The sequence below is a fragment of the Collinsella sp. TF11-5AC genome, assembly GCF_003436775.1.
In the GTDB taxonomy this organism is placed as follows: domain Bacteria; phylum Actinomycetota; class Coriobacteriia; order Coriobacteriales; family Coriobacteriaceae; genus Collinsella.
Genome location: NZ_QSQO01000021.1, coordinates 1 through 44,713, shown reverse-complemented (window position 1 = coordinate 44,713; position 44,713 = coordinate 1). Strand labels below are relative to the sequence as shown.

At 57.8% G+C, this 44,713-nt stretch carries 35 protein-coding genes and 2 tRNA genes; 11 read left to right on the top strand and 26 right to left on the bottom strand.

All coding sequences use genetic code 11. The annotated features are described in order from the left end of the window. Window positions 1-635: 635 nt before the first annotated feature. From DXD16_RS08525 to DXD16_RS08465, 13 genes are all read right to left on the bottom strand, one after another. Window positions 636-1,433 (bottom strand): TraX family protein, encoded by a 798-nt coding sequence (locus tag DXD16_RS08525; RefSeq protein WP_117655807.1) that lies wholly within the window; start codon window positions 1,431-1,433, stop codon window positions 636-638. A 193-nt stretch (window positions 1,434-1,626) separates the two neighbouring features. After that, window positions 1,627-1,702: transfer RNA gene (locus tag DXD16_RS08520), tRNA-Lys, on the bottom strand. Window positions 1,703-1,730: 28 nt separating this feature from the next. Further along, window positions 1,731-3,011: an aminopeptidase gene (locus tag DXD16_RS08515; RefSeq protein ID WP_117655806.1), complete on the bottom strand. Its 1,281-nt coding sequence runs from the start codon at window positions 3,009-3,011 to the stop codon at window positions 1,731-1,733. A gap of 89 nt (window positions 3,012-3,100) precedes the next feature. Continuing rightward, window positions 3,101-3,676, bottom strand: coding sequence for a hypothetical protein (locus tag DXD16_RS08510; protein ID WP_117655805.1), 576 nt, complete (start codon window positions 3,674-3,676; stop codon window positions 3,101-3,103). Beyond that, entirely contained in the window at window positions 3,677-4,555 is an 879-nt protein-coding gene (locus tag DXD16_RS08505; protein ID WP_035136481.1) for a phosphoribosylaminoimidazolesuccinocarboxamide synthase, read from the bottom strand. Window positions 4,556-4,673: 118 nt separating this feature from the next. After that, window positions 4,674-6,239, bottom strand: coding sequence for a cell wall metabolism sensor histidine kinase WalK (locus DXD16_RS08500; RefSeq protein WP_117655804.1), 1,566 nt, complete (start codon window positions 6,237-6,239; stop codon window positions 4,674-4,676). Window positions 6,240-6,250: 11 nt separating this feature from the next. After that, a complete protein-coding gene (locus DXD16_RS08495) occupies window positions 6,251-6,973 on the bottom strand; it encodes a response regulator transcription factor (RefSeq protein ID WP_006236208.1) in 723 nt (240 codons plus the stop codon). A gap of 153 nt (window positions 6,974-7,126) precedes the next feature. Then, a complete protein-coding gene (locus tag DXD16_RS08490; RefSeq protein WP_117655803.1) occupies window positions 7,127-8,338 on the bottom strand; it encodes a twin-arginine translocation signal domain-containing protein in 1,212 nt (403 codons plus the stop codon). After that, window positions 8,338-8,601 (bottom strand): TIGR03905 family TSCPD domain-containing protein, encoded by a 264-nt coding sequence (locus DXD16_RS08485; RefSeq protein WP_089572560.1) that lies wholly within the window; start codon window positions 8,599-8,601, stop codon window positions 8,338-8,340. Before DXD16_RS08485 ends, DXD16_RS08490 begins: the two co-directional genes overlap by 1 nt. Before the next feature lie 113 nt (window positions 8,602-8,714). After that, window positions 8,715-10,514: a GGDEF domain-containing protein gene (locus DXD16_RS08480; protein ID WP_117655802.1), complete on the bottom strand. Its 1,800-nt coding sequence runs from the start codon at window positions 10,512-10,514 to the stop codon at window positions 8,715-8,717. Next, complete coding sequence (locus tag DXD16_RS08475) at window positions 10,511-11,347, bottom strand: ABC transporter substrate-binding protein (protein WP_117655801.1); 837 nt, start codon at window positions 11,345-11,347, stop codon at window positions 10,511-10,513. The genes DXD16_RS08480 and DXD16_RS08475 overlap by 4 nt, the downstream gene beginning before the upstream one ends. Window positions 11,348-11,486: 139 nt before the next feature. Next, a complete protein-coding gene (purB, locus tag DXD16_RS08470; RefSeq protein WP_117564004.1) occupies window positions 11,487-12,833 on the bottom strand; it encodes an adenylosuccinate lyase in 1,347 nt (448 codons plus the stop codon). 558 nt (window positions 12,834-13,391) lie between these two features. Further along, window positions 13,392-13,466 (bottom strand) — tRNA-Gly (locus DXD16_RS08465). Window positions 13,467-13,763: 297 nt separating this feature from the next. On the opposite strand from DXD16_RS08465, the gene DXD16_RS08460 reads away from it, so the two are divergent. Then, window positions 13,764-17,195 (top strand): SpaA isopeptide-forming pilin-related protein, encoded by a 3,432-nt coding sequence (locus DXD16_RS08460; RefSeq protein ID WP_117655800.1) that lies wholly within the window; start codon window positions 13,764-13,766, stop codon window positions 17,193-17,195. 66 nt (window positions 17,196-17,261) lie between these two features. Here the strand turns inward: DXD16_RS08460 and DXD16_RS08455 are convergent, their stop codons facing one another. Together DXD16_RS08455 and DXD16_RS08450 are read right to left on the bottom strand one after the other, a co-directional pair. Next, window positions 17,262-17,480: a hypothetical protein gene (locus DXD16_RS08455; protein WP_022094153.1), complete on the bottom strand. Its 219-nt coding sequence runs from the start codon at window positions 17,478-17,480 to the stop codon at window positions 17,262-17,264. Window positions 17,481-17,501: 21 nt separating this feature from the next. Then, on the bottom strand, window positions 17,502-20,699 hold the full coding sequence (locus DXD16_RS08450; protein ID WP_117655799.1) for a hypothetical protein: 3,198 nt from the start codon (window positions 20,697-20,699) through the stop codon (window positions 17,502-17,504). Window positions 20,700-20,897: 198 nt separating this feature from the next. Here DXD16_RS08450 and DXD16_RS08445 point away from each other — a divergent pair, with 198 nt between their 5' ends. Next, window positions 20,898-21,920: a YafY family protein gene (locus DXD16_RS08445; protein ID WP_117655798.1), complete on the top strand. Its 1,023-nt coding sequence runs from the start codon at window positions 20,898-20,900 to the stop codon at window positions 21,918-21,920. Continuing rightward, on the top strand, window positions 21,907-22,824 hold the full coding sequence (locus tag DXD16_RS08440; protein ID WP_117655797.1) for a YafY family protein: 918 nt from the start codon (window positions 21,907-21,909) through the stop codon (window positions 22,822-22,824). Before DXD16_RS08445 ends, DXD16_RS08440 begins: the two co-directional genes overlap by 14 nt. Here DXD16_RS08440 and DXD16_RS08435 read toward each other — a convergent pair. Then, window positions 22,821-25,715, bottom strand: a complete 2,895-nt coding sequence (locus DXD16_RS08435) for a helicase C-terminal domain-containing protein (protein WP_117655796.1) — start codon at window positions 25,713-25,715, stop codon at window positions 22,821-22,823. The genes DXD16_RS08440 and DXD16_RS08435 overlap by 4 nt on opposite strands. Beyond that, the gene (locus DXD16_RS08430) at window positions 25,709-26,674 is read right to left on the bottom strand and encodes a D-alanine--D-alanine ligase (protein WP_117655795.1); all 966 of its coding nucleotides are present in this window, start codon (window positions 26,672-26,674) and stop codon (window positions 25,709-25,711) included. Before DXD16_RS08430 ends, DXD16_RS08435 begins: the two co-directional genes overlap by 7 nt. 85 nt (window positions 26,675-26,759) lie before the next feature. On the opposite strand from DXD16_RS08430, the gene rlmN reads away from it, so the two are divergent. After that, the gene (gene rlmN, locus DXD16_RS08425) at window positions 26,760-27,812 is read left to right on the top strand and encodes a 23S rRNA (adenine(2503)-C(2))-methyltransferase RlmN (RefSeq protein WP_055251319.1); all 1,053 of its coding nucleotides are present in this window, start codon (window positions 26,760-26,762) and stop codon (window positions 27,810-27,812) included. Between the two features lie 199 nt (window positions 27,813-28,011). Here the strand turns inward: rlmN and DXD16_RS08420 are convergent, their stop codons facing one another. The 9 genes from DXD16_RS08420 to rpmH form a co-directional block, all read right to left on the bottom strand. After that, on the bottom strand, window positions 28,012-28,266 hold the full coding sequence (locus tag DXD16_RS08420) for a hypothetical protein (protein ID WP_099432405.1): 255 nt from the start codon (window positions 28,264-28,266) through the stop codon (window positions 28,012-28,014). Further along, on the bottom strand, window positions 28,256-29,161 hold the full coding sequence (locus tag DXD16_RS08415) for a ParB/RepB/Spo0J family partition protein (RefSeq protein ID WP_199408188.1): 906 nt from the start codon (window positions 29,159-29,161) through the stop codon (window positions 28,256-28,258). The genes DXD16_RS08420 and DXD16_RS08415 overlap by 11 nt, the downstream gene beginning before the upstream one ends. Continuing rightward, entirely contained in the window at window positions 29,154-29,954 is an 801-nt protein-coding gene (locus DXD16_RS08410; protein WP_117655794.1) for a ParA family protein, read from the bottom strand. Before DXD16_RS08410 ends, DXD16_RS08415 begins: the two co-directional genes overlap by 8 nt. A 133-nt stretch (window positions 29,955-30,087) precedes the next feature. After that, the gene (gene rsmG / locus DXD16_RS08405; RefSeq protein ID WP_233502686.1) at window positions 30,088-30,753 is read right to left on the bottom strand and encodes a 16S rRNA (guanine(527)-N(7))-methyltransferase RsmG; all 666 of its coding nucleotides are present in this window, start codon (window positions 30,751-30,753) and stop codon (window positions 30,088-30,090) included. A 168-nt stretch (window positions 30,754-30,921) separates the two neighbouring features. Next, a complete protein-coding gene (locus DXD16_RS08400) occupies window positions 30,922-31,491 on the bottom strand; it encodes a R3H domain-containing nucleic acid-binding protein (protein WP_117655792.1) in 570 nt (189 codons plus the stop codon). A gap of 44 nt (window positions 31,492-31,535) precedes the next feature. Next, window positions 31,536-32,306, bottom strand: coding sequence for a YidC/Oxa1 family membrane protein insertase (locus DXD16_RS08395; RefSeq protein ID WP_055251326.1), 771 nt, complete (start codon window positions 32,304-32,306; stop codon window positions 31,536-31,538). Window positions 32,307-32,335: 29 nt separating this feature from the next. After that, entirely contained in the window at window positions 32,336-32,560 is a 225-nt protein-coding gene (yidD, locus tag DXD16_RS08390) for a membrane protein insertion efficiency factor YidD (protein WP_022093804.1), read from the bottom strand. Continuing rightward, entirely contained in the window at window positions 32,557-32,895 is a 339-nt protein-coding gene (gene rnpA, locus DXD16_RS08385) for a ribonuclease P protein component (RefSeq protein WP_082435526.1), read from the bottom strand. The genes yidD and rnpA overlap by 4 nt, the downstream gene beginning before the upstream one ends. Window positions 32,896-32,915: 20 nt before the next feature. Next, window positions 32,916-33,050 carry a 50S ribosomal protein L34 gene (gene rpmH / locus DXD16_RS08380; protein WP_019127408.1) on the bottom strand — a complete coding sequence of 45 codons (135 nt, stop codon included), beginning with the start codon at window positions 33,048-33,050 and terminating at the stop codon, window positions 32,916-32,918. Window positions 33,051-33,395: 345 nt separating this feature from the next. Here rpmH and DXD16_RS08375 point away from each other — a divergent pair, with 345 nt between their 5' ends. The 7 genes from DXD16_RS08375 to gyrA all read left to right on the top strand — a co-directional run bounded on the left by DXD16_RS08375 (window position 33,396) and on the right by gyrA (window position 44,549). Next, window positions 33,396-34,748, top strand: a complete 1,353-nt coding sequence (locus DXD16_RS08375; protein ID WP_117655791.1) for an ATP-binding protein — start codon at window positions 33,396-33,398, stop codon at window positions 34,746-34,748. Between the two features lie 15 nt (window positions 34,749-34,763). Beyond that, window positions 34,764-36,488: a DnaA ATPase domain-containing protein gene (locus DXD16_RS08370; RefSeq protein WP_117655790.1), complete on the top strand. Its 1,725-nt coding sequence runs from the start codon at window positions 34,764-34,766 to the stop codon at window positions 36,486-36,488. Between the two features lie 238 nt (window positions 36,489-36,726). After that, window positions 36,727-37,830 carry a DNA polymerase III subunit beta gene (dnaN, locus tag DXD16_RS08365; RefSeq protein WP_099432409.1) on the top strand — a complete coding sequence of 368 codons (1,104 nt, stop codon included), beginning with the start codon at window positions 36,727-36,729 and terminating at the stop codon, window positions 37,828-37,830. A 9-nt stretch (window positions 37,831-37,839) separates the two neighbouring features. After that, window positions 37,840-38,946 (top strand): DNA replication/repair protein RecF, encoded by a 1,107-nt coding sequence (locus tag DXD16_RS08360; protein ID WP_117655789.1) that lies wholly within the window; start codon window positions 37,840-37,842, stop codon window positions 38,944-38,946. Then, the gene (locus DXD16_RS08355; protein ID WP_117655788.1) at window positions 38,933-39,496 is read left to right on the top strand and encodes a DciA family protein; all 564 of its coding nucleotides are present in this window, start codon (window positions 38,933-38,935) and stop codon (window positions 39,494-39,496) included. The genes DXD16_RS08360 and DXD16_RS08355 overlap by 14 nt, the downstream gene beginning before the upstream one ends. A gap of 105 nt (window positions 39,497-39,601) precedes the next feature. Further along, window positions 39,602-41,632 (top strand): DNA topoisomerase (ATP-hydrolyzing) subunit B, encoded by a 2,031-nt coding sequence (gene gyrB / locus DXD16_RS08350; protein ID WP_117655787.1) that lies wholly within the window; start codon window positions 39,602-39,604, stop codon window positions 41,630-41,632. A gap of 208 nt (window positions 41,633-41,840) precedes the next feature. After that, complete coding sequence (gene gyrA, locus DXD16_RS08345; protein ID WP_199408190.1) at window positions 41,841-44,549, top strand: DNA gyrase subunit A; 2,709 nt, start codon at window positions 41,841-41,843, stop codon at window positions 44,547-44,549. The last annotated feature ends 164 nt before the right edge of the window (window positions 44,550-44,713 follow it).

The window sequence follows — 44,713 nt, the reverse complement described above, 5'->3', positions numbered from 1 at the left end:
CGCGCGGCAAGGAGATATATTGCCAGACCGGAGGGGCGCCGTGGGCGGGAATCGCGCACTCCATATTTTGTTCACAAATGAATAGGTCCCTCAGTCGCATCACTGAGGCTAAAACTGAAGCATTGGCTTCTGATATTGGCGATGACCAGCTGGTTTATAGGTGTTAAGGCATCGGTCATCTCTGGAGCGCCACTTTACTCCAAAAGCATCAGCTATTTGTTTCCCGTCGGTAAAAGGCAGGTTTTGTTCGCCAAGCGTTCTTATATATAGAGAAGTTCGGGTTCGAACCCGTGCACCGGCAACAAAAAAGCGACCAGCCGGAGCCGATCGCTTTCTATTCTATGCTGGATCATCCAGAGGGCGCTTCCGAACTCATTTTCTCGCTGCCATTCATGCTTTCGAGGCATCGTTCGACCTCCACAGCCTCATGTTTTGAGGATCTGCCGTGTTTATCACTGTTATTAATGAGTGTGTGGAAGTGATCCTCATACAGATACGTGCGATCCGCCAGAGAACTGAGAAGCATCTCTCTGCAGCCCTCGTTGCCTATCCTCGCATCTCTCAGGTCTTCCGGAAATTCACAAGCAGTCTTAGAGTCAGTTTGTTTCCGTTTTCAGAGACTTGTTTGAGAGTTTTTAAAGACAGTTCAAAACAATAAGTGAGACACCATAAAGCAGAGCAAGATGTGCCGGATAGAAAATGTAGAAGAAATATTTGAGCTTCAGCCCTCGCTTACCATTATAAAGATTGATCAGCAGCAACGAAACGACCGCGGCAGCAACATCAGGATTAAATACATTAGCTGTAGCAAACTCAAATCCGCCGCCAACTATATGGCATGACGAAAGGAGCACTGCACATACTGCAGCAAAGAACATCTTGGCCTTGCTGTCGTGGAATAAATAGAATGCAGCCACAAGCATAATGCCATACACACCGCCATCTAGTTTAGTGTATTCAGCTGCCAGTGCTGTCAAAACAATCAGAGCAGTTTCTGCGATGTATCTTTTCCGTTTTGAAAGACTTTGTATCTTTTCCAGAACAATCAAAAAGACCAAGGAAAGCAGGAGCTCACACATAACATTTTGTTGCCGAAGGTCAAATAGTTGCCCGGTTTGGACGAAATCGTATATGGGCTCCGCAATGATTGCGAAGACAAGCATATTTCGCAGGTACTTCTTTAAGTCATGAGTATGCAAAAATCCCTCAACTATCAAAAAGCAAAATAAGGGAAATGCAATTCTGCCAAGAACATGAAGCACATCCGAAGCCTCGCTTAGAATCGCCCACTGTTCGTCTGATATCTGACTGTACGATGCGTGAGTCATGATTCCATTGGTCAGGACGATCCTGCTTACATGATCGAGAACCATCGAAATGGCTGCTATTATCTTTAATGTGCTGCCGCTAATTCCGTATCTATTTGTTTTCATTTCGTATTCCTTACTTTGGGTGGGCCGTCAGGGGTTCAGCCTGCGCCGCAGGCGGCCGCTGCGGCGCTTCGCGCCATGCGCGCTGCGCTGGCAAACGCTCACGCGTTTACTCAGCTCCGCGCCCTTTCGGGTTCGAACCCGCGTCGCGGCAACAAAAAAGCGGCCGGCATCCACCAGTCGCTTTTCCATTCTATGGTGGGCCGTCAGGGGTTCGAACCCTGGACCTTGGGATTAAAAGTCCCCTGCTCTGCCAGCTGAGCTAACGGCCCGCGGGTGGCATTGTACCACGGTCTGGGACTATTCCCAACTCCATTGGCCGTTCTGGAAAATCACAACTTCACGTCCATCAGGCGTAATGCCCGTAATATCGATGTCGTCCGTGCCAATCATAAAATCGACGTGCGTGCTCGAGACGTTAACGCCATGCTCCAGGAGCTCTTCCTTGGACATGTCATACCCACCCTCGATACATTCGGGGAAACCGACACCTAGCGCGAGATGGCAGCTGGCGTTCTCATCATAGAGCGTGTCATAGAACAAAACGCCACTTTCACGGATCGGCGTGTTCTTGGAGATAAGCGCGACCTCACCCAGATGAGCGGCACCTTCATCGGTGTCAATGATGCTCGCAAGCGTCGCCTTGCCCACGCGGGCATCGTAGTCCGCCACGCGGCCGGCCTCGAACTTAATCCAAAAATCGTCGACCTTGTTACCGTGGTGAATGAGCGGCATGGCCGAGTACACGATACCGTCGGCGCGCATACGATCAGGCGAGGTGAAGACTTCCTCGGTGGGAATGTTGGGGAAGAAGGGGTGTCCATCGGGCGTCTTGCCCTTGCCGCCGGCCCACTCGTGACCCTTCGTCATGCCAATCGTCAGATCGGTTCCATTTTCCGCGGTGTAATGCAGGCGGTCAAAACGATTGTCGTTCAGGAAACGCAGGTTCTTTTCGAACGCCGCGTCATGAAGCTCCCAGTCGCTCTCCGGGTCCTGGCCATCGGCACGAGCGGTGTGCAGAATCGCATTCCATAGCTTATAGATTGCAACCTCATCGGCGTCTCCCGGGAACACCTCGTGCGCCCAAGCCACGACCGGAGCGCCGGCGATGCACCACGGATTGATGTTGTAATCCAGTCCACGGCGGAAAACTTTGCACTGCGTATTCCTCGCCTTGGATGCCGCGGCCGGCTTGGCTGGATCGATGCCCTTGAGGGCTGCAGGATCGGCACCCTCGATAAAGATAAAGCAGGCGCCATCCTGGGCCAGGGAATCCAACTGCAGGCGCTTCCACTCGGGCGTCTGCTCAAAATAGCTTTTATCGACATGCTCGTACGTGAGCCTCGTCACGGCATCATCGGCCCAAATGACCGTCACGTGGCCAGCGCCGGCGGCATAAGCCTCCGCGACCACCACGCGGGCAAAAGGCGCGCACTCGACCGGAGACTGAACGACAACCTCCTGGCCGGGCTTGACGTTTACGCCTTTGCGGACAACCAGGCGCGCATAGTTTTTAATCTTGGGCTCCAGGGCCTTCATGCCCTCCAGAGCTTCTTCGACCGTCAGGGCAGCTCGAATCATGTGCCACTCCATCTATCTATAGGACAATAATAAGGCGCGCCGCAAAAACGACACGCCTTATATCTTAGCGATAAGTGTGAATGCAAACGCTACTTCTTCTTGGAGTCCTTTTTGTCCTCCTCGGCAGCTGCGCGCTCGATAAGAGCGTTGAGCTTGTTCTCGGACATGCCCTCGGCCTGCGCGCGATACATGTTACGCAAGGGACGAATACGAACGAAGTCGTAGATAAAGTCACCCAGGATGATGACATAGGACAAAACGATGCCGACCATCTGAACAGGACTGGACACCGTGCCGCCGGGAGCGAAGTAGAGCGAAGCCCCGATTGCCACGACGAGCACCATGCCGATAGCGAGCACAGCCCACCAAATACGGCGGCGCTTGGTGTAGTCCTCATCCTGCTTGAGAAGGATATTCGACACCGTGTAGATGCGGTCCTCCTTGGCGCGCTGCTTAGCCTTGCGGGCGCGCTTCTCCTCTTTAGAGAGGCCCTCGAGGTTCTCGCCCTTCTCGAGCTCTTTGCGGCGTGCCTTAGACGAAGCCGGCACGACGCGGACAGAGCTCGCTGCCTGACGGGCAGGCTTAGCAGATGCGGCGGACTTGCGCGCAACCCCGGTAACCTCGTGGGATTGCGTGCGCTTGTTCGTGGCGCTACGGGTACTCACTTATGCGTTCTCCTTCATGCTTGTGAACTGGGAGCCCGTGATGATCTGGAAGGCCTCGCGATAGCGCTCGGACGTGCCATCGATGACCTCGGCGGGCAGGTGCGGGGTCTCCCCCGTCATATCCCAGTTGGCCTTGAGCCAATTGCGGACGAATTGTTTGTCGTAGCTGGGCTGGATCTTGCCCTCCTCGTAGCTGGCAGCAGGCCAGAAACGGCTGGAATCGGGCGTGAGGCACTCGTCGATCAGCGTGACCTTGCCATCGATGACACCAAACTCGAACTTGGTGTCGGCAATGATGATGCCACGGGTCGCGGCGTACTCGGCAGCGGCCTTGTAGATCTTGAGGGAAAGGTCACGAATCTGCGTGGCGATATCCTCGCCCACGATCTCGCAGCAACGCTCGAACGAGATGTTCTCGTCGTGGTCACCAATCTCGGCCTTCGTGGACGGCGTGAACAGCGGCTCGGGAAGCTTGGAAGCCTCGGTCAGGCCCTCAGGCAGCTGGATGCCGCAGACGGTGCCGTTCTCGTCGTAGGTCTTCTTGCCCGAACCGGTCAGATAGCCGCGGACGATGCACTCGATAGGAATCGTCTGGGCCTTCTTGACCAGCATGGCGCGGCCTGCGAGGTAGTCACGATACTCAGCAAACTCCTCGGGGAAATCCGCCGGGTCGATGGAAACGAGATGGTTGGGGACGATGTCGGCAAACTTATCGAACCAGAATGCCGAGATGCGATTGAGCACCTCTCCCTTAAACGGAATCTCGTCGGGAAGAATGAAGTCGAACGCAGAAATGCGGTCGGTGGCGACCATCAGCAGGTTTTCACCGGCATCGTAAATATCACGAACCTTGCCACGGGAATCCGGACGACGCTCCATCGTTGTCACGTGAGTCACTCCTTACCTAAATACGACAGAAATGCGGGTTCTTTCCCGCATGTTTTCGCAAACTCGGAGCGGCAGGGACGCGGCCCCTCCTTCACCGAATAGCGAAAAGCTAGTGCTCCATTGTAGTAGATGCCGCGTCTGCCGTGTGCTCGCGGGGCAGATGAATTGTAAAAGTCGTACCCTTTCCAAGCTCCGACTCCACGGATATGTAGCCATGGTGACGCTCGACGATCTGCTTGGTCACGGCGAGGCCAACGCCCAGGCCGCCCGCCTCACGGGCACGGCTGGCATCGGCGCGCCAAAAACGGCCGAAGATGCGCGACAAGTCATCCTTGGCAATACCGATGCCGGTATCAGAAACGGCAATGCTGACGTGTTTGCGGTCACTGAGCACCGACACCACGACCCAACCGCCCTCGGGGGTGTAGCGCATGGCGTTGCTCATGAGATTGATGACGCATTGTGTGATCATGTCGGGATCGGCTTCGACGACATCGTCGTGACCTTGGGTCTCGTCAGCAAAGCGCAAGCGCAGATCGCGGTCGACAAACAGGCGCTCCTGGGCATTGACGATGGAACGCACGAAAGGAACCATGTCCACCGGCTCAAGGTTGAGCGGAGCCGTGCTGTTTTCCATGCGCGATAGATCGAGCATCTGCTGCACCAGACGAGCCAGGCGACGCGTCTCGGAAGCAACGGTCTCCAAATGCTCATCGTCGGTGGGATACACGCCATCCTGCATGGCCTCGACCGTTGCGAGCATGGCCATAAGCGGCGTACGAAGCTCGTGTGCAACGTCTGAGGTCAGGCGCTTCTCGTGTTTCATATCCTTCTCGAGCGAAGTGGCCATCTCATCGAAGGTCTCACCCAGCTGATCGATCTCGTCATCACCGCGCAGTCCCGTGCGAGCCGACAGGTCGCCGTCACGGATTTGCTTTGCGGTACTGGTAATACGATGAATCGGCTTGGTGAGCATGCGCGACACGAGCGATCCGATAACGACCGAAATGCAGATTGCAACAACTGCGGCGAGGGCCATGGCGTTAAAGGTCTTCTCCCTAAACGCAGAGTCCGCCTTGGTGAGCAGAGCGTCGGAGCCGATGGCCCACAGCTTTACCTGTCCGACATGTTCGCCGGAAGACGTTACAATCTCGACGTTAGCAACGCTATCGGAGTCGGTTGGAGCAGACGAGACCGGGCTATGCGATGCTTTTTTACCGCTCGAGCTGCTCGACGGCGATTCGTTCTCGCGCACATCGGCGGTCGCGCTTGCCGAAGGCCATGAGTCGTCATAAACGACAACGCCTTTCTTGTTGACGACCTGCATACTCAGGTCGTCGGATACCAAACTCGATGTCGCGACCGTGCGCAGCTCGCCCGCAGTCCAGTTGCCGTTTTCCTCATACGACGTCGCAAGCTTTTCGGCAGCAGAATTGGCGATCTCGACGATATTGGAGCGCGTGTAATCCGAAAAGACCGTGCCCCACACAACAGAGACCACGCCCACCAGCACCAATACCGTCATGAGCGATGTCAGAGCAAAAGCAAGTGCCATGCGCGAGGGATAGCTCATCGTTGGCCGTGAATCGGAACGAGGCGTGTTCCAACTAGCCTTGGAACCCGCCTCGCTCTCCTGCTTGTGCTTTTGTCCGATTTCAAAGCGCGCAGGTGTCATATGTGATTTCCCTATTTCTCGTCCGACTTATCGGTCTTGGCCGGAGCCTCGAAGCGATAGCCGACACCGTGGACGGTGTAGAGCCACTTGGGCTTCTTGGGATCATCGCCCAGCTTGGCGCGAAGGTTCTTCACGTGGCTATCGATGGTGCGCTCATAGCCCTCAAAGTCGTAGCCGAGCACCTTCTCGACCAGCTCCATGCGGTTGTAGACGCGACCGGGGTGACGGGCAAGCGTGGTGAGCAGCTTAAACTCGGAAGCCGTCAGGTCGACTTCCTTGCCCTCGACCAAAATCTTGTGGCCCGAGATATCGATGACCAGATCGCCGAAGTCGAGTACCTCGACGGCTGGCTCGTCGGCCTGATGGGCACGGCGGAACAAGGCGCGTACGCGCGCGACAAGCTCGCGCGGCGAGAACGGCTTAATCAGATAGTCGTCGGCGCCGAGCTCAAGACCGATAATACGGTCCTCGATCTCGCCCTTAGCCGTCAGCATGATGATGGGGACATCCGAGGTATCGCGAATGGTGCGGCAAACGCGCTCGCCGGGGATCTTGGGGAGCATAAGGTCGAGCACGACCAGGTCAAACTGATGCTTCTCGAACTCCTCGATCGCGGACTGGCCGTCGCCGACGCCCACAACCCAGTAGCCTTCGCGCTCGAGATAGGCAGCGACGGCGTCACGGATTGCCTTCTCATCCTCGACCAGCAGAATCTTTTTTGCATCTGAAGCCATAACACGGCCCCCCTGTCTCAATTAGCTAAGAACAAGACCATTTTAACGCACCTGAACCCGCCGGATGCCACTATGACGCGGCAGCTCGGCGGGCGGTACTCACAATTACAACGCGCTTATTCCCCTGTTGGCGCCTTTTTAACCCCTCTAAGCTTAAAGAGAGAATAGGCGTGCGGTGACCGTCTCTGGTATACCCTGGCTGTTGCGCACCGTGGCGTACGTAAGGAATGAGTCCGATTTTCCCGCCGTAGCTGGATAATCGCCATACTCCAGGGCTCGGTCGGGCGACAGAAGCGAGCCGTAGGTCTTAGCCGAAGTGTCAATCAAAAAATGCGACGCCTGGACTTTAACCAGGTATTTATTTTTCCTTCCCGCAACGCACGCGAGCGGCTCACGCGAAAGGAAGAGGTACGGCCCGCCCTCGTTACCGATATAGGTGCCCATATTGCCCAGGCTACCCACACCGTTATACGTCGCCTCAATGGAGAACACGAAGGTGTCGCCCATATACACGGCCTCGAAAGGCGAAACCGACGAAGGAAGCACCAGCTGAGCTCGCTTCGTATTGTTGCCGTCAGTCAGATCGATCGCCGTCATACCGTAATAGACGCCCTCATCATTGTGCACGCGGGGCGAGATGGTCAGGATGCCGTCGCTCACACGCGGGGCGGATGCGAAGCGGCCCGTCGACTTCCAAATAGTCTCAGGCTTGGACTCGCTGGGCGACTGACGGTAGCAGTACGAATCGTTACTCGTCTTGCTGCCGCCGGACGAGGGCATCTTATACCAGATGACCGACGACCCATACGCTGTGAAGAGCGGCGGATCGTAATTTTCGCCACCGCGGTCGAGCTCGACAGCGTTGCCGGTAAGGGAGGAGCCTGCAAGGTTTTGCGCATAGAGTTTCCAAGACGCATTGGCAAAGTTCATCTCGACCCACGCGAACACGCCATCACCCGCGCGAACGTCGTAAAACGCATAACCGGTTCCCTCAACGGGATCCTCGATAAGTGTGGTAAGCGAGCCATCGACCAGGTTGAGCACACCAAGCGTATTGGCATGCAGGGCAGAAGCAGGCGCCATCATCGCGGCAGCGTAGTCACCATCGCAGTAGTACAGCAGCGTGCCCAGCGGCAGCGTCCACGACGCCGCCGGCTCAAGATCGATATCAACAGCTTCGTACTCATCAGTGATCGAGACAATCTTCGAATCGTCCTTGATAACTTGCGGCTCGCCGGCGGCATCGTCGCTGGTGCCCGTTTTTTTCGAGCAACCGGCAAGCACCGTGGCAGCGCCCGCGGCAGCACCGCCGAGCACAAAGCCACGGCGCGATATTCCATTCTTGATGTGGTCGGCGATACCCATTAGGCGATCTCGGCGCGAGCGGCCTCGATAGCGCGCGTAAGCTGATCGGCGCAAGAGGTCTTTTTCATACCGCAGGTATTACCGGCGAGAACCTCGATTACGCGATCGGCAGGAGCACCCTCGACTAACTTGGAGATTGCCTTGAGATTGCCGTCACAGCCGCCGGTAAACTCAACGCCCAGCACCTTGCTGCCATCGTCAGAGAGATTGAGGTGAATATTGCGAGAGCATACACCCTGCGGCTTGTAGTCAAAACTAATCATTGAGATCCCCTCTCAGAAAGAAATTTCAGACGTCTATTATCCCCGCCTGGGCCGACTTATTATCGCAAGCACCGATTCAACATCCTACGATGCATGGACTCGCGGGGGCAAGATTAGCAGTCCGCACCCTGTGCGTGGACCGTGCGCTTCTCCCGATACATATTGTGGTCGGCGACACGATATACATCGGCCAGCGTATTTCCAGCCGTCTCGACGGTCGCCACGCCAATCGATGCGCTGACCGTCAGGGCCTCATCGCTTACCGCGGCAAGACCGAGACGAAGATCCTGTTCCAGCCCGAGCGCAGACTCGTTGTCAGTATGGGGGCAAACCAGCAAAAACTCGTCGCCGCCAAGGCGCATCGGCAGATAATCCGCACCAGCCACCCGCCGCAGCACGGACGCCGTCCGTCGCAGCAGTTCATCCCCCATCTCGTGACCATAGATGTCGTTGGTCCGCTTGAGATAATCGCAGTCCAACATAATCACGCTCACGGGCAAGTCCTCGTTTACCAGGCTATCTCCGCGCGATTCAAGATAGTTGCGGTTGCGAAGCCCCGTCAGTTTGTCTTGATATGACAGCTCCTCGGCATGCTTGACCATCGATATGTTGTGCGTCGCCACGACGACCGACTCCAGCCGGCCTTGCTCATCGCGATGCTGGGGGACAACCTGTAGCGAGTACCAAGCGCCTCGACAATCTCGCACCTCGGCAGCCAAGTACGGTACGCCCTCCATACGTTCACGAAGCGAACTTATATCTACGAGTCCCACAACCGCTTCGCGGCTTTCGGGGCTCACGATATCCCGGCAGACCGTGTCCATAAAGTCATATGCCTCGCTGTGCTCGGCAAATATCTTCGCTATCGCCGGCGACATATTGATCCCCTCGATCTCGAGGGTGTCGAGATGCAAAAGGAAGGTCGAATCGTAGATGGCGCTTATGGCATTGATAATGCCGAGCTGTTTATCCTTTTCGACCAAATTGCGGTGGTCAACGATATTTCGAGCCAACAGCACCACGACCCAAAACGCAAGACACACCAAGACGCCGACGGCGACAAATGAAATCCTGTCAGACATGACCTCAGATTTGGGATACAGCGCAAACAGGCGGTAGTCCTTATACGCCGCACGCACGGCATACCAGGTAGCCCCCCGATATTCGACACGTGTTAGACCTTCGTCTTTCCAGTCAATTCCACTATCGACGAGAAGTCGAGCAAGGGTTATATCGACGGTCGAATCGTTTGAGGAAACGATTTGCGCATCACACATCACCAGCACCGTTGGACTCTGGTGAAACGTGTTGTTCACGAGCACGTCGGCTATCGTGTACGAATAATCATCGGCGGAATCAGCCGCAAGCGATCGATACCCCAGTGCTACGCCATCGCCGTACGGAACGGCGGTCACGGCAAAGTCAACGCCGCGACGCTCTACGACGGTCGAGTAGGACACTTTGGAGCCTCGATACATCGATGCGACCGACGAACAGGCCAGCTCCTCTCGCCACAGCATCAGCGGATCGCGACCGTCGACATCGTAATGAGCGATCATATGGCCGTCGGCGTCCATGACCAGCATTCCCGAAAGGTGCTCGTTGTGGACATACTCCTCGACCAGTGCATCGTTAATTTCGACGCGGTCAGACGGCAAGAACGTCGCGAATGACTCGACCGCGGCATCCAAATTGTGCGTCGCCTCGGTTTTTCTTCCCTGCTCATATCGGTCATATTTTTCGCAGGCGGCCTGTAAAAACACCATGGCTTCCCGGCCAAACCCAAGCGTCTTATCGAGGCAGCGATGCGTGCCGACCGTATACAGCAGGCTCAACAAGACAATGCTGGTCACAACGGCGACAGCCGCGGTAACTAAATGCTTTCGATGCAAGCGGCGCCCATCATTTGTCATGATTCCGCTCCTTGCCTGCCTGTCGTCGCCCCTGCCTTGTAACTGTCCACAATGCGCTCAATCGTGCCATCTCGGTCCATGTCGAACAGCACGGTATTGAGGTTTTTGACGTACTCCCCCTCATAGCTGTTCTCAAACGCAACGCCCAGGTCAACTGTCATAACGTTGTCGGCAAACACGCGATAAACACCGGGATACTGCGCGACGAGCCGGTCGAGCGATTGAACGTCCGCCATCCAACAGTCAACATAACCTTTGACCAGGGCAGCTTTGCAGAGTTCGGCAGAACCATACGATTTGATGTGCACATCCGGCGAGATCCCTAGGTCCCCGGCAAGCAATCGGCGTTCACTCACCGAACCCGCAATCACCGCAATGGTCTTGCTTCCATCGAGAGACTCCAAACCCTTGATACCACTCGTTTTCTTGGCGGCAACCGAGACTGTCACGGTCAGATACGGCTCAGTCCAGTAATAATCATCTTCGCGATAACAGGGCGAATAGTCGCACCACAGACAATCGATATCGCCGTTTTTGAGCAGGCGATCGCGATCATTCCAAGATATGTCAACAAATTGCGGTTTGATTCCAGCACGCTTGCAGGCCTCACGCGCGATATCGATATCGATACCGGCGTAATCGCCCGTGGTATCGATATACACATAGGGATCGTTATCCGTAACGCCGATTTTGAGTACCGGGAGATCCTTGTCGGTTTCATTCGAGGAGGGAGAGCTGTTTCGAGCGGTATACGTCAGGGCGACCGCACAGGCGGCAACAAGGAGTATGAGCACAGACGAGACAATGGTGGCTCGCTTGATACGTCTGGGCACGCGCCTCCTTTCATCGAAACAGCAGTAGGATTCATTTTATTACCGGGAGCCGATTCAGCAGCGAAAAAAGCGCCTCGCCCAAGACGGGCAAGGCGCCAATGGTTGAAATGCATCTGCGGGCGGTCGAATTAGGTCAACCCTACTCGAAGCTCAGCTGCTCCAGGCGATCGAAGACCGTGTCGATACGGGTGAGGAAGTCCCACGGGTCAAAGATCTCGTCGAGCTTCTCCTGGCTGACGGTGCAGCGCGGGTCGGCCTCGAGACGCTCCTTAAAGGTGGGGCCGGAGACGCAATCCTGCACCTCGCGCCAGGTTGCCATGGCGTTCTCCTGCACAATGGCGTACGCGTCCTCGCGGGTGATGCCCGTGTCGACGAGGGCCAGCAGCACCTTGGAGGAGAAGATGAGGCCGCGGGTCTTATTGAGGTTGGCCATCATGCGGGCAGGGTACAGCTGCAGGCCGTCGATAACGCGGATGAGGCACTGGAACATATGGTCGAGGGCGATGAAGCTGTCGGCCTGGGCGACACGCTCGGCAGAGGAGTGCGAAATGTCACGCTCGTGCCACAGGGCGACGTTATCGAAGGCAACCTGGGCGTTGGACTTCACGACGCGCGACAGACCGCAGACCTTCTCCATGGTGATCGGGTTGCGCTTGTGCGGCATGGCGGAGCTGCCCTTTTGACCCTTGCGGAACGGCTCCTCGGCCTCGAGCGTATCGGTCTTCTGCAGATTGCGAACCTCGGTAGCGATGCGCTCGCAGGTGGCCGCGGTGGTGGCGAGAACGCCGGCGAGATAGGCGTGATGGTCGCGGCTGATAACCTGCGTGGACAGCGGGTCGTGAACCAGACCCAGGTGCTCGCAGACATACTCCTCGACAAACGGTTCGATGGAGCTGTACGTGCCAACAGCGCCCGAGATGGCACCGAAGGCAACATTCTTGCGGGCGTCCTCAAGACGATCCAGATCGCGCTTGAGTTCCCAGGCCCAAGAGCCGAACTTCATGCCGAAGGTCATCGGCTCGGCGTGGATGCCATGAGTGCGGCCGGCACAGAGCGTGTTGCGCTCCTCAAAGGCGCGACGCTTGCAAATCTCGCCGAGCTTCTTGACGTCCTCGATGATCAGGTCGCAGGCCTGGGTGAGCTGGTAGCACAGAGCCGTGTCGCCCAGATCGGAGCTGGTCATGCCATAGTGAACCCAGCGGCTGGGCTTGGGGTCGCCCTCGGGAACATCGGCGTCGATGTACTCCTTCATGTTGGTCAGGAAGGCGATGACGTCGTGGCGCGTGACCTCCTCGATCTCGTCGACCTTTGCCTTCTCAAAGTTGGCATGGTCGCGGATCCACTGGGCTTCGTCTTTAGAAATGCCGATCTTGCCGAGCTCCGCCTGGGCCTCACAGGCCAGGACCTCGATCTCCTGCCAAATGGCGTACTTGTTCTCGAGGGAGAAGATGTGTCCCATCTCCGGGCGGGTATAGCGATCGATCATAGCGGCTCCTTTTTGGTTATTGGCACGTTGGTCGTAACCCAACCATTGTACCGTGCGCAGGTGCAAGTATGGGCAGCAGGCATTAACCTAACATTTTGGAATTGGAGCGGGCATGGGGACATCCGCGTATTTGCTTCGCAAATCCGCACCGGCTGCGGTCGATCTCCTCGGATTCACGGAGACGATGGGGAAGACTTTGTTGAATTGGCCGCCCCAAAGTCTCCCGCGCTCGATGGAGCGGGCAACGGGACGTCCGCGTATTTGCTTCGCAAATCCGCACCGGCTTCAGGCGGAAAAACTTGGCCCTACGCACACGCGCGGGCAAAACGGGTTGAATCTGACGCTCCCGGCTGTCTCCCGCGCTCGATGGAGCGGGCAACGGGACGTCCGCGTATTTGCTTCGCAAATCCGCACCGGCTTCAGGCGCCTGCCGGCGCCTTCGCCTGCTCGCTACAAACGCTTCGCGTTTGTTTTACGCTCGCACCCTGGCGGGTTCGAGTCCCGGCGCTTTATTGAAAAAAGCACGGCACCGGAACGGTGTCGTGCTTTTACTTTTTCTGGAGCGGGCAACGGGACTCGAACCCGCGAGTGTCAGCTTGGGAAGCTGATGCCTTACCACTTGGCGATGCCCGCTTGTGTGTTGGCTAGTATAACGCGGTTGTCTTGTTCGATACAAGGGTGGCGATGCTTGTTTTAGCTGTGGAGATTCGTTTGAAAATCGCATCAATTGTGGAGACGAGGACCTTTGGCCTCCTGTTCTCCTTATCTTCTACCTGCGCTTTTGCCTGATTGTTGTATTTGAGCTCAATTTGTCAGGAATTGGGCAAGCTTTTGGTCAGGCTCCGGTACTTACCCGCATGAACCTCGGGGGTAGTCTCATCCTACGCGTCGCAACCTCCCCATGCGGCGCACGAGGGATAAGGAGCAGCCATGTCCAACGCACCCACGCACTCTGTCCACAGCGCAATCGCAACAGGTCCGCTGCTCCTGCTCCTCTTCCTGCTTTTCGGCTGTCTGGCACCGGGAGCCGCATTTGCCGTCGATGGCTACGACCAGCTCGGCTTCCGCACTATTAGCGATGATTGTGGGCCCTTCTTCATCGGCAAGTATGAAGCTCAAGACGCCTCGATTGCCTACTGCATGAACCAGGAGCGCCCCGGCCCCACCAAGCCGGGCGGCCCATGGCTCAACTTTGATCAAGGCTGGGTGTGGCTCGACGACGAGTTCGCGGCAATCGTTTGTCACGGATATCCTACCGCCACGTCGTTTGGCGGTTACCATCTTTCACCCGATCGCGCCCGCGCCGCCACCCAGCTTGCCGTATGGATGCTCAACGGCACTACCCATGTCGACGGCACCTACTCCTACACAACCGCTCAGGGCAAAACCAAGAGCGGGCACTTTACCGCCGACAATGAAGTCGTGGCGGCTGCGCGGTGGCTCCACGACAGCGCAAAATCAGGAAGCATCAAAGCCGCTCCGCACCGCGCGCGGCGCTATATAGGAACCGTATCGGGCGGCAGCAAACGTCAAGACATGCTCTATGTACTGCCGGCAGTCTCTGTTTCCTTCCAAAAGCAGTCTGCAAACGCTGCCATTACCAGCGGAAACAATACTTATCAGTTTGACGGGGCAACATTCGATGTTTTTGAGAGCGCCAGCGGCGCGCGTGTCGGCACCGTCCAGATGGACAGCAACGGTCGAGCGCAGGCAACACTCCTACCCAACACGGCATACTACCTAGTTGAGACAACAGCGCCAGCTGGTTATATCCCCCTGCACGATCGCATTGCCTTTACCACGACGAATAACGGCGGATACGTCACCATTGATGAACAACCCGGCACCATTACCTTGCGCATTGTAAAGCTCGACGCCGCAACGAATGCAGGCCCCCAAGTTGGAGCTTCGCTCGCAGGAGCAGAATTCGTGTGCGTATCGCAATCAACCCCTGGATGGACACAAACTCTCAGGACCGATGAAAGCGGTCGAGCTACCCTCACCGATGTCCCCCTGGGAACCTTTACCATCTATGAATCGAAGGCGCCCGAGGGCTATTTGCCCTCCGGTGACAGTTGGTCTTACACCGTTGGAGCCGACCAACTCGGCGATTCAGGCGTGGTCGAGATCGAATCTCGCGTTTCCAATATCCCCATTGCGTTTGACCTTGAGATTTCCAAATTCAAGGACTACGGCAATAGCGATCAATCCGGCCTGGAGCAGCCGGCAGGAGATGTTGTCTTTGAGGTTGTCAGTAACAGCTCTCAGCAGGTTGTTGGCACACTGACTACAAACATCTATGGCTTTGCCTCCACCAAAGACCAGCCCGAAGCATGGTTCGGCACAGGCAAGCGACCAGCCGGTGTCCACGGAGCCGTCCCATACGACCGCGCCGGCTACACGGTTCGTGAGGTTCCGGAAACCGTCCCCGAGGGTTTTAAACGTGCGGGGGAATGGACCGTCGAGGCCAATCAGATTTCCGACGGCGCCGAGCTTCAATATATCGTGGACAACCACGCTCTGTCGACGCATCTCCAAATTGTAAAACGCGATGCCCAAACAGGCGCTTCTGTTCCACTAGCCGGATTCACCTTCCAACTCCTCGACAGCAATCACAAACCTGTCTCACAAACATGCTGGTATCCAGCACATAACGTAATGGACACCTTTACGACTGACGCGACCGGCACCGTCACACTGCCCGAATCGCTCGTGCCGGGCACCTATTATGTACGCGAAACCTCGGCCAAAGAGCCCTATCTTGTCGGCGGAGAGATCGAGGTAAACATACCCGCCGATATAAACCTAACGCCCGTTGCAATCGTCTCGTATTATGACCACGCCGCGACCGGAAACATCAGGATCGTTAAAACCGATGCCGTAGACGGCAGCAGCCTCGCGGGCGCCATCTTTGAGATCCGTGCCTCAGGTGATATCGTGTGCCCCGACGGTAGCATTGCCGCGCTCGACGGCGAGGCTGTCGCTACCGTCACGACGGATGAAACTGGAGAAGCACGCGCGGACGACCTCCCGCTGGGATCTGGCACCGCACGCTACGAGGTTGTCGAGACTCAAGCGCCGACCGGCTTCTTGCTCGACCGGACGCATCATATCGTCGACCTTACCTATGCCGACCAGAAAACACCCGTTGTGGAAGCACGGCTTAACGTATCCGACGATTACACCAAGGTTGATATCTCCAAGGTCGATGCAAGCGGAGAGCAGGAAGTGAAAGGCGCACAGCTCACCTTATATGGTCCCGATAAAACCGAAATAGACTCCTGGACCTCATCCGACAAGCCGCACCGCATCGAACATCTTGCACCCGGCACCTACTCGTTGCGCGAAACGATGTCTCCGCGGACCCATGACCTTGCCGAGGAGATAACGTTTGAAATAAAGGATACGGGAGAAGTCCAATCCGTCGCGATGAAGGATGCGCCCATCGAGATCAAAGGACAGGTCGACAAGCGTCAGGAACTTGTCCAACCTATCGGGAAGGGTCTGTTGGCTAACGGCGATGGAAAAAACCGCGCCGCGATGCAAACCAATACGGATGGGCTTTTCTCCTATACCATCGATGCTCGAAACGATTCCGCTACTTGGGTTGATGAGTTTACGATTACCGATGATCTTGAGTGCGCCAAAGACGGCACGGCGAGATTCGTCTCAATCGAAACCCCCGTCGCCATCGGCGACCTCAACGGTCTGTGCAACGTGTGGTATCGCACGACGCCGTTGGACTCGACAGACGTCGATGAGCCGGCAAACGCGACTCTTGGCGATGGGCACGAAAATCCTTGGCTTGAGTCCGACGAAGTAAAAGAGAGTCTGGGTGAAGATTGCCGCCTCGTCGATTACGACGGCTGGCACCTCTGGAAGGCGGATGTCTCGACCACGGAATCCGCCACACTCGAGGCGAAAGAACTCGACCTTGCATCCAATACCGTCGTGACGGGCATTCGCATTGAATACGGTGCGGTAGCCGCCGACTTTACGACTCGAAGCGATACGGATTCTTGGACCCGTGATGATCTCAAAGATGAGCACGACGACCTTGACGATGCCAAAGCAATCCTTGGCACAGATGCTCGGGGCGCAGTCGTGCACATGCAGGCAACGTCGGCTTACACACCCCAAACTGCACTCACCAACAGCGCACGCGTCGATCTTTGCCGCAACGGCGGCGGCGATAAACTTGAGTCACATGACGAGGACAGTGTCATTCAACGCTGTACCCTACCGCAGGACCTACCGGCAACAGGATCAGCTCCCATCGCCGCTTGCATCACCGCGCTCCTGACCTCGGGTGCCGCAGCCCTATGGTTCGCTCGCCTTAGGTCAATCCCAAAGAAGCGCTAGAGCGATGAAAAAGCGGGCGAGCCAGTCCCCCGGCTCGCCCGCTTTCAATCATTTAAATCGCCGCATCTACTCTGCAGACGAAGATCCACCATCAACGATTGCTTGCTCGGACTCAGGAATCCCATCGGCACCCGTGCTCTGTTCTTGCTCCACCTCTTCGCTGATTGCGGAGGCGGGGGTCGAGCCCTTCGCGCCCACGATGTAGGCAGCTCCAAACCCTAACGCAATGGCAATCAAGGTCAAAATCACGTAGACAGGCCAATGGCGCTTAATATACGAAAACACGTTGACTCCTTAGAGCTCCGTCTACGAACGGCGGATAACCTCGGTCACGACCTCGGATACCGTGGCAATGTTCGTCGGGTTGACATTGTGGGGCAGGTCGTCCTCGGTACGAGCGCAAGCCAGACGCGTGCCGTCCACGCCGGCGATGGTGAGGGCTCGGCGGCTCGCCTCGAGGGCGGCGTAGGCATCGGTCTTGGCATAGGGCATCTCGAGCGCGCCACAATCGACATGGAACGACTTGCACACCTTGCTGACCAGGTTCATGATGCGGCGATCGCCCTTGAGCAGCTGCTGTTCGCCCTCAACCGTCACCACCGAAAGCCTACCGGCGCCGACGGATTCAAGATTGATGAAGAAGACGCCGCGGAGCTTATCGCGATGCGAAGCCAAGAAGGCCTTCATACCGGCGCCATCACAATCCGAGGCGCCCGTTGCCACAAACCAGATATCGTGACCGAGCAGCTCATCGTCGCCCATAGAGGCGACAGCCGAGAGCATATCTTCGGAAGAAGCGCCGTCGGAAGACGTAGCGCCGCCCTTCCAGCCATCGTTATCGTCCTCGAAATTATCCCACGAACCGATGCCGCGACCGGACTTCTTGGCATCGTAATCGTCTTCGACGCCCAGCCAATCACTCATGCTGTCCTGTTCGTTTTTCTTTTTACGACCGAACAGGCCGCCCAGGCCGCGCTTGCGAGACTTGGGCGTCGCCGGGGCGGGAGCCGAAATGGTCTCGATCGGCTGAGCGCCCGACGCAACGGGCCTAGGAGGCGCAACGGGTGCCGATGTTGGTTCGGGACCCTGAGCGGTAGCAAAGGGGTCGTTGACCTGTGCGGAGGGGTCGGGAAGGTCGAACAGCGACGTGCGAGACGCAACGTTTGCCTGCTTCATCGACGGCAGCGACGGATCGGGGACCGAAGCCAGCGGAGACGAGGAAGGTGCAGGCGACGGAGCCGACGCCGGATCGGGAACATTCACCTGCGGACGCGGTGATGCCTGGGAGGAAATCTGGGCCATAAGGGAATCGACCGTTTCGTCCTGGGTGGGAGCAACATCGGCAACCGTGGCACCGGAACCACTCGGGGTCGGCATGGTGAAAATCTGCGTGGAGTAAGGCCTCGACTCATCTGTCTCGGGAGCCTCGGAAACCGCAGGCACTTCCTCCTGCTCGACCTCGGTCGAATCACCTTGATCGGCTGCCGCGTATTGCTCTTCGTCACAGTTGACCTCGACGGGCTCGTGCCCGGCGGCATCTTGGATTTCGGCAGCATCAATAGGCTCGTCATCGTCTGCCGCGTCGCCCTGCTCATCGGAAACAGGAAGGGGCTCGGCAATCGCGGTGCCTTGCTTTTCAAACGTTATCGTGGAATCGAACTGCGCGGCATCAAACGACATGGTGCTATCGACATGCTGCTGAGCCCCGAAAGACGTCGTCGCCTCAGCAACATCCGCGGACGCCGGCTGCTGGGACTCAAAGGACGTCGTAGCTTCGGCAGCGTCGACAGGCACGGACTGCATAGCCTCGTTCTGCTCGAACTCTTGCGCCGCGCGCTCACGTGCCGCCTCGGCTGCCTGCTGCTGAGCGATAGCCTCCTGCTCGGCAGCCTCGCGTGCGGCAGCGCGCTTCCCCTCGAAATCGTCGACAAATTTCCTGCCCTTTGCAAGCGCACCCTTAAAGAAGTTGGAAGCGCTGGCGCCAATCGAAGAGAACGCGGATGCAATATCGGCATGGGGCGTTGCCGCGGGAATCTCGGCCGAGAAATCAGTATCGCTCTCGTAAGACACGCGCCTCGGCTGTTCAGCGTAATCGTCGTCAGGCTCGTCCGTAACGTCTTGCGCCGGCGCGGCGGGAGCCAAAATGTCCAGTCCTGCCGCGGGATCGATCGCGGACACCGCCTCGGGCTCGGCAACGGCAGCGGCAACCGCGGCAGACTCATCATCCACGGCGACAACGGGCGCAGATGCAGTCACGACGGGGGCAGGCTCGGGCTCAAACGTCGGCTCCTCGCCTTCCTCGTAATCGAGCGTGCAGGACTCGGGAAGCATTCCGAGCGCACGGATGGCATCCGAACCAAAGCGGATGTTGCCGGCGGCATTGCGATAGAGCCTGGGCTCGGGCTCGGCCGCGACAGGCTCCTCCGCCGGCTCGGCAGTGGGAACCTCGTCATTGAACTCTTCGGCCTGGACAGCCTGATTCTGATCCTCGGGCACGATGGCGCCAATCAGCGTCTCGTCGGCAGACGCACCCTCAAAGCCCTCGATCTGCTCGTCGAAAGCCTCGCCCTGTTCGGGCTCGGTCTGAGCGTCGGGAGCAATCGGCTGACCGAACTCGTCCTCGGCGTAGGTAGGCTCTTCATACTCGATGGTGTTGCCGTAGTCGTTTTGCTGTTGGGCCGCGGCATACTCCGCTGCTGCGCGCGCCATCTCCTCGGCACGACGCTTCTGCTCCCCAAAATAGGTATCGAACGGAACATCGTCGGGAAACTCGTTTTCGCCCTGGAAGGGAGCAACGTTGTCCATAACGCCGAGCATAGCGGCGACAGAAGACTTGTTGCACACTGCGCCGGACGTATAGGGAAGCACAAAACGGTTAGAAATGATGTTTGCCGCGTTGGCGAGCGCAACGAGGGAAGCGAGGATCGCGACAATCCACAGCAGAACCTTGAGCGCGCCGGGGAGCGGCAGGATACGCAAGATGGCAACGGCAGCAGGGGCAACCGTGGCAACGGGCAACAGCTTGGCGATGAGCGCACGATACGAAGCATAGGGCTCGCGGGCGAGCAGCTCAGCACGGGGAGAGTCGTAGTGTGCGACAACGACCACCGGGCGGTTGCGCGGAGACGCGAGCGGGCCCGAGGCCTTGTGGTAGGCGATGACATTTTGGCTCACGCCCGTCTTGCCCAGGTGCGAAACCACGGGGTGGCCCGTGCGCTCGAGCACGTAAAGAACGGCACCGACAATGGCCAGCAAGGTGCCGACCAAGCCGATGCCGCCGCCGATGCCCATCAGCAGGGCGCCGGCAAACGCAAGAATACCGGTAACGGCAAATGCCAACCTGCTGGGCGCCGGGGCATTGAACTCCTGAACCTCGGGATCAAAGCCGTGGTTGCGGAAGATCTGAGCGATATCCTCGGCAGCCAAGCGCTCTTCTTCGCTGCATGCCGGCGTGATGCCGGTGTTCTGCAGCAGGTGGTTAATATAGTTCTGGGTGTTCGCCATGTGCGCTCCACATCCATAATCCGACAAATAGGCCCAATGCATGCACATTAGAACCGTATATAGTCGAAAGTATACCCCGAGCGAGCGCAAACGACCGAATTCGGGCCACCTTAACGCCCCGAGCGGACAAGGATATAGCCTAATCTCCATATCGGACTAAAATCATGGCAGCAAACCACCTTCTCATGCGAGGACTCTATGACGGCAAGCGACGCGACCGCGACAATTAAAAAGGGGAATTCGGAGCCCAGTTTCGATAAAACGGCTCAGCGTATCCTCAATCTTTTCTTTGTGCTCAACAGCTCCCCCGAACCGCTGACGACCGAGCAGATCGTCTTGGATTCTGACCTGGGATATGGCTCGGGCAACATCGACTCGGATAAGCGCAAGTTTCGGCGCGATCGTGACAAACTGCTCGAGCGTGGCATCTTAATCAAGGAGGTTCGCCCCGCCGGCGCGCAGGAGACCGAGGAAAGCTCATGGACAATCGACCGCGAGCACACGTTTGCGGCAGGCGGCCTCATCACCGCAGACGACGCCGATATTCTGCTCAACGCTATCGACCAGACAATAGCGGCCGGCTCATCCACTTTTGCCGCGCCGCTTGCCGATATTCGTTCCAAGATTGCCTACCTCACCGGCGTGTCGGCGGTAGACGAAGCACTGATCCGCCGCTCTCCCACCGTCGATGCGGTATGGAGCGCCTTTGCCGAGCGATGCGCGCTGCGATTTTTATATCAGAACGGACGCGGTGAACAGAAAGAGCGTACCGTCTGCGTCTACGGCATGTTCGAGCGCGAGGGCGTTGCGTACTTCTGCGGCCTCGACAATGCCACCGACGACATCAGGACATTCCGCTGCGACCGTATCGTTCGCGCTTGGCGCCCCTCAAAGGCCTACGCTATCCCTGCGGACTTCAACCTCAGCGACTACCTGTTCTTTGAATTCGATTTTGCCGACCGCCCGCCCGTTGCGGCTACGTTCTCGTTCGCCCCGCAGACGCAGATCGATATGATCAACGGCCTCACGCGCGGGCGAGGTGAGCTCGCACACACCGATTCGGGATGGACTTGGACCGTTGACGTGCGCGATCTTGAAGCCGCCGCCTCATTTTGCATGGCCCACGCCATGGACGGCATGAGGCCCATGGCCCCCAAATCGCTCAAGCAGGCGTGGAACCGCCTCATTGAAAGGACGGTGCACGAGCATGCCCGTGCGTAAACTCACCAGCGAGCAGAGGCTCTCGCGCGCCATCGACGTCATGGAGGCCCTCTACGCCGCCGGCGAGAACGGCATGACTCGAAACGAGATTTGCAGTCGCTTTGACATCACGGGGGCGTCGCTCGACGAGATTCTCGAGATCGTCTCGACGCTCGCGGACCGAGAATCGGGTGCGCGCATCATCTGCGAATGCCACGGCGAGCGCGTGGTCCTCACCGGTGACGCCGGGCGTGTACTACCGCTGCGCCTGAGTGCCGCCGAGGGCGCTGTGCTCAACCACGAACTTGAATCGTTGGGGATCGAGCCCCAGGCGGCGGCTCGAATTCGACATGCTCTTCTACCCGAAGAGCTCGGCTATAACCAGCACGTCTCTGACACCGTCAACCACGGGTCGCACTGGCAGCAGCTGAGCTGCGCCATTCAGGACGGCGTTCGCTGTCGTATCTCGTATCGCTCGATGGACGATGCGCGGCCACGCGAGCGTCTGGTCGACCCCTTGCGCATTACAGCAAACGGCGACCAAACATATCTGATTGCCTGGGACATCGCGGTCGATGAGCAGCGCACCTATCGCATGGATAAAATCGAGGGACTCGCCTTGACGGAAGACTCCGTCGTGCCTCACGTACCGGACGTTGCATCCCTCCACGATTCCCTTGCCCGGACGCAGCGTAGCGCAAAGCTCTTGATGCCATTCGATATGGCGGAGCATCTGGACTGGGCCGGCATCACCCTCATCGAGCGCAGCGGGACAGACATGGCAACGGTAACCGTGCATTACGGCTCCGAGCGTTGGCTGCTGAGCCAGATAATCGCAGCGGGCGGAGCCATCCGCATCTTGGATGACCCCGCCCTGTCAAAGCGTCTGTGCGATATGGCAAAAACCCTCGTCTGTCCGCTTTAGCGCCGCCGCTCGTGGCGTGCACGCCACAGTTGCAGATAGTGACCGATCTGTGCCGATTCGATGCGCTGGTAGGAGCTCGTGGGCAGCGACGTTAAGAACTTCTTTCCGTAGCCCTTCGTCACCAGGCGAGGATCCGCCAAGATCAGCACACCGCTATCGGTCGACGAGCGAATCAAACGCCCCGCGGCCTGCTTAACCTCGAGCACCGCCTCGGGCAGCGAATAGCGCGCCCATGCGCGGTCTTCGCGCAGGTTGCGCTCGCACGAGAGCGGGTCCGTGGGGCTCGAGAACGGCAACTTGGGAATGATGACGCAGCGCAGCGTCTCGCCGCTGGCATCAAACCCCTCCCAGAAGGCCTTGAGCGCAAAAAGCGACGAGGTCGGTTCGTTGATAAACCGGTCGCGCAGGCGACGAGGAGAGGAGTTGCGCTGCTGGCAGTTGAGCTCCAGACCCGCACGGGCCATCTTGGGCTCAACGCGGGCGTATAGGTCCTCCATGTCGCGCCGATTGGTGAACAACGTGAGCACCGATCCGCCCATGGCAAGATGGGCGTCGACCAGTACGCGCTCGAGCGCCGTAAGATAGCTCTCACGATCGCGCGGATCGGGGATATCGCCCGCAACGACTACAGCCATGTTCGAATCGAAGTCGTAGCTCGAATCCAAGTGCAGCGATGACGACGTTGAAGCACCGATGCGATCAAGGCCGACCGCATGGTTAAAGTGCTCAAAGCTTTTGGACACCGTCATGGTCGCCGAGGCAAAGATAGCCGTGTGAACCTCGGGTAGCCACTCGGTTGCCAAAGCCTCGCCAATGTCGATGCGCTCTGCGGTCATCGACTCTCCGCCGGCACGAAGTCTGCGATTGACCTGCAGCGAATACACGTAGTGTTCATCGGTGCCATCAATGATGAGTTTGAGGTTCTCGGCCAGCTCGTGCAGGCGGCGCGAGATATCACCCAGGTCGACAACAACCTCTGGCTTGTCGGCGGCGACGGCTTGCACCAGCGCGTCGACGCTCTTGTCAGCTTGTTCCAATGCGTCGATGCCAGTGTAGGCCGACTGTAAGAAATCATGCCAGTCGTCAGATTCGCGCAGCTCGGGGCCAATCCATAGATTGGCATTGTCATAACCCCCACGCGCACGGCGGCCGAGCTCGCGAACGCCATCGAACACGTCGGCGATTGCCATGCTCGCGCGCGCAACCGTCGACGTCGCCTTGGCAGTAAGGCCCAGATAGAGCGTAGAGCCCTCGGAGGTTGCCAAATCACGGGAAACCTGGCTTAGCGCGCCGGTGCTCGAGCCACCCAGACGCTCAAACAGAACGCGTGATTCGTCCGCCGACACCACGCGCGCCCACTGACGGCGCGCCTCGCGCTCGATGGAATGGGCCTCGTCGATTACCCAATGACGAATCGGAGGCAAAATCCTGCCCTCGGCCGCGACGTTGCGGAACAGCAGGGAATGGTTGGTGACCACCACATCGGCGTGCGCCGCACGACGGCGAGCGCCGTGGACCAAACATTTATCAGGGAAAAACGGGCAGAGGCGACGAGCGCACTCGCGCGAGGCCGTCGTAAAGTCGGGACGGTTGACGCTGCGCCACCGAATGCCGAGCGAGTCGAGGTCGCCATCGGCTGATTGGCAGACGTACGCCATAATGACCGCGACCGCCGTGAGCGTGTCCGCCGGATCGCGCTTGGTGGTAATCTCGACCTGGCCGCGGCTCATGCCCTCAAGCTTGCGCAGGCACGGATAGTGGTCATACCCCTTGAGAGCGCAAAATGACAGACCGCCGTCCAGTTGCTCGGCAAGTTTTGGCAGCTCATGGTACATGAGCTGGTCGGCAAGATTATTCGATTTGGTCGCAATACCAACCGTGATGTTGTTACGGCGTGCTGCCTCGGCAAAAGGTACCAGATAGGCCATCGATTTGCCGACGCCTGTGCCTGCCTCAATTACTCGATGAGTGCCCGTGACCAGCGCATCGCGGACCTCGAGCGCCATCGCGATCTGCTCATCACGCGGCTCGTAGGTGGGATACATGCGATTGACTAGGCCACTTGGCGCATAGTCTGCCTCAATCTCCTCACGACTCGGCATCTTGAGAACCGGCAGTTCATCGGCGTCCACCCGATCGTCGGCGCGATCGGCCTTGAGAACGTCAGCACGAGCGGCGCTGAGAGAGAAGATAGAACCAGGGTTCTGCCCTGCCAAGAATGAGAAGATAGGACGATAGGACCAAGGCACGTCCGGATGCATGTCGGCTAGGCGCGCCATGAGGCCCTGGGGCAAGTCGGTGAGCGCCACGAGCAACACGCGCCATACGCCACACAGAGCGTCGACGTCGGCATTGGCACGGTGTGATACCGAGTCGCAGCCAAACAGATCGGCCATAAAAGACAGCTTGTGCGAGGCCAGGCGCGGAAGCGCGATGCGCGACAGCGCCAGCGAATCGATCCAAATATCGCTCACGTTGACGCCGCCTTTGACCGACTCGATAAACGAGCGGTCGAACGTGGCGTTGTGTGCGATCACCGGGCAGCCACCGACAAAATCGGCGAGAGCGGCGACGGCCTCAACCGCCGACGGGGCATCTGCAACATCGGCATTTGTAATGCTCGTGAGCTCGGTAATCTCGGCGGGAATCAGCTGCCTGGGATGCACGAAGGTATCGAAGCGGTCGATGACCTCGCGGCCCGAAAGACGGGCCGCCGAGATCTCGATCAGCTCGTTGTCCTGCACCGAAAGACCCGTGGTCTCGGTATCGAGGATAATCACATCTTCCTCGATAAGGCCGAAGGACTGCGTTTTGGCGCGGTCGGCAAGCGTGGCATAGGAGTCGATGACAAACTGCGGCGTTCCTGACGAAACCGCGTCCTCGATTAGCATGCAATGCCCGCTCGACGAAGGCCCATACGGATCAGGCTGTCACAGACCTGCGGGAACGTCATGTCGTCGGTGTGGCGGATCTCATCCGGATACAGCGACGTATCGGTCATGCCGGGAATGGTATTGGTCTCGAGGATAACGGGGCCGTCCTCGCTCACAATAAAGTCGCTGCGCGAGATACCCAGGCAACCGAGGGCCTTGTGAGCGGCACAGGCAAGTTCCTGAGCGCGAGCGTAATTCTCGGGTGAAATCTGCGCCGGAATGCGATGGATATCCGTAGGGTCGACATACTTCACGTCCAGATCGTAGAACTCGCAGTCCTCGGGCTTACGAATCTCGACAATCGGCAGGGCGCGCACGTCATCTTCGCCGTATACGCCGACGGTGACCTCGGTACCCTCGATGCACTTCTCGACCAGCACTTTGTCCCCGTACTCAAACGCCTTGGCGATTGCCGCGGGCAGCTCGGAGGGCTCATGGACCAGGGAAATGCCATAGCTGGAACCGTTGACGGCCGGCTTCACAAAGCAGCGCTCGCCACAAACCTCGACGATATGATCGATATCGACTTCGTCGCCCACCTCGAGCGCAAGGCCGGGGGCAATGGGAATGCCCGCCTTGGCGTATAGGAGCTTAGAGACCTCCTTGTCGGCACCGCAGGCGCTGGCAAGTACGCCCGAGGCCGTGTAGGGGATACCCAGGGTCTCCATGGCACCCTGCATGGCGCCATCCTCACCGCCGGCGCCGTGCATGGCGATAAATGCCACATCGAATCCGCCGGTCGCCATGGTTACCATAAAGTCATCAGCGGCCGTGTCAAGCAGCTCCACCGAGGTGTAGCCGGCTTCCTTCAGTGCCACCACAACGTTCTTTCCCGAATCGAGCGAGATCTCGCGCTCGGCGGAATGACCGCCCGCCAAGACCGCTACGTGCATGTTCTCTAGGCTTTTACCCGGCATGGGCAGACTCCTCCTCTATAATTTCTGCAGCTGATACCATATTGTAGCGATACCCTCTACGTTTCCCCAAAATCGAAAGGCTTCCATGAATCCCAGGACTAAATCTCAGGACATTCGCGACTTGAGCCAAAACGATATTCGCGAGCTCGTGGCCGAACTTGGCCAGCCCGCCTTCCGCGCGAAGCAGCTCATCGAATGGGTCTTTGAGAAGAACGTTTGTTCGTTTGACGATATGACCAACCTTCCCAAGGCTTTCCGTGAGCAGCTTAAAGAGGCTTTTGCCTTTGATACGCCGACTGAACTCACCAAGCAGGTTTCCAAAGATGGCTCGCGCAAGTATCTGCTCGAGTACCACGATGGCATTTCCGTCGAGACTGTCGGCATGCCCCGTCGCAACAAACTTTCCGTCTGCGTTTCCACCCAGGCAGGCTGCGGCATGGGCTGCGCCTTTTGCGCTACCGGTCTCAACGGCCTCAAGCGCTCTCTGACCGCTCAAGAGATCGTCGACCAGGTGCTTCATGTATCCAACGACTTTGGCGAGCGTGCCACAAGCGTTGTCTTCATGGGCCAGGGCGAGCCGTTTGCCAACTACGACGAGGTTCTCAAGGCATTGCGCATCCTCAACGACCCCGATGGCATCGGTATCGGCGCTCGTCACCTCACCGTCTCTACCAGCGGCGTTATTCCCGGTATTCGCAAATTTGCCGATATCCCCGAGCAGTTCACGCTTGCCGTTTCCCTGCATTCCGCCATCCAGTCGACGCGCAATAAGCTCATGCCCGGTGTTAAGAAGTACACGCTGCTTCGCCTTCACGAGGCGCTTCAGCTCTACACCGAGAAGACTGGCCGCCGCCCGACCTATGAGTATGCCATGATCGAAGGCGTCAACGATACGAATCCCGAGATGCAGGCACTCTGCGACTTCTGCGAGGGAACGCTGTGCCACGTTAACCTGATTCAACTTAACGACATCGAGGGCAGCCCGCTCAAGCCGTCGCCGATTCATAAGGTTGAGGATCTTCAGCGTCGTCTTGAGTCCCGTGGCATCGAGACCACGATTCGTAACTCCCGTGGTAACGATATTGACGCCGCTTGCGGACAGCTGAAACAGCGCTTTAAAGTTCAGAAGAACGCATAGGGGAGTCGCACTCCAAAACGTTTCATGTGAAACATCGAACGGCCCCGGTTGCAGGATATGCAACCGGGGCCGTTTCATTTATTGGCCTCAATTTTGGAGAAGCTGCTACCTTTCCCATTTTTTACGGACAAAATAAGGGGCCCTTGTCTCATAAATCAGACAAGGGCCCCTTAAAATATGCAGGGTAATTATTAGGTACCTAATAGCCTACATTTTCCCATTGGTTGCTAACCCAACCTTGATTAATCTTAGGATTTTTCGTTACCTGAGCAGTGCGCATGGCAACATCTTCTGTCATAACATCCATTTTCTTCTTGGACGTATCAACGATATCTTGCGCGCCACGAAGCAAACGACCTCGAAGTTCATCGTCTGTCGCGATCTTATAGCCAGCAAAGGCACCAGCCGCGACAGTCGTCGCCAATGCAATCGCAGTAAAAATCTTATTCCTCATCTTGGCCTCCTTGGTCAAACTGAATCATTTCACCAAGAATACGAGAGAGCTCTTCCTCGTCTTTAAACTCAATCTCAATCTTATTCTTTCCACGCGAGCTCTTCACACGCACGTTGGTATTAAATACCTGACGAAGTACACGCGCAGCCTTTTTAAAAGACTGAGGCGTTGCAGGCCGCGGCGTCTTAGGTGTCTCTCCGGCAGAAAACAATGGAGCAAGATTTTCTGTCGCTCTTACGGAAAGGCCCTCCGCAACAACCTTCTCTGCAAGTCGAATTCGAGCATCCTCATAGGGAACTGCAAGAATCGCACGTGCGTGACCAGCAGTAAGTTTACCCTCAAAAATCATCTGCTGAACTACTTCGGGGAGATCGAGAAGGCGCAGCGAGTTTGTAATTGCAGAGCGTGACTTGCTTACGGCCTTCGACAATGCCTCCTGGGTCATGCCGCTAGCATCGATGAGCTGGCGATAGCCCTTAGCCTCTTCGACGGGATTCAGATCAGAACGCTGAAGGTTTTCGATAAGAGCAAGAGCCAGCATCTCTTCATCATTAACATCTTTAATGATGACAGGCAGTTCCTCAAGACCAGCAAGCTTTGACGCCTGGTAACGACGCTCACCAGCGATGATCTCATAGCCGTTTCCATGCTTGCGAACCAAGAGCGGCTGCAAAACACCATGTTCTTGGATTGACTCGCTCAACTCGCGGAGTTCAGTTTCATTAAAGTGAATTCGCGGTTGATTAGGGTTGGGAACGATATCCTCAATAGGTAGTTTTGTTTCAGATGCGGCATTTGAAGCAGATGCAGCAGAACCACCGGTCTCATACTCAGCCTCTGAGACCAAAGCATTGAGTCCGCGTCCCAATCCACCACGTTTCTTTGCACTAGGCACGCTTGATCACCTCTTTTGCAAGGTTCATATACGCTTTTGCACCCTTGTTTTGAGGTGCATAGGTAATTACCGGTTCTCCAAAAGACGGAGCTTCAGAGATTTTAACCGTACGGGGAATCAGCGTCTTAAACGCCTTATCACCAAAGTACGATTGAACTTCCTCAACAACCTGATTCGATAAAGAAGTACGTGAGTCATACATGGTCATAAGCACGCCATAGGTGTCTAAGCCCTTGTTCAGACGCGATTTGACCATCTTCATTGACTCAAGCAGCTTCGTAACGCCCTCGAGCGCGTAATACTCACACTGGATTGGAATCAAAACGCTGTCTGCTGCGGTCAAGGCATTGATAGTAAGCAGGCCGAGCGAAGGAGGACAGTCAATGAAAATAAAATCGAACTCGTCCTGAATCGGCTCAAGCAAATCTTTGAGGCGGGTTTCACGAGCAATTGCGCTTACGAGCTCAATTTCGGCACCTGCTAGCTGAATCGTAGCTGGAATTACGAATACCTTTTTGCAATTTGTATCAAGAACAAGCGATTCTGCCGGCACATCATTCAACAATGCATCATAGATGCATTGATCAAGCTCTTCTTTTTCAATTCCAAATCCACTGGTACTGTTTCCCTGCGGATCAAAATCGACAATCAGTGTCTTGCGACCCTGCTCACCCAGTGCTGCTGCAAGGTTTACAGCCGTCGTTGACTTACCGACGCCGCCTTTTTGATTGATGATTGCAATGATACGCGTGTCTCTTGCGCTCTTAGAACGCTTAACGTCGCGAAATCCCACGGTCCCTCCTGGTGTGTATTAAAGCTGTCAAACGGAGGATGTTTCACGTGAAACATTCCGATTCGATATCAACCGCCATGTTTCACGTGAAACACTGCAAGTTGTAGTATCCATTATGTTTCACGTGAAACATCTAGGCAAGCGGATTCTTCTTTGCCATGCCATTTGCACGAGGCAATGAAACGGATGCGGGATGACTCTTCTTAAGAACAATAAACTCCCTGTGGCCCAAGCCCTCAGGCAAATCGATTGCGTCATTCAGAAGCAAAGTGAAGCCGCAAATCTTAGCTGCTGACATGCCGGAAGCAAGCTCCTCATCCGAAGGATTACCCTTGGTGATAACAAATAGCCCTCCGTCTTTGAGGAACGGAGCCGCATACTCAACAAGAATCGGTAGAGGGGCAAGTGCGCGGGCGGTTACGACAGAAAACTGCTTCTTATGGCTTCGAGCATATTCTTCAAGGCGATCATGAACCGCATGAGCATGTTTCAATCCAAGAACATCAACAAAAGAATTGACAGCATCAACCTTCTTACCAACAGAGTCAATATAAGTAGCTTTACGATGCGTGGTTATGGTTAACGGAATACCAGGGAAGCCCGCACCTGTTCCCATATCGAGCAAAGCTCCCTCAGGAGCCTTATTGATATAGGGGAGCAAAACAAGTGAGTCGAGGATATGAAGTACCACAGCATCTTCTATGTTAAGAATACGGGTGAGATTGGTTGTCTTATTTGTTTCCAGAACCAAATCCAAATGTTGAATACATTTCCTCAGCTCAGTATCAGTTAAGCTCAAGGAATACTCTTTGCAATAGGAAGTTAGACGACTCAACATCTCGTCAGCCTGCTGATCAGTAAGTACTAACAACGAAAGCTCCTTTCTGACAAAAATCAGTGTATCGAGAACTTTTGACAAAAAAAGGGGACGTGGAAACCACGTCCCCTTAGCATAAGCTCGAGTAGATTATCGAGCAACAATCACCACATGGCGATCGGGGTCAGAACCCTCAGAATGAGTATCGACGGCGTCATTGCCACGAAGTGCAATGTGAACCAGTCGGCGCTCGTAGGCATTCATGGGCGGAAGCGAAACACTCTTATGAGTGCGGATGGCACGCTCGGCAGCAGACTGAGCCATGGAGGCAACCTTGTCCTGACGGCGGCTCTTGTATCCCTCGACGTCCACTACAACCGGATACCTAAAGCCGAGCTTGCGGCTCACCAGCAATGAGAACATAACCTGAAGGGCATCAAGGGTGCGACCATGACGGCCAATGAGAACAGCAAGGTCGGGAGCCGTTACATCCAGAATCAGCTCACCCTCGTCGCCCTCATACTCATCGATAGGAGAGTTGGCGGCATCGAAGTGCGAAAGGATGGAACGCAGGATGGAAATCGCGACATCGGCAATGGTGTCGAGCTCCTCGTCGGTCAGCTCTTCACCAGCCCTGTAGCGCTGTGCAATCTCGGGATAATCGCCCGCGACCTGCGGGGCAACCTCCTCAAGCATATCCTCGATGATCTCTTCAGACATAACGTACTCCAAAAGTTAGGTACCTAAATAAGATTGATATCCCACTACTTCTTCTTGTGCGGGCGCGGCTTCTTCTCGCGACGAGTGACCTCAACCTGCAGCGGCGCGTTCTTAAGGCGCTCCTCCTCATCGGCCTTCGCCTTGTCGATGACCTTCTGCGTCACAAAAATCTGCTGGATAACCTGCCAAGCAGACGAGACGTCGTAGTACAGCAGAACACCAACGGGAAGGCTCCAGCCCATCCAAAGCATCATGACCGTCATGACAACGGCCATCATACGCATGCTCTGAGCCTGCTGGCCGGTCTGGTTGCGCGACATATAGAGCTGCGGAATCAGGGTCAGGACAGCGAACAGGATCAGGCAGACCAGCGCAGGCAGCGCGACCATAAAGCCATCGGCAAAGGAGGCACTCGGCGTGGTGGTCAGGTCGGGCAGAATATTAAAGAACGAGAACGTGCCGTCGTTAAAGTAGTCCGGCAGGTTACGCAGCAGCGTAAATAGGGCGAACAGGACAGGCATCTGAATCAACAGCGGCAGACAACCAGCCATCGGGTTGAACTTGTTCTCGCTGTAGAACTTCTGCATTTCCTCGGCCTGACGCTGGGGATCGTCGGCATAGCGCTCCTGGATTTCGAGCATCTTGGGCTGCAGCACCTGCATGCGAGCCGTCGACTTGGTCGACTTGAGCATAAGCGGCGTCAGCAGCAGACGGATGATGACCACCAGGATGATGATGGACAGGCCCCAGTCGACCGCAAAGGTCTGGATGAGCTTGAGCAGCTCGAAAAGGATGTTAACGATCCAATCCCACATGTAAGTTTTCCTCCGATAGCGAGTGCCCGCTAGGGCACAGGGTCATAACCGCCGACGTGCAGGGGATTGCAGCGAGCGATGCGCCTCACGGCAAGCCAGCAGCCTCTCAAAACACCGTACTTCTCAATCGCCTGGACGGCGTATTGCGAGCACGTTGGGTAATAAATGCAGGCGTCAGGCAATAAGGGCGAAATAACCTGTTGATATATGCGAATAGGAGCGATGGCAACACGTCGCAAAACGTGATTGCTCATCGCTCCTCCCCGGCAACGCCGGCGCGTTTCATAAGCGAACGCAATGCATTGTCCATCTCCTGCGGCGAGGAAACCCTCGTCTTGGGAGTTGCGAACAAGATGATGTCATAACCCGCAACGGGAAATCCACAGCTGCGGGCGGCCTCGCGCATCACACGCTTAGAACGGTTGCGCACGACAGCACAACCGAGCCGTTTAGCACCAACGAAGGCGACCCTTCCGGAGTCGCCTTCGCCAACCGATTCACATATGGTCATTCGAATCAGAGGGTGATTGAAACGGCGCCCCTGACTGAACACATGCTCGAAATCTTGCCGAGACTTAATAGTCTTCATGCGAGATGTGTGTATCGCTGCTAGACAGTGAGACGCTTGCGGCCCTTGGCGCGACGACGGGCGAGCACGGCACGACCACCCTTGGTGGCCATACGGGCACGGAAGCCATGGGTCTTGGCACGCTTACGCTTATTAGGCTGATACGTACGCTTCATCTTAAGTTCCTCCTGCTGCATTTCGAGTGTCCGCGGGGGCGCGGACGCAGATATAGACACGTGAGCTTGAAGATTGTAGGGAAATCAATGTTCAAATGTCAAGAAATCAAAGGTAAAAGGTTGCGCAGTTCACACGGTTCCCCCATAAGCCGAGCTCGATTTAGCGGTGCATGGCAACTTTTCACGATATTTCATCGAGTTTTCAACAGGTCATGTTGGCAATGTTGAGAACTTTTCGTCCGTTTTCCAAAGTTTTCAACAGATTTTGAAAAGTTGTCGAAAGATGAGAAACATTGCACGGTGAGCTACTATTTGTTCGAAACCTTTTGAAAGATTGCGAGCGGCATGTCTGACGACTTTTACACCATGGTCGATTCCGGAGACCCGGCACCCGACAACGAGCACATCACCGGCGTGCGCGAAGAGCGTAAGGAAGGCGAGCAGACGACCACGCAGGCGCCAAAAGCCATGTACGCCGCGCGCATCGCCGTCTATGACGACATGCTGTCGACACCGCGTGTGATCGTCATTGATCCGCAAGATGTCCGCACGTATTTGGAAGAGACGACCAACACCGTCTACCAGTGTATGAAAGAGCAAGGTGGCCACATCTCGCTCATGGTCATCCGCGAGATTGTCGAAAACTTTATCCACGCACACTTTGCCGAGCCCATAATCTCGATTCTGGACGGCGGAGACACTATCCGCTTTGCTGATCAAGGACCCGGCATCGACGACAAGGAGCGCGCTTTCGACTTTGGCGTTACCAGCGCAAACAGCAAGATGAAGCGCTATATCCGTGGAACCGGAGCAGGGTTTCCCATGGTGCAGGAGTATTTGGAAAACGCCGGCGGGGCCGTGTCCATCGAGGACAATATGGGCAACGGCACCGTGGTTACGGTAAGCCTGGACCCTAAACGCGTGCAGGAAATCGAACGCGCCGGCGGGCGCGGTGCTGCCGTGCGGCCCGAGACGGAGCAGCCCGCATATCCCCTGCCGGGAGCTTTTGCGCAGCAGCCCATGGCAACGCAACAGATGCAGCCCCGCGTGGGACAGATGCAGCAGCCCGGAATGCTTCCTACACAAGAGCCCCAGGCGGCGTCGATGTCGATGCCGCCAAACGTGCCAGAGGCCATGCCGCTGGCGGATCAGGATACAGCAGCAATGCAGCAGGTGACGGGGGCACCGGGTGGCCAGCAAATGGGCTATCAGCCGTACCAACAGGGATATCCATATCAGCAGATGCCGCCACTGGGGTATGGCCAGCAGTTCCCGCAGCAGTACCAGCAGGGATATCAACAGCCGTACCAGCAGATGCCGCAGCAGCAGTACAACCCCTGGGCCCAGCAGATGCCTCCGCAGCCTTACCAACAGTGGCCTCAAAGTTTTCAACAGCAAATGCCGCCGATGCAGAGTTCTCAACAACCAGCAGCTCAAATGATGTATCCTAATGCAGCAAATCAGTATGCGCAGCCACAACCGGACGTGTTCGTAAGCGATCGCGGCAACGCCGCGCTGGGCTATCTGGCGCAAAATCAAGCGTGCGGTGCTACCGATCTGGCGAGGGCGTTTGGAAACTCGGCCCCCACTTGGTCACGCACGCTCAATGACTTGGCGCAGGCCGGCTTGGTCATCAAGCATGGCCAGAAATACCATCTGACCGAACTCGGCGCCGCTCGCGTGCGAGCTCAGAGCTAAAGAACGGGAGAGACAGTGGACGAGGAAGCAAGCATCATCCTGGGGGATGCCATCGCCTTTTGCCAGCGCGACGGCCGAGATGCACGCCTCATCAACATGCTGGGGCAATCGCGCGCCATAAGCCTGACCGAAGATACGCTCACGATCGAGGCCCCCTCGCGCTTTGCCGTCGCGCAGCTCAAAAAGCATCAGCCGACTATTGAGGCCTATCTGGAAGAAATCGCCTTTGCGCCGATCGCGCTCGACATCGTGGCACCACAAGGCACCGCAGCGGAATCCGCTGCCGCGACGGCGCCTGCCACGGCTCCCGCTGCTTCCCCGGCGGCGCCGGCCTCCGCAGGCGACGTGCCGACAATCGGGCACCAGCACAGCGATGTTTCCCGTGAAACCATGGCACCGTTGCCGACCGCGGCGGCGACGTCAACGAACGCACCCGTCACGCACATGCCCATCGCTCACGACGCAACGACGGGCGCGGATTCGGGCATTGCAATCAAGAACACGCTCTCGGCCGATGATTTTCGTCGCATGATGAACCAGATGAAGGGCGGAGCGCCAACTAAATCCACGCAAGCTGCGACCCCCGCTTCACCCATGCCAGCACCGACCGCGCCGGCCGAACAGAATACGGATGGAGCCCCGCTCGCCGCGAACTCAAAATTTACCTTTGAGAACTTTGTCTACGGCCCCGAGAACAGCCATGCCTATCGCTCGGCACTCAAGTTTGCCGCCCTCGCGGACGAGCGGGGCACGTGCACATCACTGTTCATCTACGGCAAATCGGGCCTGGGCAAGACGCACCTGCTGCTTGCCATCAAAAACGAGCTCGCCGAAAAGTCGCCCGAGATCAAGGTCAAGTATGCCAACTCCCAGGCATATCTGGACGACCTGATGACCGAGTTCGACCGCCAAAAGAAGAGCAACGCCCCCATCATGCAGGCGTACCACGGCGTGGACGTGCTCATCATCGACGACATCCAAAACATCATCGGCAAGCGCGCGAGCGTGGACTACTTTTTCCAGCTCATGGACGAGTTCATCCGCAACAACAAGAAGGTCGTCATCGCGGCAGACCGCGCCCCCAAGGACCTGAGCATGGACGAGCGTCTGACCAGCCGCTTCAACGCCGGCATGCTCTGCCTGGTCGCAGAGCCCAGCTACGAGATGAAATACAAGATCTTGCAGCGCTATTACGAGAACACCATCGTCGCCGCTCCCGAGGCAGGCGACGACTCGCTGCTGGCGGCCTATGGGGGCGACGGCGGGCACCTAACCGACGAGCACTTTAAACACATGGCCGAGGTCTCGGGCACCAACATCCGCGAACTCGAGAGCTTTTGCGAGCGCTGCGCCGGCGAGGCGGGCGACCGCGAGCGCGAGGGCGGGGAGCTCACCTTTGACGATATCGACGCCATCGCCAGCCAGTACTTTGACACATCGGCCAAAAAGATCAACGTCCAGACGGTTCAGTCCGTCATCGAAGAGCAGTACGGCGTGACGCACGAGGAGCTCATCGGCCCGCGTCGCAACGCCAATATCGCCAAAGCACGCCATATCGCTATCTACCTGGCCATCGAGATGTGCGAGATGACGACCACGGCGGTGGGCGCCGAATTTGGCAACCGCAACCACTCGACCGTCAGCACGAGTTACAAAAAGGTCCAGAAGATGATCCAGGAAGACCGCACCGTCACCGAAGACCTCAAGTCGCTGCGCGATAAAATTACACTGCGCTCGTAGGGAAATAGAGACACCTGTTGAAAACTTGTCGAAACCACGGGCATAAGGTGTCTAAAACCCAACCCGCGGTGATGAAAAGTTTTGCGCAGGTTTTGAACGTGGAAAACCACCCCTGTTGCACACAGGTTGCTGTCGATTCTCTTTCTGGGTCTGACCTGCGTCTTTGGGAGTAATCAACAGTTTCGTCAGTGCTATTACTATTATTAAGATATTTATATCTATAGAAAGGTATTAAAAGATGAAGTTCACCGTCAGCCAGAGCTCGCTTACACAAGCCATCGGCGTCGTTATGAAGGGTGTCGCTTCGGCATCCACCCTTCCCATCCTGTCGGGCGTGCTCGTTAAGGCCCAAGACGGCATCTTGGAATTCCAGACCTCTAACTACACTATCTCGATCCGTCATCGCATCGCGGCGCATGTCGAAGAAGAGGGCGAGATGGTTATCCCCTGTAAGATGCTCTCCAATATCACCAAGACCCTCCCCGATGCCCCGGTCACCTTTGAGCTGTCCGAGCGCCAGGTGCTGATTGGTTGCGAGAAGAGCTCTTTTAGGCTGAACACGCTCGATGCCAATGACTTCCCCGAGTTTCCGGCCTATGCCATCGAGAGTGCCGTGGAGCTGCCGACCGATGTCTTGTCCGAAATGGTCGGCCGCGTGTGGCGCGTCACCTCGACCGACAAGGCTCGCCCCATCCTGGGCGGCGTGCACATGAAGGTCGAGAACAACACCGTACGCCTGGTGGCGACCGATTCCTTCCGCTTGGCCGTGTGCGATACGCAGGTCGAGACCTCGACCCTCGAGGGCTCCTTTGAGCTCAACGTTCCGGCTGACGCCTTTAACGACGCGCTGAACATCATGGCCAGCCAGGCGACCATCATGATCGGGGCTACCGACACCCAGGTCGTCTTCGAGGCCGGCAACACCACCTACGTGTCGCGTCGCATCGAGGGCGTGTACCCCAACTACAAGCAGCTCATCCCCGATTCGTGCGTGACGAGCGTCAAGATCGATGTCGCCGCCTTTAACGCCGCCCTCAAGCGCGTGGCCGTTATCGCGAGCGCCAACCCCGCCGTCAAGTTCGAGATCGATGTCGAGAACGGGCAGATGGGCCTGTCCTCCATTTCCAATGACCAGGACCTTGCGCAGGAGACGATCGATGTCGAGGCTGAGGGCGAGTCGGGTACCATCGCCTTCAACTACCACTACATCTTCGGCTGCCTCAATGCCCTGTCCAAGGAGAAGGAGATCACGCTGGAGCTCAAGAGCTACTCGCAGGCGGGCATCTTCAAGTCCTACGACAAGATCAACTACCTGTACCTGGTCATGCCGGTCCGCATCTAGCGCTGCGCCATGACCATGTTCGCCCGCGGTCTTTCCGTCGCGCACTACCGCAGCTTCGATAGCTATCGCCTTGCCCTGGACGAGGGCGTGACGATACTTGCGGGACCCAACGCGGCGGGAAAGACCAATCTCATAGAGGCGCTGCAGCTGCTGACGAGCGGCGCCTCGTTTAGGCATCCGACCGCAGCCGAGCTCGTCCATGACGGCGTGGGCTCGTGCAAGATCGAGCTGAGGCTCGAGGGCGACGGCCGCGTGCTTGATATGGGATTGAGCGCGGAGGACGGTAAGCGCTCGTTTAGTCGCAACGGCAAGAGATGCTCTGCCGCCGGTGTGCGCGGGATTCTGCCGAGCGTGCTGTTTTGCCCCGACCATCTGGACATGGTTAAGCGAGGCGCCAGTGTGCGCCGCGCCGCCCTCGATGACTTTGGCATGCAGCTGAGCGCGCGTTATGCCGATCTTGCGAGCACCTATGGGCGCTGCGTGACCCAGCGTAACGCCCTGCTCAAGGAGACCTGGTGCTGTCGCGAGATGCTCGGCGCGTGGAACGATTCGATTGCTCGCGCGGGCTCGGCCCTGCTCGTGCACCGGTTGGCCCTACTCGACCGGCTGGCGGGCCATGTGCACACTGCCTACGGGCAAGTGGCGTCCGGCGAGGCTGCCAACGTGACCTATGCGTCCACGCTGGGGGATTTGCCCCAGGTCGAGGATCGCGAAGAGCTGAAGGGTTGGGCGTACGAGCGCATGCTGGCTGCCCTTGACGAGCATGCCGACGAGGAAATTCGCCGCGGCGTGACGTTGGTGGGACCGCATCGCGACGAGATCGAGTTCACCGTGGCTGGTCGCTCCGCCCGTTCATTTGCCAGCCAAGGACAGCAGCGCACGCTGGTGCTGTCCTGGAAGGTGGCCGAGGTTGCCGTGGCTCGCGATGTCCTGGGCACCGCCCCACTGCTGCTTCTGGACGACGTGATGAGCGAGCTCGACGGCGAGCGTCGCGGCGCTTTCCTGCGGCTGATTGGCGATGATATCCAGACGGTCATAACCACGACCAACCTGGGGTACTTTACCGATGACCTGCTTGATCGAGCCAAGGTGGTGAGCATGGGTGAGACGTGCTAATTACGAGCGCGAGAGCGAGACAGTCGCCTTCAGCGGGTTTTTGAACGCAGAGCGCCAGCGCATCCTGGCGGCTGCAACGCCTAAGCGCCGTGCGCAGATGGAGGCCGCCGAGGAGTCGCGCACGGTCTATTGCGCATGGAACGCGGTGTGCTCGGGCACGCGCGAGGGGCGGCATGTGACGGGACTGCGTTACCTGCCCGAGTCCAATGAGCTGCTGGTGTATCTCGACTCGCCCTCGTGGACGCAGGAAATGACGCTGTTGCGCGAGATCATCCGCGCGCGCATGGAGCGCGCCGGTGCGCATGTGGACGGCCTGGTGTTCAAAACCACCGCACCCGGTCACACGCCGCCCGCCGCCAAGGAGCGCCTGCGCCCGGCGACGACCGAGCGACCGCCGGCCCCGCATGTCGACCTAAGTGAGGCCGAGCGCACCGAGATTGAGCGCCAAGTGGCGCCCATCGAAGACCAAAAACTGCGCGAGGCCCTCGAGAATGCCATGAGAGCCAGTGCCGAGTGGGCCAAGGGCGTGCAAAGCAAAAAAGAGCCTTAAATCGCATCTGGTGGCCTTGTAGAGCCAAATACCCTCGTTCCCGAGGGTATTTTTTTACGATAAACTAGTAAGGCTGTACACATTTTCTTGACTGAAGGAGGACGTGTGGCAAACGAAAACGATTACGATGGCGGCGAGATTAAGATTCTCGAAGGTCTCGAGGCCGTTCGTAAGCGCCCGGGCATGTATATCGGCTCGACGAGCGCCAGCGGTCTGCATCACCTGGTGTGGGAGATCGTTGACAACTCCGTCGACGAGGCCATGGCCGGTTTCTGCACCGAGATCCAGGTGACGGTCCACGCCGACAACTCCATCACGGTCGTCGACAACGGGCGCGGCATCCCCGTCGACGAGCACCCTGTTAAAAAGATCCCGACGCTCGAGGTCGTCATGACGATCTTGCACGCCGGCGGTAAGTTCGATAACTCGGCCTATAAGGTCTCGGGCGGCCTGCACGGCGTGGGCATCTCCGTCGTCAACGCACTGTCCAAGCGCGTGGTCGTTCAGGTTCGTCGCGATGGCAACACCTACGAGATGGAGTTCTCGCGCGGCAAGACCGTCAAGAAGATGGAGGTCGTGGGCACCTCGGATTCGACGGGTACCACCGTCACCTTCTGGCCCGACGACGAGATCTTCGAGACCTGCATCTACGATTTCGATACGCTGTACAACCGTCTGCAGGAGACGGCGTTCCTCAATAAGAACCTCAAAATCGTGCTGACCGACGAGCGCGAGGCGACTCCCCACGTGGAGGAGTTTTGCTACGAGGGCGGCATCGTCGACTTCGTCAAGTTTCTCAACGAGGGCAAGGACGTCCCTGAGGCCTTTAAGGAGCCCATCTACATCGAGGGCAAATCGGATCCGGACGCGCCTGTGGCCAAGATGGGCGAGGTTGAGGTTTCCCTGCAGTGGAATAGCGGCTACGGCGAGAACGTCATGTCGTTCGCCAACGACATCTACACTCCCGAGGGCGGCATGCACCTTGAGGGCTTCCGCACCGCGCTCACCCGCGTGATCAACGACTACGCGCGCAAACAGAACCTGCTCAAGGAAAAAGACGCCAACCTGACCGGCGACGATGTGCGCGAGGGCCTTTCGGCCGTTATCTCGGTCAAGCTGCCCGATCCGCAGTTTGAGGGCCAGACCAAGGCAAAGCTCGGTAGCTCCTATATGCGCGCGCTCACGCTCAAGATCGTGACCGACGGCCTCGCCGATTACTTGGAGGAGCATCCCAAGCCCGCCCGCGAGATCGTCAAGAAGGCGCAACAGGCCTGCAAGGCGCGCAACGCCGCCCGCAAGGCGCGCGAGGCGACCCGCCGCAAGAGCCTGCTCGAGACGGCGTCCCTGCCCGGTAAGCTCGCTGACTGCTCGGTGCGCGATGCCGAGCTGACCGAGCTCTTCATCGTAGAGGGTGACTCGGCAGGCGGTTCGGCCAAGGATGGCCGTCGCCGAGACATCCAGGCGATTCTGCCCCTGCGCGGCAAGATTCTGAACGTCGAACGCGTTGGTGACCATCGCGCGTTCTCGAGCGACACCATCCAGTCGCTGATTACCGCGATCGGCTGCGGTGTCACGACGAGTGCCGGCGACGGCGGCGACTTCGATATCACCAAGGCGCGCTACCACAAGATCATCATCATGACCGATGCGGACGTCGACGGTGCGCATATCCGCATCCTGCTGCTGACGTTCTTCTACAAGTACATGCGTCCGCTGATCGATGCCGGCTACGTCTATGTTGCCTGCCCGCCCATCTTTGGCATTAAGGTGCGCAACAAGATCCACTACGTGTATCCCAACGGCCGCCAGCCCGAAGACGAGATCCTGCGCGACACCATCCAGAGTCTGGGCCTGAACCCCGACGACAACGACGAGGACGGCAAGGCCAAGGACGGCAAGATCACCAAGAAGCGCAAGGGCTATACCGTCCAGCGCTACAAGGGCCTGGGCGAGATGGACCCCAAGCAGCTTGCCTCGACGACGATGGATCCCAAGACCCGCATCCTGCAGCGCGTGTCGATCGAGGACGCCGTGGTGGCGGACCGCGCCGTGCGCGAGCTGATGGGTTCCGAGGTCGGCTATCGCCGCGAGTACATCGAGAAGCACGCGCATGACGCACGCTTCCTAGACGCCTAGCTTTCCCAGGCACCCCATCTTGCCCTTCAGGATTTCGGGCGCCGCACGCAAGGCGTGCGCCCTCATCCTTCAGGGCAACCTGGGGCACCTGGAAAACCTAGGAGGGTTATCCGGCATTCCCGGTAATCCGTCTCCGTGGTAGGGAACTAATGGACCACGCAAACCATGAGGAGGTAACGTGGCAGACGATATCAACAATAACGAGGGCATGGGCGAGGCCGGCGACGCCGGCATGCCCGACGATCTGAGGCGCCTGCTTGCCCGTGCTGAGCAGGGCGAGGACGGCGATCCGGACGCCTATAACCCCGATGCCGATGATGACGAGGAAGAGGACGACGGTGAGCTCGAGGAGAGCTTTGGCGAAGTCGACCGTGGCGCCTCGGCCGGCGAGGATATCAATGGCGGCCAGCTCCAGATTTCGGAGTTCGGTCGCGAGATGAAGCAGTCGTTTATCGAGTATTCGATGTCGGTCATCACGGCGCGCGCCCTGCCGGACGTGCGCGACGGCCTAAAGCCGGTGCACCGCCGCATCCTGTACGCGATGAACGAGAGCGGCATCTACCCCAACCGTCCGCACAAGAAGTCGGCCTGGACGGTCGGCGAAGTTATCGGTAAGTACCACCCGCATGGCGACTCCGCGGTCTATGAGGCCATGGTCCGCCTGGCGCAGTGGTTCTCCATGCGCACGCCGCTCATCGACGGTCACGGCAACTTCGGCAACATCGACGGCGACGGCGCCGCCGCCATGCGTTACACCGAGAGCCGCCTGGCAAAGCCCGCCATGGAGCTCCTGCGTGACCTGCAGAAGGACACCGTCGACTGGCAGCCCAACTACGACGAGTCGCTCGCCGAGCCTCAGGCACTGCCCGCGCGTTTCCCCAACCTGCTGGTCAACGGCAGCCAGGGCATCGCCGTCGGCATGGCCACCAACATCGCCCCGCACAACCTCACCGAGGCGATCGAGGCCACGTGCTACCTGATCGACAACCCCGACGCCACCGTCGATGAGCTCATGCAGATCATGCCCGGTCCGGACTTCCCCACCGGTGCCATCATCATGGGCAGTGCCGGCATTAAGCAGAGCTACGAGACCGGTCGCGGCTCCATCACCGTGCGCGCCAAGGCTCATGTGGAGTCCACCAAGACCGGCCGTAGCCGCCTGGTCTTTACCGAGATTCCCTACATGGTCAACAAGGGCACCCTGCAGGAGAAGATCGCCCAACTCGTCAACGACAAGCGCATCGAGGGTATCTCGGATATGCGCGATGAGTCCAACCAGAAGGGTATCCGTCTGGTCATCGAGCTCAAGAAGGGCGTTATCCCGCAGGTCGTGCTCAACAACCTGTACAAGTACACCTCGCTGCAGACGACCTTCGGCGCCAACAACCTGGCGCTTGTCAACGGCGTTCCCAAATGCCTGAGCCTGCGCGAGATGCTGCAGCACTACATCGACCACCAGGTCGACGTCGTCACCCGCCGCACCCGCTTTGACCTTAAGAAGGCCCAGGCGCGTGCGCATATCCTCGAGGGCTACCTGATGGCTCTCGACCATATCGACGAGGTCATCAGCATCATCCGCTCCTCGCAGACCGACTCTGAGGCCAGCGGTCGCCTGATCGAGCGTTTTGGCTTTACGCCCGAGCAGACCACGGCCATCCTCGAGATGAAGCTGCGCCGCCTGACCGGCCTGGAGCGCGACAAGATTCAGGAAGAGCTGGACGGCTTGCGCCGCGCCATCGCCTACTACGAGGACCTGTTGGCGCACGAGGAGAAAATCCTGGGCGTCATCAAGGAAGAGATGCGCGAGATCTCCAAGAAGTTCGGCGACAAGCGCCGCACCGAGATCAGCCATGTCGAGAAGGACCTGGACGTCGAAGACCTGATTGCCGACGAGGACATGGTCGTGACCATCACCCACACCGGCTACGTCAAGCGCATCCCGGTGGCCGCCTACCGCGCCCAAAAGCGCGGCGGCAAGGGCGTGTCGGGCGTCAACCTCAAAGAGGACGATGTCATCGACGAGATGTTTATCGCATCCACGCACGAGTACGTGCTGTTCTTCTCGAGCAAGGGCAAGGTCTATCGCCTGAAGGTGCACGAGCTGCCGGTTGGCACGCGCCAGGCCCGCGGCACCGCGATCGTCAACCTGCTGCCTTTCGAAGAGGGCGAGAAGATCGCGAGCGTCATCAGCTGCCGCGAGTTCCCCGCCGACGAGTACCTGATGTTTGCCACCAAGAGCGGCATGGTCAAGAAGACCGTGATGAGCGCCTACGACCGTAGCCGCCGCGACGGCCTGATCGCCATCAACCTGAGGGACGACGACGCACTGCTCGCTGTACGTCGCGTGCGCGAGGGCGACAAGATCATCATGGCAACCACCGCGGGCAAGGCGATTATGTTCCCCGAGGACCAGGTGCGCGCCACCGGTCGCGATACCAGCGGCGTTCGCGGCATTGGCATGAAGGAAGGCGTGAGCGTTCTGGGCATGGAAGTCACCAACGGCAATGGCGACCTGTTCGTCATCACCGAGCGCGGCTACGGCAAGCGCACGCCGGTTGCGGACTACCCGGAGCAGAACCGCGGCGGTCAGGGCGTCTACACCATCCAGATGACCGAGCGCAAGGGTAACCTCGCAGCCATGAAGACGGTGGGCCCGCAGCATGAGCTGTTCATCGTGACGGAGGGCGCGACGGTCATTCGCGTCAAGACCGACGAGATCAGCCAAACCGGTCGCGCCACCCAGGGCGTCAAGATGATGACCGTCGACGATAACGACCGCGTATGCGCCGTGGCCCGCATGACAGCCGCCAAGGAGAAGCCCGAAGGCGAAGGTGCCGAGGCCGCAGCCGATGCCGAAGAGGCCCCAGTCGACCTAGGCGACGGCAACGACATGCCAGAGGATCTCCTCGACGAGTAAGAGGAACCGGCTGGTAGAAAATATCAGACCCCATATATCGGCGGTCGGCGCACCTGCGCGCCGACCGCTTTTTTGAAAATCTTTGAACCCCACGTCTGCCCCGGCTGCTCGGCGGCATGCGAAGTCGATCGCGAGTTCCGCACGAGCCGGAGAGCACTTAATGT

Excerpts from the sequence above, each read along its gene's own strand:
- DXD16_RS08430 (WP_117655795.1), bottom strand. The coding sequence starts at position 26,674 with ATGCCGGGTAAAAGCCTAGAGAACATGCACGTAGCGGTCTTGGCGGGC.
- gyrA (WP_199408190.1), top strand. The coding sequence starts at position 41,841 with ATGGGCGAGGCCGGCGACGCCGGCATGCCCGACGATCTGAGGCGCCTG.
- DXD16_RS08490 (WP_117655803.1), bottom strand. The coding sequence starts at position 8,338 with ATGGGTATCGCCGACCACATCAAGAATGGAATATCGCGCCGTGGCTTT.
- DXD16_RS08495 (WP_006236208.1), bottom strand. The coding sequence starts at position 6,973 with ATGGCTTCAGATGCAAAAAAGATTCTGCTGGTCGAGGATGAGAAGGCA.
- DXD16_RS08360 (WP_117655789.1), top strand. The coding sequence starts at position 37,840 with ATGACCATGTTCGCCCGCGGTCTTTCCGTCGCGCACTACCGCAGCTTC.
- rpmH (WP_019127408.1), bottom strand. The coding sequence starts at position 33,050 with ATGAAGCGTACGTATCAGCCTAATAAGCGTAAGCGTGCCAAGACCCAT.
- DXD16_RS08485 (WP_089572560.1), bottom strand. The coding sequence starts at position 8,601 with ATGATTAGTTTTGACTACAAGCCGCAGGGTGTATGCTCTCGCAATATT.
- dnaN (WP_099432409.1), top strand. The coding sequence starts at position 36,727 with ATGAAGTTCACCGTCAGCCAGAGCTCGCTTACACAAGCCATCGGCGTC.
- rlmN (WP_055251319.1), top strand. The coding sequence starts at position 26,760 with ATGAATCCCAGGACTAAATCTCAGGACATTCGCGACTTGAGCCAAAAC.
- DXD16_RS08525 (WP_117655807.1), bottom strand. The coding sequence starts at position 1,433 with ATGAAAACAAATAGATACGGAATTAGCGGCAGCACATTAAAGATAATA.
- purB (WP_117564004.1), bottom strand. The coding sequence starts at position 12,833 with ATGATCGATCGCTATACCCGCCCGGAGATGGGACACATCTTCTCCCTC.
- DXD16_RS08445 (WP_117655798.1), top strand. The coding sequence starts at position 20,898 with ATGACGGCAAGCGACGCGACCGCGACAATTAAAAAGGGGAATTCGGAG.
- DXD16_RS08500 (WP_117655804.1), bottom strand. The coding sequence starts at position 6,239 with ATGACACCTGCGCGCTTTGAAATCGGACAAAAGCACAAGCAGGAGAGC.
- DXD16_RS08395 (WP_055251326.1), bottom strand. The coding sequence starts at position 32,306 with ATGTGGGATTGGATCGTTAACATCCTTTTCGAGCTGCTCAAGCTCATC.
- DXD16_RS08440 (WP_117655797.1), top strand. The coding sequence starts at position 21,907 with ATGCCCGTGCGTAAACTCACCAGCGAGCAGAGGCTCTCGCGCGCCATC.
- yidD (WP_022093804.1), bottom strand. The coding sequence starts at position 32,560 with ATGAGCAATCACGTTTTGCGACGTGTTGCCATCGCTCCTATTCGCATA.
- DXD16_RS08460 (WP_117655800.1), top strand. The coding sequence starts at position 13,764 with ATGTCCAACGCACCCACGCACTCTGTCCACAGCGCAATCGCAACAGGT.
- DXD16_RS08450 (WP_117655799.1), bottom strand. The coding sequence starts at position 20,699 with ATGGCGAACACCCAGAACTATATTAACCACCTGCTGCAGAACACCGGC.
- DXD16_RS08505 (WP_035136481.1), bottom strand. The coding sequence starts at position 4,555 with ATGGAGCGTCGTCCGGATTCCCGTGGCAAGGTTCGTGATATTTACGAT.
- DXD16_RS08435 (WP_117655796.1), bottom strand. The coding sequence starts at position 25,715 with ATGCTAATCGAGGACGCGGTTTCGTCAGGAACGCCGCAGTTTGTCATC.
- DXD16_RS08420 (WP_099432405.1), bottom strand. The coding sequence starts at position 28,266 with ATGAGGAATAAGATTTTTACTGCGATTGCATTGGCGACGACTGTCGCG.
- DXD16_RS08480 (WP_117655802.1), bottom strand. The coding sequence starts at position 10,514 with ATGACAAATGATGGGCGCCGCTTGCATCGAAAGCATTTAGTTACCGCG.
- DXD16_RS08375 (WP_117655791.1), top strand. The coding sequence starts at position 33,396 with ATGTCTGACGACTTTTACACCATGGTCGATTCCGGAGACCCGGCACCC.
- DXD16_RS08400 (WP_117655792.1), bottom strand. The coding sequence starts at position 31,491 with ATGTCTGAAGAGATCATCGAGGATATGCTTGAGGAGGTTGCCCCGCAG.
- rnpA (WP_082435526.1), bottom strand. The coding sequence starts at position 32,895 with ATGAAGACTATTAAGTCTCGGCAAGATTTCGAGCATGTGTTCAGTCAG.
- DXD16_RS08515 (WP_117655806.1), bottom strand. The coding sequence starts at position 3,011 with ATGATTCGAGCTGCCCTGACGGTCGAAGAAGCTCTGGAGGGCATGAAG.